General features: G+C 60.5%; 47 protein-coding genes and 3 pseudogenes (1 of these 50 running past the window's edge). 30 read left to right on the top strand and 20 right to left on the bottom strand.

The features are described 5' to 3' along the window. The 5 genes from cfaB to hflK (BZK31_RS06270) all read right to left on the bottom strand — a co-directional run. On the bottom strand, positions 1-930 hold the 5' portion of the coding sequence (cfaB, locus tag BZK31_RS06290; protein WP_083181929.1) for a C17 cyclopropane fatty acid synthase CfaB. It extends 255 nt beyond the left edge of the window; 930 of the gene's 1,185 nt are visible here — the first part of the coding sequence; the start codon lies at positions 928-930; its stop codon lies beyond the left edge, outside the window. 292 nt (positions 931-1,222) lie between these two features. Then, positions 1,223-3,148, bottom strand: a complete 1,926-nt coding sequence (locus BZK31_RS06285; RefSeq protein WP_083181928.1) for a heavy metal translocating P-type ATPase — start codon at positions 3,146-3,148, stop codon at positions 1,223-1,225. Beyond that, on the bottom strand, positions 3,145-4,215 hold the full coding sequence (hflK, locus tag BZK31_RS06280; RefSeq protein WP_083181927.1) for a protease modulator HflK: 1,071 nt from the start codon (positions 4,213-4,215) through the stop codon (positions 3,145-3,147). Before hflK (BZK31_RS06280) ends, BZK31_RS06285 begins: the two co-directional genes overlap by 4 nt. After that, a complete protein-coding gene (hflC, locus tag BZK31_RS06275) occupies positions 4,212-5,234 on the bottom strand; it encodes a protease modulator HflC (protein WP_083181926.1) in 1,023 nt (340 codons plus the stop codon). The genes hflK (BZK31_RS06280) and hflC overlap by 4 nt, the downstream gene beginning before the upstream one ends. A gap of 11 nt (positions 5,235-5,245) precedes the next feature. After that, positions 5,246-7,189, bottom strand: coding sequence for a protease modulator HflK (gene hflK / locus BZK31_RS06270; protein WP_083181951.1), 1,944 nt, complete (start codon positions 7,187-7,189; stop codon positions 5,246-5,248). A 292-nt stretch (positions 7,190-7,481) separates the two neighbouring features. Here hflK (BZK31_RS06270) and BZK31_RS06265 point away from each other — a divergent pair, with 292 nt between their 5' ends. The 11 genes from BZK31_RS06265 (at position 7,482) to BZK31_RS06215 (ending at position 21,533) form a co-directional block, all read left to right on the top strand. After that, entirely contained in the window at positions 7,482-8,099 is a 618-nt protein-coding gene (locus BZK31_RS06265; RefSeq protein WP_083181925.1) for a CDP-alcohol phosphatidyltransferase family protein, read from the top strand. 33 nt (positions 8,100-8,132) lie between these two features. After that, entirely contained in the window at positions 8,133-9,890 is a 1,758-nt protein-coding gene (locus BZK31_RS06260) for a bifunctional alpha/beta hydrolase/class I SAM-dependent methyltransferase (RefSeq protein WP_083181924.1), read from the top strand. Then, positions 9,887-11,239, top strand: a complete 1,353-nt coding sequence (locus tag BZK31_RS06255; RefSeq protein ID WP_083181923.1) for a phosphatase PAP2/dual specificity phosphatase family protein — start codon at positions 9,887-9,889, stop codon at positions 11,237-11,239. The genes BZK31_RS06260 and BZK31_RS06255 overlap by 4 nt, the downstream gene beginning before the upstream one ends. A 39-nt stretch (positions 11,240-11,278) precedes the next feature. Then, positions 11,279-11,734: a hypothetical protein gene (locus BZK31_RS06250; protein ID WP_083181922.1), complete on the top strand. Its 456-nt coding sequence runs from the start codon at positions 11,279-11,281 to the stop codon at positions 11,732-11,734. A gap of 8 nt (positions 11,735-11,742) precedes the next feature. After that, positions 11,743-12,375, top strand: coding sequence for a lysophospholipid acyltransferase family protein (locus BZK31_RS06245; RefSeq protein ID WP_083181921.1), 633 nt, complete (start codon positions 11,743-11,745; stop codon positions 12,373-12,375). Continuing rightward, positions 12,375-13,304: a phosphatidate cytidylyltransferase gene (locus BZK31_RS06240; RefSeq protein ID WP_083181920.1), complete on the top strand. Its 930-nt coding sequence runs from the start codon at positions 12,375-12,377 to the stop codon at positions 13,302-13,304. The genes BZK31_RS06245 and BZK31_RS06240 overlap by 1 nt, the downstream gene beginning before the upstream one ends. Positions 13,305-13,416: 112 nt before the next feature. After that, positions 13,417-14,817, top strand: coding sequence for a dihydrolipoyl dehydrogenase (gene lpdA / locus BZK31_RS06235; protein WP_083181919.1), 1,401 nt, complete (start codon positions 13,417-13,419; stop codon positions 14,815-14,817). 183 nt (positions 14,818-15,000) lie between these two features. Further along, a complete protein-coding gene (locus BZK31_RS06230; RefSeq protein WP_083181918.1) occupies positions 15,001-16,620 on the top strand; it encodes a glucan biosynthesis protein D in 1,620 nt (539 codons plus the stop codon). Positions 16,621-16,933: 313 nt separating this feature from the next. Further along, on the top strand, positions 16,934-18,238 hold the full coding sequence (locus BZK31_RS06225) for a hypothetical protein (protein ID WP_083181917.1): 1,305 nt from the start codon (positions 16,934-16,936) through the stop codon (positions 18,236-18,238). Positions 18,239-18,248: 10 nt separating this feature from the next. Beyond that, positions 18,249-19,577: a glycoside hydrolase family protein gene (locus BZK31_RS06220; protein WP_083181916.1), complete on the top strand. Its 1,329-nt coding sequence runs from the start codon at positions 18,249-18,251 to the stop codon at positions 19,575-19,577. Positions 19,578-19,649: 72 nt separating this feature from the next. Continuing rightward, the gene (locus BZK31_RS06215) at positions 19,650-21,533 is read left to right on the top strand and encodes an acyltransferase family protein (RefSeq protein ID WP_083181915.1); all 1,884 of its coding nucleotides are present in this window, start codon (positions 19,650-19,652) and stop codon (positions 21,531-21,533) included. 45 nt (positions 21,534-21,578) lie between these two features. Here BZK31_RS06215 and BZK31_RS06210 read toward each other — a convergent pair whose 3' ends face one another. The 4 genes from BZK31_RS06210 to BZK31_RS06195 are packed head-to-tail and all read right to left on the bottom strand — an operon-like array spanning position 21,579 to position 26,413. Continuing rightward, positions 21,579-22,217: a response regulator transcription factor gene (locus tag BZK31_RS06210; protein ID WP_083181914.1), complete on the bottom strand. Its 639-nt coding sequence runs from the start codon at positions 22,215-22,217 to the stop codon at positions 21,579-21,581. Next, entirely contained in the window at positions 22,217-23,281 is a 1,065-nt protein-coding gene (locus BZK31_RS06205) for a sensor histidine kinase (protein ID WP_083181950.1), read from the bottom strand. The genes BZK31_RS06210 and BZK31_RS06205 overlap by 1 nt, the downstream gene beginning before the upstream one ends. Before the next feature lie 50 nt (positions 23,282-23,331). After that, positions 23,332-24,633, bottom strand: a complete 1,302-nt coding sequence (locus BZK31_RS06200; RefSeq protein WP_083181913.1) for an ABC transporter ATP-binding protein — start codon at positions 24,631-24,633, stop codon at positions 23,332-23,334. Between the two features lie 25 nt (positions 24,634-24,658). Continuing rightward, entirely contained in the window at positions 24,659-26,413 is a 1,755-nt protein-coding gene (locus BZK31_RS06195) for an ABC transporter permease (RefSeq protein ID WP_083181912.1), read from the bottom strand. A gap of 176 nt (positions 26,414-26,589) precedes the next feature. On the opposite strand from BZK31_RS06195, the gene BZK31_RS06190 reads away from it, so the two are divergent. Beyond that, entirely contained in the window at positions 26,590-27,408 is an 819-nt protein-coding gene (locus tag BZK31_RS06190; protein WP_083181911.1) for a substrate-binding periplasmic protein, read from the top strand. Between the two features lie 182 nt (positions 27,409-27,590). Here the strand turns inward: BZK31_RS06190 and BZK31_RS30770 are convergent. The 6 genes and pseudogenes from BZK31_RS30770 to BZK31_RS06170 form a co-directional block, all read right to left on the bottom strand. Then, a pseudogene (locus tag BZK31_RS30770) lies at positions 27,591-28,184 on the bottom strand (methyl-accepting chemotaxis protein); the annotation flags it as partial. Between the two features lie 309 nt (positions 28,185-28,493). After that, positions 28,494-29,480, bottom strand: a pseudogene (locus tag BZK31_RS30765) (methyl-accepting chemotaxis protein); the annotation flags it as partial. Between the two features lie 288 nt (positions 29,481-29,768). Then, positions 29,769-30,530, bottom strand: a complete 762-nt coding sequence (locus BZK31_RS30550) for a methyl-accepting chemotaxis protein (RefSeq protein WP_415639683.1) — start codon at positions 30,528-30,530, stop codon at positions 29,769-29,771. Positions 30,531-30,638: 108 nt separating this feature from the next. Continuing rightward, positions 30,639-30,806: pseudogene (locus BZK31_RS30545) on the bottom strand (HAMP domain-containing protein); the annotation flags it as partial. 1,319 nt (positions 30,807-32,125) lie between these two features. After that, entirely contained in the window at positions 32,126-32,347 is a 222-nt protein-coding gene (locus BZK31_RS06175) for a hypothetical protein (protein ID WP_083181949.1), read from the bottom strand. A gap of 101 nt (positions 32,348-32,448) precedes the next feature. Further along, positions 32,449-32,673 (bottom strand): DUF6555 family protein, encoded by a 225-nt coding sequence (locus tag BZK31_RS06170; RefSeq protein WP_083181908.1) that lies wholly within the window; start codon positions 32,671-32,673, stop codon positions 32,449-32,451. 430 nt (positions 32,674-33,103) lie between these two features. On the opposite strand from BZK31_RS06170, the gene BZK31_RS06165 reads away from it, so the two are divergent. Continuing rightward, on the top strand, positions 33,104-33,985 hold the full coding sequence (locus BZK31_RS06165; RefSeq protein WP_083181907.1) for a manganese catalase family protein: 882 nt from the start codon (positions 33,104-33,106) through the stop codon (positions 33,983-33,985). Positions 33,986-34,029: 44 nt separating this feature from the next. Then, entirely contained in the window at positions 34,030-34,215 is a 186-nt protein-coding gene (locus BZK31_RS30015; RefSeq protein WP_083181906.1) for a hypothetical protein, read from the top strand. A 383-nt stretch (positions 34,216-34,598) separates the two neighbouring features. Here the strand turns inward: BZK31_RS30015 and cysC are convergent, their stop codons facing one another. Further along, positions 34,599-35,204 carry an adenylyl-sulfate kinase gene (gene cysC, locus BZK31_RS06155; RefSeq protein ID WP_083181905.1) on the bottom strand — a complete coding sequence of 202 codons (606 nt, stop codon included), beginning with the start codon at positions 35,202-35,204 and terminating at the stop codon, positions 34,599-34,601. Positions 35,205-35,441: 237 nt separating this feature from the next. On the opposite strand from cysC, the gene BZK31_RS06150 reads away from it, so the two are divergent. From BZK31_RS06150 to ribD, 12 genes are all read left to right on the top strand, one after another. After that, positions 35,442-36,893: an iron-containing redox enzyme family protein gene (locus BZK31_RS06150; protein WP_083181904.1), complete on the top strand. Its 1,452-nt coding sequence runs from the start codon at positions 35,442-35,444 to the stop codon at positions 36,891-36,893. Beyond that, positions 36,890-37,834: a methyltransferase gene (locus BZK31_RS06145; protein WP_083181903.1), complete on the top strand. Its 945-nt coding sequence runs from the start codon at positions 36,890-36,892 to the stop codon at positions 37,832-37,834. The genes BZK31_RS06150 and BZK31_RS06145 overlap by 4 nt, the downstream gene beginning before the upstream one ends. A 169-nt stretch (positions 37,835-38,003) precedes the next feature. Further along, the gene (locus BZK31_RS06140; protein ID WP_244182637.1) at positions 38,004-40,151 is read left to right on the top strand and encodes a TonB-dependent receptor; all 2,148 of its coding nucleotides are present in this window, start codon (positions 38,004-38,006) and stop codon (positions 40,149-40,151) included. After that, complete coding sequence (locus BZK31_RS06135) at positions 40,151-40,930, top strand: ABC transporter ATP-binding protein (protein ID WP_083181901.1); 780 nt, start codon at positions 40,151-40,153, stop codon at positions 40,928-40,930. Before BZK31_RS06140 ends, BZK31_RS06135 begins: the two co-directional genes overlap by 1 nt. A 1-nt stretch (position 40,931) precedes the next feature. Then, positions 40,932-41,891: an ABC transporter substrate-binding protein gene (locus tag BZK31_RS06130; RefSeq protein WP_083181900.1), complete on the top strand. Its 960-nt coding sequence runs from the start codon at positions 40,932-40,934 to the stop codon at positions 41,889-41,891. Beyond that, positions 41,888-42,928, top strand: a complete 1,041-nt coding sequence (locus BZK31_RS06125) for a FecCD family ABC transporter permease (RefSeq protein WP_083181899.1) — start codon at positions 41,888-41,890, stop codon at positions 42,926-42,928. The genes BZK31_RS06130 and BZK31_RS06125 overlap by 4 nt, the downstream gene beginning before the upstream one ends. A gap of 277 nt (positions 42,929-43,205) precedes the next feature. After that, positions 43,206-43,652: a DMT family transporter gene (locus BZK31_RS06120; protein ID WP_083181898.1), complete on the top strand. Its 447-nt coding sequence runs from the start codon at positions 43,206-43,208 to the stop codon at positions 43,650-43,652. A 36-nt stretch (positions 43,653-43,688) separates the two neighbouring features. After that, positions 43,689-44,435 (top strand): class I SAM-dependent methyltransferase, encoded by a 747-nt coding sequence (locus tag BZK31_RS06115; protein WP_083181897.1) that lies wholly within the window; start codon positions 43,689-43,691, stop codon positions 44,433-44,435. 71 nt (positions 44,436-44,506) lie between these two features. Further along, a complete protein-coding gene (locus BZK31_RS06110; RefSeq protein ID WP_083181896.1) occupies positions 44,507-45,523 on the top strand; it encodes a formylglycine-generating enzyme family protein in 1,017 nt (338 codons plus the stop codon). Positions 45,524-45,584: 61 nt separating this feature from the next. Continuing rightward, positions 45,585-46,184 (top strand): GTP cyclohydrolase II, encoded by a 600-nt coding sequence (locus tag BZK31_RS06105; RefSeq protein ID WP_083181895.1) that lies wholly within the window; start codon positions 45,585-45,587, stop codon positions 46,182-46,184. Between the two features lie 87 nt (positions 46,185-46,271). After that, positions 46,272-47,972 (top strand): WD40 repeat domain-containing protein, encoded by a 1,701-nt coding sequence (locus BZK31_RS06100; protein WP_083181894.1) that lies wholly within the window; start codon positions 46,272-46,274, stop codon positions 47,970-47,972. Next, positions 47,969-49,075 carry a bifunctional diaminohydroxyphosphoribosylaminopyrimidine deaminase/5-amino-6-(5-phosphoribosylamino)uracil reductase RibD gene (gene ribD / locus BZK31_RS06095; RefSeq protein ID WP_083181893.1) on the top strand — a complete coding sequence of 369 codons (1,107 nt, stop codon included), beginning with the start codon at positions 47,969-47,971 and terminating at the stop codon, positions 49,073-49,075. The genes BZK31_RS06100 and ribD overlap by 4 nt, the downstream gene beginning before the upstream one ends. Here the strand turns inward: ribD and BZK31_RS06090 are convergent. Next, a complete protein-coding gene (locus tag BZK31_RS06090; protein WP_083181892.1) occupies positions 49,054-49,977 on the bottom strand; it encodes a LysR family transcriptional regulator in 924 nt (307 codons plus the stop codon). The two genes, ribD and BZK31_RS06090, sit on opposite strands and share 22 nt — an antisense overlap. 55 nt (positions 49,978-50,032) lie before the next feature. Between BZK31_RS06090 and BZK31_RS06085 the strand changes: the two genes are divergently transcribed. From BZK31_RS06085 to BZK31_RS06075, 3 genes are read left to right on the top strand one after another with little or no spacing between them, the layout of a single operon-like run. Then, positions 50,033-50,446 carry a VOC family protein gene (locus tag BZK31_RS06085; RefSeq protein ID WP_083181891.1) on the top strand — a complete coding sequence of 138 codons (414 nt, stop codon included), beginning with the start codon at positions 50,033-50,035 and terminating at the stop codon, positions 50,444-50,446. Positions 50,447-50,471: 25 nt separating this feature from the next. Next, positions 50,472-51,599 carry an efflux RND transporter periplasmic adaptor subunit gene (locus tag BZK31_RS06080; RefSeq protein WP_083181890.1) on the top strand — a complete coding sequence of 376 codons (1,128 nt, stop codon included), beginning with the start codon at positions 50,472-50,474 and terminating at the stop codon, positions 51,597-51,599. After that, positions 51,596-54,661, top strand: coding sequence for a MexW/MexI family multidrug efflux RND transporter permease subunit (locus tag BZK31_RS06075; RefSeq protein ID WP_083181889.1), 3,066 nt, complete (start codon positions 51,596-51,598; stop codon positions 54,659-54,661). Before BZK31_RS06080 ends, BZK31_RS06075 begins: the two co-directional genes overlap by 4 nt. Positions 54,662-54,707: 46 nt before the next feature. Here the strand turns inward: BZK31_RS06075 and BZK31_RS06070 are convergent, their stop codons facing one another. Beyond that, positions 54,708-55,085 carry a VOC family protein gene (locus BZK31_RS06070; protein ID WP_083181888.1) on the bottom strand — a complete coding sequence of 126 codons (378 nt, stop codon included), beginning with the start codon at positions 55,083-55,085 and terminating at the stop codon, positions 54,708-54,710. Between the two features lie 95 nt (positions 55,086-55,180). Further along, entirely contained in the window at positions 55,181-56,092 is a 912-nt protein-coding gene (locus tag BZK31_RS06065) for a LysR family transcriptional regulator (protein WP_087881640.1), read from the bottom strand. Positions 56,093-56,230: 138 nt separating this feature from the next. Here BZK31_RS06065 and BZK31_RS06060 point away from each other — a divergent pair, with 138 nt between their 5' ends. Next, positions 56,231-56,977 (top strand): SDR family oxidoreductase, encoded by a 747-nt coding sequence (locus BZK31_RS06060; RefSeq protein WP_083181886.1) that lies wholly within the window; start codon positions 56,231-56,233, stop codon positions 56,975-56,977. A 370-nt stretch (positions 56,978-57,347) separates the two neighbouring features. Here BZK31_RS06060 and BZK31_RS06055 read toward each other — a convergent pair whose 3' ends face one another. Further along, positions 57,348-57,647 (bottom strand): hypothetical protein, encoded by a 300-nt coding sequence (locus BZK31_RS06055; RefSeq protein ID WP_083181885.1) that lies wholly within the window; start codon positions 57,645-57,647, stop codon positions 57,348-57,350. Between the last annotated feature and the right edge of the window lie 24 nt (positions 57,648-57,671).

Here is a 57,671-nt window from a genome sequence, read left to right as displayed (position 1 = left end):
TTCAAGGCCAGCTTCGCTGATGTGTGCGCTGATCATGGCCATGTGCGGCAGTTCGCCATTGGGGAACACGTAGCGATCGATGAACTCGCCAGCGCCGCGCCCGACTGGACGTCCGTCGGTGTGTCTGGCGGTGATGCCATGGTTCATCACCAGACCGCCCTCTTTCACCGCACCGAACAAGCGCTGGGTATAAAGCGGTAGATTGGCGTGTCCGACGTGTTCGAACATGCCGACGCTGACCACCTTGTCGAAGCGCCCATCCTGCGGCAGGTCGCGGTAGTCGAGCAATTGCAGATCGACCTGCCCTTCCAGCCCCTCGGCCTTCACCCGTTCGCGGGCCAGCGCCAGTTGCTCGCGACTGAGGGTGATACCGAAGACGCTCGCCCCGTACTCACGCGCCGCGAAGCGCGCCAGCCCGCCCCATCCGCAGCCGACATCCAGCAGGTAATCGCCGGGCTTGAGACGCAGCTTGCGGCACAGGTGGTGGAATTTGTCCTGCTGCGCCTGTTCCAGCGACTCGTTGCCGGTCTTGAAGTACGCGCAGGAGTAAACCATCTCCTTGTCGAGCCAGAGCTGGTAGAAGTCATTGGACAGGTCGTAGTGATACGAGATCGAAGCCGCGTCAGTGTCTTTGTCGTGCTGCGTGCGCACCGGCGTTGCGGATTCGTCTTCCTCCAGCAGTGCGTGGGTCAGCTCATCGCAGACCCGCACCACTTCGCTGATGGAACCTTCGAGTTCGAGGCGCCCTTCGACGAAGGCGCTGCCGAGCAGGTCGAGGCTGGGGTGAGTGAAATCGGACACCAGTCGCGGGTCCTTGACGACAATCGTGACGCTGGGCTCGGGTCCCAGGTCCATTTGATGGCCGTCCCAGAGCTTGAGGCGCAACGGCAAGTGAAGGTTCTGCAAGGCCGACGGAAGTTGCGTGAGCATTTGAAATCACCCCCTTATCCAGAAACTCGAAGAAGAGCATCCAAGACAAGCCCTCCAAAAGGGGCCGCTAGGCTATTGGCGATGGCGAAACTGCGTTGAATCAACTTCCGGGAACAGCCCTGTGCCCACTGACTCGAGCCAGACGACAGCCTGAATTTGGATCGCGCTCTGGTGAATGACTATTAATCTGTAACAGAGTTCTTCAAAGCTCAAGCCATTTTTTATACTTAAAGGACTGAAATGGCCCGAGCACTCGAGGCAAAACCGCGCTGTGAAATGCCTGAAAAGCCGCTCACACTTTACTCAGCGGCTCCTGAAAACGTAGCAGACGCCCGGCGTTTCCCAACACCAGCAAGGTGCTGAGGTTATGCAGAATTGCGGCGATCATGGCACCGGCCGCTCCCAGCAGACCAAAGGCAGCCAGCGCGACGATGGCCAGCGTCCAGCCAAGGCCGATGATCACGTTGACCTGCAGAGTCTGACGGCACTGGCGACTGAGACGAACGCAGGTGCCCAGACGCCGCAGGTCGCTGCCGATCAATACGATATCGGCTGAAGCCAGCGCAATGTCGGCACCGCCCGCCCCCATCGCCACGCCCACCACACCGGCCTTGAGCGCCAGCGAGTCATTGACGCCGTCGCCAACCACCATCGGCCTGAAGCCGCTGGCGATCTCGCTCATCACGCGGTTGAGCTTGTCCTCCGGCAGCGCCTGAGCGTGCACGTCGGTGATGCCGACTTCGCGGGCCAGTTGATGGGCCACGCCCTGTCGATCACCTGTCAGCAGCAGCTGTCTGCCCATACCGAGTTCGCGCAACTCCAGCAGCGCAGCCTGCGCCTCGGGTTTCAGGGTGTCGGCCAGCAACAGCCAGGCCAGAAATTCGCCGTTCAGAGAAAGACCGGCCAGCGGTCCGTCATGCTCGGGCACCTCGGGCGCGACGATACCCAGTTGCTCGAACAACTCAGGTCGGCCCAGCGCCGCATCGCCTCGCCCGGTGGACGCCACGACGCCCAGGCCCTGGCGCTCGCGAATATCGGTCAGCGGCAGCAGCGCGGACTTGTCCACAAGCTCGGCCAGCGCGCGGCTGACCGGGTGACTGCTGGCCGAACCGAGGCTGGCGGCCAGTTCCAGCAATTGCTCATGCTGCGTGCCGCGCACCTGTATCGACTGCAAGCGCAGACGGCCGAACGTCAGTGTGCCGGTCTTGTCCACCACCAGCGAAGTCAGGTCGGCCAGCTCTTCGAGGAACGCCGAACTGCGGATCAGAATCCCGTGCCGCGCCGCCACCGCAATACCGGCAATCGCCGTCGCCGGGGCCGACAACACCAGCGCACAGGGACAAGCCGCCACCAACACTGCCAGCATCGCCTGAGCATCATGGGTGATAAACCAGGTCAGCGCCGCTATCAGCAACACCAACACCATGTAACTGCCTGCATAACGTTCGAGCAGACGCGTGATCGGCGGTTTGGAGCGCTCGGCGCTCTGCATCAGGGCGATGACCTTACCCAGCGTCGACTCGTCACCGATGCGCGTTACTTCGATGCGCAGCAGGCCATCGAGGTTGATCGCGCCACCGAAGACCTCGACGCCAAGAGTCGCTTCCAGCGGCACCGACTCGCCAGTAATCGACGAGGTGTCGAGGCTGGCCTGGCCGGAGAGTACCCGACCGTCCGCCGGAACCCGGTCACCGGCTCGTACCTCGACCCGATCACCCGCCTTCAGCGCGGTGTTGTCCACCTCGCGAATGCTGCCATCGGGCGCCAGCAGGCGGGCGTGGCTGCGTGTCAGGCGACCCAGCGCCTCGATGGCTTCCTGTGAACCGATCACGCTGCGCTCTTCCAGTACATGACCGAAGATCATGATGATCGGCAGCAAGGCAGCGGTCATCAGGTCGCCCGTGGCCCACGCACCCAGCATCGCCAGCGCGATCAGTTGATCGGTGATGCCGTGCAGGCTCGGGTGCCGCAGGCTGTGCCAGCCGGCACTGACCACCGGGATCGCGACCAGCAGCGAGGCGGCACCCAGCAGCAGTTGGCTGACACCGTTCTGCTCGGGGGCGATGAAGCGCCAGATCAGGCCGAGCCCCAACAAGCCCAGCGCCAGCATCGCCAGGGTCAACTGTCGCGCTGCGCTTCGTTGCTCGGCACCGCTGAGCATGCTGCCGCTCGCTTCGGGTTTGCCATGGGCGTGGGTGTGAACGGCTTCGCCACTCATCGCTGTGCTCCCTGAATGATCAGGCGGGAATCGTCTTTGGGGTCAACCGTGGTGACCGAACCGGCCTGATGCAGAATCGCCGGCACGCGCTCACGGTAAATACGCAGCAGCAAGTCCGGGTCGCTGCGGTTCTGCACCGACTGCGCCAGACTGGCCACGGTCGCGGTATCGGTCTGCGCCTTGGCCAGCCGCTCGGACGCCTGAGCGTGGGCCACTTGCAGGGTTCGGTCGGCTTGTTGATTGGCGGTCTGGGTCAGCTTCTCCGCATCGGTGCGGGCATTGGCCACCGCCTGATCAGCCTGTTGACTGGCCGTCAGCACGGCATTGAAGGCGTTGACCGCAGACGTCGGCAGGCTCGACTGCACGTCCACCCGCGCGACTTCGATACCGATGCTCATCCCGGTGTCACGCAACTCGGCCAGACGCTGGTTGATGCCGCGCACCAGATCGCCGCGCAGCCGTTCGCGACGCTCCGCCGCCTGGCTGTCTGCGCCCATCAGTTCAGGACGTGCGACCAGAATGGTGTCCAGGTCCCGTGCGGCGGCCAGTGCGACCGCGCTGCGATTGACCAGCCGGTCCAGCGCAGGCTGCACATGATCGCCTTGCAGCACGAAAGCATACGGGTCGGTTACCTTGTAGAACACGGTCACGTCCAGTTGCACCACACCGGCATCACCGGTCAGCAGAAAACCCGAGCCTGCCAGCGCATCACTGATAGGCGCTGACAAGGTGGCGATCTCATCGGCTTTCAAGGCTGCGGGCGAACGCAACAGGGTTTCCACACGCCGCTCGATCACCCGGTCAGCCGACGGCAGCAGCACGACGTGTTCGAACGGTTGCGGCCAGGCGGTCAGCAGGCCTGCATTCTGGACACGTTCCAGCGCTCCGAAACGCATGACCACGGCGCGGTTCTGCGGATCGATCTGCCGCACGTTGGAGGTGATCCAGCCGAGCGCCGCCAGCAACGTGACGCCGTACAGCCCGAGAAACGCCAGACGGCTGGCCTGTAACCAGGGACCGTTGAGCTTCGGTCGCTGCAGCGTGGTGTCGGTATCCGCCTCGTTCATGGCTGCGATCCGTGCCTGGCGTCCAGCGTTGGCGGGCCATCGACCAGCACGCGAAACGGGGCGGCGTCGGTGCGCAGGATCAGGCGGGTACTGGGCGTGACCACCGTCCCCAGCGTGTCCAGCGAACGCAGCAGGTTATAAAGCTGTGGCGAACCGGCGTAAGCGCGGCCGTAGATCTGCGCGGCCTCAACCCGGGATTGCGCCTCGATGTCGGCCGCCTTGACCGTGGCATCGGCTTCGACAATGCGCGCATCGCGCTCTGCCGCCGAGCGGATCTGCGCCGCTTCGCGCTTGCCCACAGCGGTGCGTTCGGTGGCGATGGTTTCACGCTCGGCACGCATCCGGTCAACGGTGGCGTTGAGGGTTACCGATGGCAATGTCAGACGCTCGACCCCAACCTGCAGAACGCGTACGCCGTAAGTGGCGAGCAACTGCTGATCGATCTGCTGACGCAGCTGATTCTCGAACGCCGTGATATTCACCTTGTTCGCATCGGTGTTGATCAGGCTGGACAGGTCGAAACTGCTGGCCGTGGTTTCAAGCGCCGAACCGACGAAGGTGCGGATCTGCCGCGCCGCTTCATCCGGCTGGTTCTGCACCGCCCGCATGAAGCGCTGCACGTTGTCTGCGTCACCTTGAACCTGCCAGGCCACGTAGGCCTGAACGATGATCCGCAAGCCGTCACGCGTGCCGACATCCTGCAAACCGCTGGAGGTAGTACGCAGGCGCAGGTCCACCGGGATGGTCGCCTCGAACGGCGCAGGCCAGCGCCAGTTCAAGCCCGGCTCCAGCAAAACCCGTGACGGATTGCCGAAACGGGTGACGACCGTCGCCTCGCCCGAGCGCACCTGCACCAGACTCGCCGCCGCCACGGCGAATGCAATCAGCACCGCAGCCAGAGCGGCCCGCCGCCAGGGAAACGCGGCCGACCCTGTTGCCTCGTGATGATGGTGGTGGTGATGGCCACGACCGCTGTGGTCATGGTCGCCGTGATCGTGATGATGATGGAACAGACTCAAGGGACGACTCCTTACTGAACGGCTTTACGCGGCGCCGTTGGGTCTGCCGGTGGCGTGAAAGAACGCAGGTCAATGGTCGGCGCGTTGGCGCCGCCCAGACGATGATCGAGTATCAGCAGCTTCGCGTTGCCCAGACCTTCGGTGAGGCGCGACAGGTAATGCTCCAGCAGAAAGGCTTGCCCTGCGCGGCTGTACGCCTGCTGCTCGGCGCTGAAACGCAGGTCTGCGCCTTGGGCGGTGGCCAGCACTTCCCGGGCGGTGGCACTGGCTTGATCGTGGGCGACACTGGCGTTGAGCTGCGCCTGATTGGCCTTGTCGCTGGCCGCGCCGCGCTCGCGGGAAATCAGCGCTTGCGCGCCAATCTGCGCCGCCTGTACAGCGTGGTAAGCGTTGGCGGCACCGGCTGGCGGATGGATCGCTTCGACCACAGTGGCCAGGATTTCCACTCCACTGTCCAGTCGCTGCAGGTCGTCCTGCACGGCCTTGCCAATGTCATCGGCCAGACCGCTGCGTTGCTCGCCGAGCAACTCATCGAGGGTGCGCGAGGCAAAATCGTGCACCAGCACGCGGCTCGCGGTGCTGCGGATCAGCGCTGGCACATCGGCGCTGTTGTAGGTCGCGGCCAGCGCCGCAGCATCCGTCAGACCGATGCGGTAAACGAAGCGCACGTCCATGTTGACGATCTGAAAGCTTTGTTTGACGCCTGCGCTGCTGGCAATGACCTGAGATTTCTCATTGATGTGGCTGGCATCCCACAAGCGGTTGGCGCTGTCCGGTGGCGGACCTTCGGCAGGATCGGCAACCTGCTCGGCGTCACTGGCCTGCGACACGCTGGTCGCCAGTTCGTGAACCACGCCGTTTTCCACCGCGAGCACGCGACCGAACGGCCACGGCAAGCCTGCGTGCAATCCGGGATCGAACACATCGACCGGCTTGCCGAACCGCTCATAGATGCCCCGCCCCTGCAGCGGAATCTCGTGCACGCCGGTCAGCACCCAACCCAGCGCCGCGACAACCGCCAGCACCGGCAGGAAGGCACGGCGCATGTAAGTAAACGCCCAGATCTGACGCAGGTCGATGCCGAAGCGGTTGTGCAGTTCGTGTTGCAAGGCCAGCAGCGGACGCGGCGGCCAGCGCAACAGGTCGGCAATGAAACTGCCGGCCAACAGGCGCGGTTCGAGACGCTCGTTGCGCGGGCTGAACAACGACAGTGCGGCACGCAGCAGAAACTCGATCGCGATCGCCATTGGCAGCAACCCGATCAGCACGGCCAGCCGTGCCGGCCAGACGCGCTCGGTACTGGAGAAAAACAGGCACAGCGCGGCGACCAGCAGCACAACGATCGCTACGCGCGCCAGTCGGGAAAGCGGTTCGGCTTCCGGCCACTGCGTCTCGCTGTTCAACTGGCGCTCGAAAACCAGTAAACCGAACGCCAGGAGCAGCATCGCGCTGCCTGCCAGGTTGGCCAGCGCCGAGATGTCATTGCCGAGCAAGGTCAGGTTCCAGATCGCCTGAATACTGAGCAGAACCAGCAACGCCCAACCGGCAAGCCACAGGGTCGAGAGACCGATCTGCTGCAGCAGCGATTCGCCGGATTCACTCAGGCGGGTGAGCAGACGTTCATACCAGCCGGTGTCATCTGCATCGGTGGCTGAAACGACGGACTCTGTGGTGATCGCCGAGTCCAGCGCCCGGATGCGCCAGAGCGCCACACTGCGGGCCGATTGCAGACCCGCAGCCAATAGCAGCAGCGCGGCACCGCTGTTGACCAGTACGGCCATCCACAGCGAGCCGGGAGAAAAAAGATCGATGAAAAATGCCAGCAGCAGCCCGGCAACACCCAACCCTGCGGTGGTGTACATGAACCGTGCGAGGCGTCGAGCCTGGCGTGCAGCCATTTGAAAACGCGGCAGACCCTCAAGGTCTGCGTGCTCTACATCCAGATCAACCCGCATCACCACCCCGAACCCGCCTCTTTGTCGCCATCGGCCTGTCGCAGGCCTGCACTGGCGGTCTGAATGCCGTCGCATCATAACGTTATGATGTAACAGGCGTTATAAAACTTTTGTCAGGTTCAACGACCGTTCAGGTCGGTCATTCGGGTAACGAATTTTCTCAATCGTGAGACATATCGCACAAACAGCACTGCGTGATACAGGTCACATTATGTTTCACTAGCGGCCTGGCTGGCGCAGCTGAAAAACGTGCACAGCGTGCGTAGTTATCCACAGACACGGATGCTCTTCGTTGATTTCTATCTATCAGCTCAAACCCCGCTTTCAAAACCTGCTGCGGCCGGCTGCACAGCGCCTGTACGACCGTGGCGTGACCGCCAATCAAGTCACGCTGGCAGCCTGCTTCGTGTCGTTGCTGATCGGCGCCATCGTGGCGTTATCCATTCCCCACTACGCCGTGTTCGCGCTGATCCCGCTGTGGATGATCCTGCGCATGGCACTCAACGCCATAGACGGCATGCTCGCCCGCGAATTCGGCCAGAAATCCCGGCTCGGCGCCTACCTCAATGAGCTGACCGACGTCATTGCCGACAGCGCGCTGTTTCTGCCGTTTGCGCTGCTTCCCGATGTCAGCCCGACACTGGTGCTGCTGGTCACCCTGCTGGCAATCTTTACCGAATACGCGGGCGTTCTCGGGCCGATGGTCGGCGCATCCCGGCGCTACGACGGCCCGATGGGCAAGAGCGACCGCGCCCTTGTGTTCGGCATGCTTGGCGCGGGCGTAGCAGTCGGCTGGCTCGCGCCCCTGTGGATAAATGGCGTGCTGGCGATTGTCTGTGTCCTGCTGATCTATACGCTCTACAACCGTGTTCGACGCGGTCTGGACGAACCCACTTCCCCTCAAGAATAAGCAGCCAGAAGCCACCGGCTCAAGGACGTTGCAATGCGTGAGATGAACGATCGGCGCTTCACGACTCATGACGGGGTAGAGCTGTTCTACCGCCACTGGCCGGCGCTAACGTCGCCCGTCGATGCGCCGCGACAGGCCGTCTTGCTGTTTCACCGTGGTCACGAACACTCGGGACGCATCGCGCATCTGGTCGATGAACTGGACCTGCCGGGTTTCGATTTTTTCGCTTGGGATGCGCGCGGCCACGGCCAGTCGCCCGGTGCTCGCGGCGACAGCCCCGACTTTGCGACCAGCGTGCGTGATGTGCAGACTTTCGTCGATCACCTGAGTGCAACGTTCGATATCGCCGAAGAGAACATGGCCGTGATTGCGCAGAGCGTCGGGGCTGTCATCGCCGCGACATGGGCGCACGATTACGCGCCGAAGATCCGCGCTCTGGTGCTCGCCTCGCCGGCCTTCAAGGTCAAGCTCTACGTGCCTTTCGCCCGTTCGGGGCTGGCACTGCTGCGCCGGTTCAAAGGCAACTTTTTCGTCAACAGCTACGTCAAGGCACGGTTCCTCAGCCACGATCCACAGCGTATTGCGTCTTACGACAGCGACCCGCTGATCACCAAGGCGATCTCGGTGAATGTTCTGCTGGGCCTGTACGAAGCCGCCGACCGGGTGGTCGCCGATGCGCAGGCCATTCAGATCCCGACCCAACTGCTGATCTCGGGCGCAGACTTTGTGGTGCATCGCGGCCCGCAGGAGCGCTTTTTCGACAGGCTCGGCAGCGTGCGCAAGGAAAAACACATTCTGCCGGGCTTCTTCCACGACACCCTCGGCGAGCGGGATCGGCATCTGGCGATCAGCCGTGCGCGGCGCTTCGTGCTGCAGAATTTCGAAAGCCCGATGCTGCGCCCTTCCCTGCTGGACGCTGACAGGCTGGGCGTGACGTGTGCCGAGTCCGAAGAACTGGCCGCGCCGCTGCCGCACAATTCGCTGCGTGATCTGTACTGGCGTATGACCCGCGCCAGCATGCGTCTGGGCAGCAAGTTATCCACAGGGGTCAAGCTGGGCTTCGACACCGGCTTCGACTCCGGCAGCACGCTGGATTACGTGTATCGCAACAAGCCTACGGGGACGGGCGCGCTGGGCCGGATGATCGACAAGAACTACCTGCAATCCATCGGCTGGCGCGGCATTCGTCAGCGCAAGCTGCACGCCGAAGAACTGTTGCGCCTGGCAATGGCGCACTTGCGCAATCAGGGCAAACCGGTGCGCATTGTCGATATCGCCGCCGGGCATGGCCGGTACATTCTTGAATCGCTGCAGGGCGTCGATCCGCTGCCGGAGTCGATCCTGTTGCGCGATTACAGCGACATTAATGTCCGCGACGGCAGCCTGCTGATTGAGCAGAAGGACCTCGAAGACGTGGCACGCTTCGTCAAGGGCGACGCCTTCGACCGCGACGATCTGGCAGCGCTGGACCCCAGGCCGACGCTGGCGGTGGTGTCGGGTCTGTATGAGCTGTTTTCCAGCAATCAAATGGTGGGCGATTCGCTGGCCGGGCTGGCCGCCGCCGTCGAGCCAGGCGGCTATCTGGTCTACACCGGTCAGCCGTGGCACCCGCAACTGGAACTGATCGCCCGCGCTCTGACCAGCCATCGTCAGGGCCAGGCCTGGGTGATGCGCCGTCGCAGCCAGTCGGAGATGGATCAACTGGTCGAGGCCGCCGGCTTTCGCAAGATCACCCAGCGCGTGGATGAATGGGGGATTTTCACGGTATCCCTCGCGCAGCGCATTCAGTGAACGGGGTTCGCGAAGCGGGCCTGTGGAAAAGAGCGGTAGTCTGGCTGCTGGTGCTGGCACCGTTCTTTTTCGCCAGCTACGGCTTTGCTACCTGGTACACCGCCCAGCGCAGTGACGTCGGCAGCATGGCATTCGGCTGGGAAACCCAAATGCCGTTCTGGGCGTGGACCATCGTGCCCTACTGGTCCATTGACCTGCTGTACGGTTTTTCATTGTTGGCCTGCCTGACCCGTCGCGAACTCGATACCCATGCATTACGCCTGTTCAGCGCGCAGTTGATTGCCGTCAGTTGCTTTCTACTCTGGCCGCTGCGCTTCACTTTCGAGCGTCCGGAACTGGACGGCGTGTTCGGCTGGTTGTTCGCGGTGCTGGCAGGCTTTGACAAACCCTTCAATCAGGCACCCTCGCTGCACATCGCGTTGCTCGTGGTGCTGTGGGTCTGCTACGACCGCTACGCACGGCACTTTCACGTCGCATGGCGCTGGTTGCTGCACAGTTGGTTCGCGCTGATCGGCGTTTCAGTACTCACCACCTACCAGCATCACTTCATCGACTTACCCACAGGTGCGTTGGCCGGCTGGCTATGCGTCTGGCTCTGGCCGGACGAAGGCCGCAGTCCGCTGCTGTCCGCTCGCCTGACGCGCCAGCCGCAGCGGCTCAGACTCGCGGCGTATTACGGCATTGGCGCGCTGCTGCTGGCGATACCGGTGTTCGGCCTGCGCTCAGGCTGGCTATGGCTGGCGTGGCCGATGGTGTCGCTGCTATTGGTGGCACTCAACTATCTGTTGTTCGACGCGGCCGGTTTTCAGAAGCGTGCCAATGGGCGTTTGAGCCCGGCCGCCTCGTGGCTGCTCGCCCCTTACCTGCTCGGTGCATGGATCAACTCACGGCTGTGGACAAAACGGCGACCCGAACCCGATCGGGTTGTGGACACAGTCTGGCTCGGCCGCCTGCCCAGCGCGAACCAGTTACAGCCGTTCATGGCGGTTGTGGATATCTGCGCCGAGTTGCCACTACGTGCCAGTTCACGAAGTTATCAACAGGTGGCGGCGCTGGATCTGGTGCCGCTGACGGTCGAGCAATGCAGGCAGGCTGCAGACGTCATCGAACGCTTGCACGCGCACGGTCCGTTGCTGGTGTGTTGCGCGTTGGGATACTCACGCAGCGCCATGGCGGTGGCCGCGTGGCTGTTACAGAGCGAACGTGCCCGGTCTGTGGAAAACGCACTGACGCTGATTCGCACGGCCCGACCAAGTGTAGTGCTGGGCGCCGCGCATGTGGATAACTTGACTGAGTTCAATGCGGACACCATCAGGGAACGAACCCTGCACGTTGCTGCCACGAGCTGATCGTGTGTTGAACCGACTTACTCACAGGAGTGCTCATTGATGTCATCGGAAATGCAGCTGCATGTCGTTGCCGCGTTACTTCGTCGAGGCAAATCACTGGATTATTTGTCCACAGGTCTGTTGTTGCTGAGTCTGCTGTTCGGTCTCGTCCAGCTGTGGATAAATGTGGCCAATGCCCTGACGCTGATGCTCATCGCTTGCATGGTGCTGACCGGCGCACTGGCCAAGTCTCAGGCGTTTCGGGTCGCGTTCGACGCCGATCTGTTTCAGCACATGGCCGACCGGCCAAGCCAGCTGAGTGATCGCACCCAGGAGCTCGACCAGGTGCTCGCCGAACTGCGACTGCAACCGGCGCAGAAGGCCGGTCGTACCTGGGCCCTGCGAACGCAGGGCGCGCTTCGGCAACTGCGTCTGCAAGTGCGCTACATCGTGCTGCAGTTGCTCTGGCTGCTGGGCGTCATTTTCATCTTTCCCTGGCTGTCCTTTGCTCAATAGGAATCGTCATGTTCGAACCCCTGGTCGCCACGCTCATTACTGCCGGTGCGCGCAGTATTACCGGTGCGCGCAGCCTGTGGCTGGGTTGCACGCCTGAACTCAGGCAGCGGATCTATTACGCCAACCACAGCAGCCACGGCGACTTCGTATTGCTGTGGGCCTCGCTACCGCCAGCCCTGCGCAAATCCGCCCGGCCGGTCGCCGGTGCCGATTACTGGCAGTCCAGCCCGCTACGGCGCTACATCATCAACCGTGTGTTCAATGGCGTGCTGGTCGAACGCAATCGCAGCAAGACGGCAGACACGCCGGTCAGCAATCCGTTACAGCCGATGCTCGATGCGCTGGAAAACGGCGACTCGCTGATCCTGTTTCCCGAGGGCACGCGCAACCCTGATGAAGGCCTGCTGCCGTTCAAAAGCGGGCTGTACCACCTCGCGCAGCGTTATCCACAGGTGGATCTGGTGCCGGTGTGGATATCCAATCTGAACCGCGTCATGCCCAAGGGCCGCATGCTGCCGTTGCCGTTGTTATGCACAACCAGCTTTGGCGCGCCCTTGCGCCTGGACAGTGAAGAAAGCAAAGAGCAATTCCTTGCCCGCAGTCGCGACGCACTGCTGGCCCTGGCACCGGAGCCGCTGTAATGGATAACCAGACTCAATTGCTGTTCATGGGCATCGGCGCGGTCCTGCTGCTGGCCTCGCTGATCGGCTATGTGCTCAAGCGCAGGGCTGGCGGCCCCAATGCCGTGATCGACAACCTCAACGCCAGGATCAACGCGTGGTGGGTGATGGTGGTGGTGATTGGCATTGCGTTCTGGCTTGGCCAGGGCGCGGTCATTCTGCTGTTCTACGCCGTATCGTTCTACGCCTTGCGCGAGTTCCTGACCCTGACGCCGACACGACGCAGCGATTACCCCGCGCTGGTCGCCGCGTTCTACCTGGCATTGCCACTGCAGTACGTGTTGATCGCGATGAACTGGTACGGGCTGTTCTCGATCTTCATCCCGGTCTACGTATTCCTGCTGCTGCCGATCCTCGCTTCGCTGGGCGGTGACAGCAAACACTTCCTGGAGCGCGCATCGAAGGTTCAATGGGGCCTTATGATCGCGGTGTTCTGCGTGTCCTACGTCCCGGCGCTGCTGACCCTGGAAATCGCCGGTTACGAAGGCCGCAATCTGCTGCTGATCGCTTATCTGGTGATCGTGGTGCAGATCTCGGACGTGCTGCAATACGTGTGCGGCAAGCTGTTCGGCAAACGCAAGATCGCGCCCAACCTGTCGCCGTCCAAAACCGTCGAAGGCTTTGTCGGCGGTATCGCCCTGGCCTCGCTGATCGGCGGTGCGTTGTGGTGGATCACCCCGTTCAACCCGTGGCAGTCAGCGTTGATTGCATTGCTCATCAACCTGTTGGGTTTCGCAGGCGGCATCGTGATGTCAGCGATCAAGCGTGATCGGGGCGTGAAAGACTGGGGCCACATGATCGAAGGTCACGGCGGCATGCTCGACCGTCTGGACTCGGTGTGTTTCGCCGCGCCGATCTTTTTCCATCTGGTGCGGTACTGGTGGACCTGACAGCACTTGCGCAAGGCCGCTGAACAAGTAAACATTACGAACGTCATCAATACAACCGCGGCGGTGCGGGCTACGCTGGCCTGAACGGCCATGAACCAGACAGGAGCGAGCAATGAGCAGCTATGACGTAGTGATAATCGGCGGCGGACCGGGCGGCTACAACGCGGCCATCCGCGCAGGTCAGCTGGGCTTGTCGGTGGCCTGTGTCGAAGGGCGCGAAACCCTCGGCGGCACTTGCCTGAACGTAGGCTGCATTCCATCCAAGGCCTTGCTACACGCTTCCGAGCTCTACGAAGCCGCGGCCGGCGACGCATTTGCCAGACTGGGTATCGAGGTCAAGCCCACGCTCAACCTGGCCCAGATGCAAAAGCAGAAGAACGAGAGCGTGCTGGCGCTGACCAAAGGCATCGAGTTTCTGTTTCGCAAGTACAAGGCCGAGTGGATCAAGGGCTGGGGGCGCATCGCAGGGCCCGGCAAAGTCATCGTCACCGACCATCAGGGTCAGGAAACCGAGTTGCTGGCCAAGGACATTGTCATCGCCACCGGCTCGGAACCGACACCGCTGCCGGGCGTGGAGATCGACAACAAGCGCGTTCTGGACTCCACCGGCGCCCTCGCGCTGGCGCAGGTGCCCAAACATCTGGTGGTCATCGGCGCAGGCGTGATCGGGCTGGAGCTGGGTTCGGTGTGGCGCAGGCTCGGCGCGCAGGTGACGGTGGTGGAGTTTCTCGATCATGTCGCCCACGGCACCGACCTTGAGGCCGGCAAGACGCTGCACCGCTCGCTCTCGCGCCAAGGCATGGCGTTCAAGCTCAATTCGAAGGTCACCTCGGCCGTCAGTTCCGAACACGGCGTGACGCTGACGGTGGAGCCTGCGTCGGGGGGCGAAAGCGAAACCATCGAAGCCGATTACGTGCTGGTGTCCATCGGGCGTCGTCCGGTCACCAAGGGGCTGGGCCTGGAAACCATCGGGCTTGAGGTCAACAAGCGCGGCGTACTCGAAAACGAGGGGCATCGCACCTCGGTGCCGAATGTCTGGGTCATTGGCGACGTCACGTCCGGGGCGATGCTCGCCCACAAGGCCGAGGATGAAGCCAGCGTCTGTCTGGAGCGGATTGCGGGCAAGGCCGGCGAGGTCAATTACAACCTGATCCCCAACGTGATCTACACGCAACCGGAACTGGCCAGCGTCGGCAAAACCGAGGAGCAGCTCAAATCCGAAGGCCGCGCTTATAAGGTCGGCAAGTTTCCGTTCAGTGCCAACAGCCGGGCCAAGGTCAACCACGAGACAGAAGGTTTCGCCAAAGTGCTGGCCGATGAGCACACCGACGAGGTGCTGGGGGTGCATCTGGTGGGTCCGTCGGTCAGTGAAATGATTGCTGAATATTGCGTGGCCATGGAGTTCTCGGCGTCTTCCGAAGACATCGCGCTGACCAGCCATCCACACCCGACTCGCTCGGAAGCCTTGCGCCAAGCGGCGATGAGCGTGACCGGTCAGCCGACACAGTCCTGAAAATCAGCGTTTTTGCACCGCCAACGCCGCCATCGTCGAGGATGAGCGGCGTTTTTTTTCGGCCTATTTTCGAACCGGATCTCGTCTTTGTTATCTGTTGTGGGTAGTTTGCGTTCGGCAAGGAGTCGTTGGCGCGCCATTTTTTGTGCAGGACGCACAGAATTACCTAGAGGCTTCACCCTTATGAATCGCAGGAATCTCCTGAAAGCTTCCATGGCGTTGGCCGCTTATAGCAGCGTGTCGGCTTCAGGGCTTTTTGCGGCCCGCGCACTGGCCGCAGCAGCCGATGGCGAGATCGAGCATTTCGATTTTGCAGAGTTGCAAGCACATGCGAAAAAGCTGGCTGGCAAAGGTTATGTGAGCACCAAGCAGGTGTTGCCACCGGTGTTGGCAAACTTGACCCCACAGCAGTTCAACGCAATTCGCTACGACCCGGCACACTCCTTGTGGAAAGACGTTCACGGCCAGCTGGACGTGCATTTCTTCCACGTCGGCGCAGGCTTCAAGACGCCGGTGCGCATGTACAGCGTCGACAAGGAGACCAAGCAGGCACGTGAGGTGCACTTCCGCCACGACCTGTTCAACTACGAAAGCAGCGGCATCGACAAGAACCTGGTCAAGGGCGATCTGGGCTTTGCCGGCTTCAAGCTGTTCAAGGCGCCTGAAATCGCCATTAACGATGTGGTTTCGTTCCTCGGTGCCAGTTACTTCCGCGCCGTCGACAGCAACAAACAGTACGGACTGTCGGCGCGCGGCCTGGCCATCGACAGCTACGCCAAGCGTCAGGAAGAATTCCCGGACTTCACCAAGTTCTGGTTCGAAACTCCGGACAAGAACGCCACGCGCTTCGTGGTCTACGCCCTGCTCGACTCGCCGAGCGCGACCGGCGCCTATCGCTTCGACATCGATTGCCAGGCCGGTCAGGTGGTGATGGAGATCGACGCGCACATCAACGCCCGCGTCGACATCCAGCAGCTGGGCATTTCACCGATGACCAGTATGTTCAGTTGCGGCACTCACGAGCGCCGCATGTGCGACACCATCCACCCGCAGATCCACGACTCGGATCGCCTGTCGATGTGGCGCGGCAACGGCGAATGGATCTGCCGTCCGCTCAACAACCCGGCCAAGCCGCAGTTCAGTGCGTTCTCGGACAATGACCCGAAAGGTTTCGGTCTGGTGCAGAGCGATCACGAGTTCTCCAGTTATCAGGACACCGTGGTCTGGTACAGCCGCCGTCCAAGCCTGTGGGTCGAGCCGATCACGCCGTGGGGCGAGGGTGAAGTCAGCCTGCTGGAGCTGCCGACCACTGGCGAAACCATGGACAACATCGTGGTGTTCTGGACACCGAAAACCCCGGTCAAGGCCGGCGATTCGCTGAACTATGGCTACAAACTGTTCTGGAGCCCGCTACCGCCGGTGAGCACGCCGCTGGCGCAGGTGCATGCCACACGTTCCGGCATGGGCGGCTTCCTGGAAGGCTGGGCGCCGGGCGAGCATTACCCGAAAACCTGGGCCCGCCGTTTCGCGGTGGACTTCCACGGCGGCGGTCTGGACCGCTTGCCGGAAGGCACGGGCATCGAACCGATCGTGACCGTAACCCACGGCAAGGTGCAGGACTTCAACATCCTGGTCCTGCCGGACATCAAGGGTTATCGCATCACCTTCGACTGGGTGCCTGACAGCGACTCGGTCGAGCCTGTGGAAATGCGCATGTTCATCCGCACCGGCGACCGCACCCTGAGCGAGACGTGGCTGTATCAGTACTTCCCGCCAGCACCGGACCGTCGCAAGTATCCTTGACCCACGGAGCAGGAGCGGATTCGTCCGCTTCTACTGTTTCCCGCTGGCTGGTGCACAACCCTGTAGGAGTGGACTTGTCCACGAAAGCGATACGTCAGGCGGCACTCATCGGATAATCCGCCAATCCTGACGAATTAATTGACAGTTTCCCGAACTGCGACTGATATACGTCTTGTCATGCCGTTGCGAGCATTCGCTCCAGACTTCTTGTTGATCCCCACAGGCTTCCCCTTCTATCGACCCGCCCGTCGCGGTCGTCGGGCGGTAGCTTTGTCCGTTCGAATTTCCAGACGCCATTCAGAAGGCAGACATCATGGAGCTGAATCCAGCGAACAGAGCCGGCGATTCGTCGTCGATCATTTCCTTCGATAAATCCACCGTCGTCGTTCTGGTCGCGATCAGTCTGCTGCTGGTCGAGACCTTTTCCGGCGCGTTGCGCTTCTACTTCGACAAGGCGGGGATCAGCCCTCTGCTCTATCTGCCCAAGGTCGCGTGCATCCTGCTGTTTGCGCTGGAGCTGCGCACGTTCAAGGCCGGACGGCTGTTCTGGACGTTCATCGTGCTGTGGGCGATTTCCGGGCTATGGGCCATGCTGCACCGCGCCAGCATCCATAACCTGGCGTTCAGCCTGTTCGCCCTGAGCCCGCTGGTGTTCGGGCTGGTGTGCAGCGAGCACCTGATTCATCGCCGCAAACTGCTCTGCTGGGCCGTCGGCTTCTGCCTGCTCGCCTCGCTGGCAGGTGTAGCACTGGACAAATTCACCGCCGTGCCGTGGAAAGGCTACAGCTACAACGTGGGCGAAACCGAGCTGAGCGCCAACACCACCTGGAGCGCAGATGAGGTGGACCGCGTTGCCGGGTTTGCACGGGTGTCCAACGTACTGTCGATCCTCATCGCGTTTTATACCCTGTACCTGTTCATGTTCCTGCGCTCGCGGCTGGTGATGATGCTGCTCAGTGCGGTGGCGCTCTACGCCATCGTGCTCACCACCAGTAAAGCGCCCGCCGGGGCCTTCGCATTGACCATGGGTCTGTTGCTGATCCAGCGCATGAGCTGGACCTGCCGGATTCTGTGCGTGCTGGTGGTCTTCATCGGTCTGCTGCTGCCGACGCTGGGGCTGGTGATGAGTTTCGATGCGCGCACGGTGAGCAGCAGCGGCAGCACGCTGGCTTCGTTCTATGACCGGCTGATCAACACCTGGCCCAACGTGATCAACGCCCTGAGCCGCGAAGGCTGGGTGCTGACTGGCGCAGGCTTCGGTCTGGTCGGCAGCACCATGGGCATCTTTCCGGTGGAAGGTGCCGGGATATTCCTTGGCATGGACAACTCGGCGCTGTACCTGTGGGCCATGTTCGGCGTAATGGGCGGGTTGCTGTACGCGCTGCAGATTCCGCTGCTGTTCAAGCTGATCGAAGACGAAAGCCGGGTCGGTCGCATGCTGCTGTCGATCAGCGTCTGCTGGTGCCTGATCAGCTGGACCACTGACATGTTCGAAGTCGCCATTGCCAATCTGTTTGCAGGACTGGCCATCGGTTACGTGATCACCGCAAGGCAGGAGGCGTTCATCACGCCCAAACCGTCGGACCTGCAACTGACCGCCCTTCCCCATCTGCGCTGAGGAGGCCGCCATGAGCGTCTGCCTGCGTCACGTGGCGCGTCTTGCGCTGCTGGGCTTTCTGGGCTGTGTGCCGTTGGCACATGCCGAGGCGCCTTTCATTGTCGGCATCGCGACACACCTGATGAACTTCGACCGCCCGCCGAAAAAACCGTTGATGCTGACCGCCGAAGCCGGCTTCAATTCGGTCAAGGACGATATCTTCTGGTCGACTGCCGCGCCAACGCCCCACGAATTGCGCATCACCCCGCAGTGGCGCAATTACCTGACCATCGCACGGGAACTGCACCTGAGCCGGTTGGCAATACTGGGCTACAGCACATACTTTCACGACAACCGGAAACCGCGAACGCCCGAAGTCATGACGCCGTTTCTGAACTACGTCGATTACGTCACCCGCCAACTGGGCAACCGCGTCAGTTACTACGAAATCTGGAACGAGTGGGACCTGGAGGCATCCGCCGATCCTCAACTGGCGCTGGATTACGTGACGCTGGTGCAGAAAACCGTGCCGGTGATCCGCAAGAACACCCGTGATGTCAGCGGGCCGCAGGCGAAGATTCTGGCAGGTTCGGTGACGCCTGACGGCATGAAATTCGGGTTCGCCGATCCCTTGATCGAAAGCGGCGCGCTGGACCTCGTCGACGGCCTTTCGGTGCACCCCTACGCCCACTGCGCGGCGGACGATGGCAACACACCCGAAGCCTGGGTGCGCTGGATGGCCGATTACGAGCAGTACATCCGCACCAAGGCGGGCCGCGATGTGCCGATCTACCTGACCGAGATGGGCTGGCCCAGCCATCAGGGCCCGTGCGGCAAAAGCAAAACCACCCAGGCGCTGTACATGGCGCGGATCTATTTTCTGGCGCGCACCGTGCCCAACGTCAAAGGCATGTGGTGGTTCGACCTGTACAACGACGGGCCGGACCGCTATGACCAGGAACACAATTTCGGGCTGCTCAACGAAGACCTGTCGCCCAAACCGGCCTACACGATGATGAACGCCATCGCGCCGGTGGTGCGTGACTTTACCTACGATGCCCGGGCCAGCTCGCTGACGCAGGACCTCTATCAGTTGCACTTCAGCAAAGGTGAAGAACGCGTGGTGGTGGCGTGGGCCATCGGCAAACCGCGTGATGTGCAGGTCACCAGCGAAAGCCCCATGAGCGGCCCCGTGCAACTGATCGACACCGCCTACGCCGAGCGCGGCGAGGTAGACAGCGAGCAGTCATGGGCCTGCGAGGGCAACCCGTGCACGGCGTCGATTAACCTGATCCACTTCCCCAAGATCATCAGGTTGAGCCCCAAGGTGGGCGCACGCCAGATCGCTGACAAGCAGTAATTTCATACTCCGCGTCGTCCTGCACCTTCGTGAACGCGTCCCCTCGATCATCCATCTGACCGGCACTTTCCTATGGATTTCAGAAAAGACATCAATGGCCTGCGCGCCATCGCGGTTATCGCCGTGCTGCTGTTTCACTTTCATCCTGCCTGGCTGCCGGGCGGCTTTGCCGGGGTAGATGTGTTTTTCGTGATCTCGGGTTACCTGATCACCGGGATCATCATGCGCGGCCTCACGAACGGGACGTTCAGCCTGAAGGGGTTCTATACATCCCGCGCGCGGCGCATCATTCCGGCACTGGCCGTGGTGTGCATGGTCCTGCTTGCACTGGGCTGGTTCTACCTGCTGCCGCTGGATTACGCCGCCTTGGGCACGCACGTCGCGAGCAGCCTGGGGTTCGTCTCCAACTTCGTCTACTGGCGCGAGGCCGGTTACTTCACCGCCAACGCCCATGAGAAGTGGTTGCTGCACACCTGGTCGCTTTCGGTGGAATGGCAGTTCTACCTGCTGTACCCGATAACGTTGCTGGCGCTGAGCCGTTTCGTGGCTCTGCGTCATCTGCGCTGGTGGATTCTGACGGGCAGTCTGGCCGGCTTCGGACTGTGCGTCTTCGCCTCGGCGCGCTGGCCGGAACCTTCGTTCTACCTGCTGCCGAGCCGAGCCTGGGAGTTGCTGCTGGGCGGCGTGGCCTGCCTGTTTCCCGTCAAGCTCAAGCGGGTGGAGAGACGTATTCTTGAAGCAGTCGGGCTGGCGCTCATGCTGGCCAGTTTCTGCCTGGTCTCGGTGCAGGATCTGTGGCCGGGCTATCTGGTGCTGTTGCCGGTGCTGGGCACGTTCGCGGTGATCATCGCCGCCCGGCAGCACTCGCTGCTGACCACCAATCCGCTCTCGCAATGGACCGGCAAACTGTCGTACTCGCTGTACCTCTGGCACTGGCCGGTGGTGGTGCTGATGAACTACGCCGGGTGGCTGGGCAATACCGCCCATGTCGTGCTGGGCATCGGCGTCGCGTTTCTACTGGCCATGGCTTCGTACGGATTGATTGAAAGGCCAACGGGCCGTTCGCGGCGGGAGCAGCGCTGGATATTCCCCGCATTGGGCACGCTGGTCGTACTCGTGTTCGTCGGCGGCACGGCGGTGAGCGCGACTCAAGGCATGGTGTCGCCGCTGCGTGAAATCAGTCAGTCCGACAAGGCCTCGTTCATTCAGGATTACGTCAATCGGCAGCAGAACCTGTACGAGCCTTACTGGCTCAAGTGCGATGCGTTTTCGGCGTTCACTCAGCGGGGCCAATCGGCGATCGATGAGTCGTGCACGCGCAAGCAGGGTGAAGGCGGCGTATTTCTGTGGGGCGACTCCCACGCGCAAGCGCTGTCGCTCGGGTTGCGCACCCAACTGAGCAAGAACACGCCGTTCTATCAGGTGGCCTCGGCCAGTTGCCGTGCCAGCCTGAGTGTTCATCAGGGCCGAACCTCGCCGACCAGCAGGGCTTGTGACTACTCCAACCGACTGGCACTGCACAGCATCGAAACGCTGCGCCCGAACACGGTGGTCATCGCCCAGAAGGACGGGCATGACCGGACCGACTGGAACGGCATCGCGATCCGGCTCAAAGGCTACGGTGTGAAGCATGTGGTGTTGATCGGCCCGTTGCCACAATGGAATCCGTCGCTGCCCAGTGTCATCGCCAACCGCCATTGGGGCCTGAATGAATCACACATCAGCGATCCGGCCCTCGATCAGGGGGTGATGGCGGTAGATCAGCCGGCCCGACAACTGGCCGAATCGGCGGGCATCCAGTTCGTGTCATTGATCGACAAACTGTGCGTCGCCGACGCCTGCCTGGTACGCCTGGAAGACACCGATTCGCTGCTGCAAATCGACTCGGGGCATCTGAGCACGGAAGGCTCGCTGTACGTGGTGAAACACTACGTGCTGCCCGAACTGGTGAATTAACGGCAAATGTCACCTGGACCGCTGCGCAGGCTCATGAGCGAAGATTCACGATTGGACCTGCAACCGCTCGGCAAACTTGACCAGTTCGGCCAGCGAGTCGGCTTCCATCTTGCGCATCACCGAGCCGCGGCGGACTTTCACGGTGATTTCGCTGACGTTAAGACGGGACGCGATTTGCTTGTTCAGCAGGCCGCTGACCACCAGCGCCATCACCTGCTGCTCTCCCTGATTGAGGCTTGCGTAGCGACGGCGCAGTTCGGCTTCGACCGCAGCGTTCTGACGGCGCACGCGATCCAGCGCCAGCCCTTGTTGAATCGCATCCAGCAAGTCCTGCTCGCGGAATGGTTTGGTCAGAAACTCCACCGCCCCGGCTTTCATCGCCCGTACCGACATGGGAATGTCGCCATGCCCGGTGATGAAGATGACAGGCAGGAAAATCCCCGAACGCGCCATCTGTTCCTGAAAATCCAGACCGCTCATACCGGGCATGCGAATGTCCAGAATCAGGCAGCCCGGCGCATCCTGTCGCGGCGTGTCCATGAACTGTTGCGTGGAGCCGAACAACTGGCTGCGCAGCCCGACCGAGGCCAGCAGATCCTCCAGTGACGTGCGCACCGACAGGTCATCGTCGATCACATAAATGACCGGCTCTTCAGCCTGCGTCGCGGTGTCGATCGTTTTCATCAGGATTCCATCTTTCCAGTGGGCAGGGTGAAATGAAACGTAGCACCGACGGACGGATTGGGCGTGACCCAGATTCGTCCGCCATGGGCTTCGATGATCGAGCGACTGATCGCCAGACCGATTCCCATCCCCTCCTCCTTGGTCGTGTAAAACGCGTCGAAGATTCGCTCCAGGTTTTCCGGTTGCACGCCGATGCCGTTGTCACTGACCGAGAATCTCACCTCGCCGCCCGCGTTCAAGTCCACCACCACTTTCAGCCTGGCCTTGCCGGGCTCGACCTTCCTCATGGCATCCACTGCATTGAGCATCAGGTTCAGCACCACTTGCTGGATCTGCACTCTGTCAGCCAGCAGCGGCGGCAACCCTTCGGACACCTCGACGTCGAGCGTGACCTGCTGGCCGTCGATTTCACTGTGCGCCAATGAAACGATTTCGGCCACGGTGTCCGCCACATTGATCCATTCCTTGTGCGCCGCCGACCGCTTGGCCAGGGCGCGCACGCGCACGATGATATCCCCCGCCCGGTTGGCGTCGCCGATCATGCGCGCCAGCGCCTGCCGCGCACGGTCCAGATTGGCGGGTTCGGCGGCCAGCCAGCGCGTGCAGGCGTTGCCGCTGGTGACGATGGCCGACAATGGCTGGTTGATTTCATGGGCGATGGACGCGGTCAGCTCGCCCAGCATGTTGACCCTGGCGATCTGCGCAAGCTGTGAGCGGGCTTCGTGAACCGAGCGGATGGCCACCGCCATGCGCAACGCCAGGTAAGTGGCCATCGCAATGGCCGCCAGGCTGATGACGCAGTTGATCAAAGCCGCCTCGCTGCCACGGGACAAGGTCAATTCGTAACTGAGCACCGTCAGCGCCATGCAGGTCAGCGCCACGGCAATCACGCCGCCCACCGGCAGGAACCTGACCGCCATCAGCACCACGGCGATCTGGAATACGCCGACGGCGATTTCCAGGTCAGTCAGGGTATCGGCGATGGCAATGACGATTGCCAGCCCCAGCAAGGCGGCCAGCCTGATCGCCATTGCGGCCTTGCCAAAGGATTCAGGCTCGCGCATCTGCAACATCTCGCTCGTTCAAAGGGCCCGCGCAGTATGGCTGACCCGCGTCAGGAAGGGTTGTCCAGACTGAACTGATCGGCCAGCTCATCGTAGGCGAACAGTTCGGCATAACGTCCCCATTGGGTGACGGCGTCCAGTGTCTGACGGGCATCGCTCTCGGACATGAAATCTTCCAGTTGATCGCGAAAACGGCGCGCCGGCGCGACATGCGTCGGGCGATCATCCAGCACCCGTCGAATGTGCGCCACCAGCGGCACGAAGCTCAACAGATGCTGGGCGAACAGTTGCTTGCGCTCGTCAACATCCGCCAGCGCATAGCGATTCGCGGCAGGCAACAGGCGGATGTCGCCACCCTTGAGTTCAGCGAAGCGCAGCAGCTGCAGCACCTCGGCAATCGGAAACAGCTCGTCTGCGTTGTAATGCAGCGCACCGGCCAGCTCCGGCAGATCGGCCTTCATGCCATAGGGCGGCGCATGAATCGCCTCGATCAGACCGGCCAGCGCGTTGGTGGACACCTGCGGCAGCACCATGCCCAACCCGGTGCCGGGGAACACGCCCTGACGGATTTCCCCCGCGTCGCTGTCCTGGGTCATCAGCACATAGATCTCCTCGACCAGCGCCTGAAACACCGGGTCCTGACGGTTGCGCGGCTGCGGCAGGTCGACCTTGATTTCGCTGATCACTCGCCCGGGATTGGAGGAGAACAGCAGAATGCGGTCGCACATCAGCACGGCCTCGGCGATGTTGTGGGTGACCATCAGGATCGATTTGATGGGCATGCGCCCTTCGCTCCACATGTCCAGCAGATCGGTACGCAGGGTTTCCGCCGTCAGGACATCGAGCGCCGAGAAGGGCTCGTCCATCAGCAGCACGTCCGGGTCGATCACCAGCGCACGGGCCATGCCGACCCGCTGACGCATACCGCCCGAGAGCTCCTTGGGGTAAGCGCTCTCGAAACCGTCCAGACCGATCAGGTCAATGGCCGCCAGCGCGCGTTTGCGTCGCGCCTGCGCCGGCACACCTTGAGCTTCGAGCCCGACTTCGACGTTCTGCAGCACCGTCAGCCAGGGAAACAGCGCAAAGCTCTGGAACACCATGCCCACCGACATGGCCTTTCCCGGCGCATGGTTGGGGAAGGTCACCTGACCTTCGGTCGGCACCACCAGGCCCGCAATGGAGCGCAGCAACGTGGACTTGCCCGAGCCGGACCGGCCGAGCAGACCAATGATTTCGTTTTCGTTGAGTTGCAGCGTTACGTCGTCCAGCACCAGCCGCTCTTTGCTGGCCTTGCCGTACACATGTCGAACCTTCTGCACATCCACCAGGCAACGTTTTTCGACAGCCATCATAGTGGCGCCCTCCTTCAGGCAAGATTCAGACAAGACTCAGGCGTCGCTCGGCGAACCCGTACAGCGGACGCCACAGCAGCCGGTTGAATGCGATCACGAAGACCGACATCACCGCGATGCCCAGCGCGACCCGCGCGTAGTCGCCCGCCTGGGTGGCGTTGGCGATGTACGACCCCAGCCCGGCGGCCTCCAGATGTTTATCGCCCCAGGACACGGCCTCGGCCACGATGCTGGCGTTCCACGACCCGCCCGACGCCGTCAGGGCACCGGTGACGTAGTACGGAAAAACGCCTGGCAGCGCGACCCGACGCCACCACTGCCAGCCACGCATGTTGAACAGCGTGGCGGCCTCGCGCAGGTCGGTGGGCAAGGCACTGGCACCGGCGATGACGTTGAACAGGATGTACCACTGCGTACCCAGCACCATCAACGGCGACAGCCAGATGTCGGGGTTCAGGTGCAGTCCGACGATGGCGATCACCGCGAAGGGAAACAGCACGTTCGCCGGGAAGGCCGCCAGAAACTGTGCAATCGGTTGCAGCCGCTCGGCCCATACCGGACGCAGCCCGATCCATACGCCAATCGGCACCCAGATCACGCTGGCGATCACAATCAGCACACTCACCCGCAGCATGGTTGCCAGGCCGAGGCCGAACGCGGTCGCCAGATCCGTCAGTCCCAGCGAGGCCTCGATGAACCGGAACAGCGCGACACTGCCCGCGACACACGCAGCAATCACCAGTCCCAGCCAGAGGTTGTCGAGCAACCGGCTGACGCCAGGCGTCGGGCGCACTTTCCAGAAACGCGTCAACAGGCTCCAGTCGATCAGCATCACAGTCTTCCAGGGCGCGGCCAGCACAGCGCCCAGCAGTGGCGCCAGTCGGGAACGTCCGAGCAGGCGGTACATCCAGGAGCGCGGACGCTTCAGCGATGCGGTCTGTTCGAAGCGGAATTTGTCCGCCCACGCCACCACCGGCCGAAACAGCAACTGGTCGTAAGCCAGAATCACCAGCGCCATCGCAGCCACGGCCCAGGCAATCGCCGCCAGGTCTTTCTGCTCGATCGCCAGCGCCAGCCATGAGCCGATGCCGGGCAGATTGACGGTGGTGTCACCGACCGATATCGCTTCGCAGGCCACCACGAAAAACCAGCCGCCAGACATCGACATCATCATGTTCCAGACCAGCCCCGGAATGGCGAAAGGCAGTTCCAGCCGGGTGAACCTGAGTACCGGTGACAGACCGAACTGGCGACTGACTTCATGCAGGTCGTTCGGCACGGTGCGCAGCGACTGATAAAAACTGAACGCCATGTTCCAGGCCTGGCTGGTGAAGATGGCAAAGATCGCAGCGCACTCGACACCCAGTTGCCGACCGGGAAACAGCCCGGTGAAGAAAGTCACGGTGAACGTCAGAAACCCCAGTACCGGAACCGATTGAAGAATATCCAGCGCCGGAATGATCACCTGTTCAGCCTTGCGACTTTTGGCCGCCAGCGTGGCCACGATAAAGGTGAAGATCAGCGACGCGGCCAAGGCGATGAACATGCGCAATGTCGTGCGCAGCGCATATTCAGGCAGACGGGCCGGATCGAGCGTCACCGGGCTTGAAGTCAGCAATGACAATGGCTGGAACATTTGCCCGATGCCGTGCAGCAACAAGGCGACCACCAGCATCAGTAACGCCAGGCAGGCGAGGTCGGCCGCATAAGGCACGCGAGCTCTGACTTCGCCATATCGAGTGGCGCGCAGGCTTTTGCCAGGTTCGAATATCGAATGCATTTGCTCACCTCGAAACGGCTGCACGGGCTCGCACCGACAACGTTTCAGAAAACGGACTGTCAGCGGATACAGAGAAATGGCAGTGGATGTTTAACCACAGGTTGAATGAAAGCTTATCGACTTTTGACCCGTGTTTAAAACCTGCAAACGTAGAGCGTGTCGACCCGAAAGTATGAATGTCATATACCAAGGTATATACAGACTCATTGTCGGTCGGCACTGCGAAAGGGTATCGAATGAGGCTATTTCGTTTTCTCGTCATCGGGTGCGCCTTGGCAGGGTTACAACCCGTGGCGCAGGCACAGACGTATGTCGCCGCCAGCACAGAATGGCGTCCTTTTGTCTACACCGACGAGTACGGCACGTTGCGCGGCGTCTCCACGGACATTGCCCGTCAGGTATTCAAACAGGCGACTATCGATGTCCGTTTTATTTCCTACCCGGCCAACCGTATGAAGGTGATGCTAGACAAGGAACAGATCGATATCAGTTACGCTGAATCGCCGGAATGGACCAGCGCGCAGAACCAGAACAGGTTCGTATTTTCGGCTCCTTACCTCACGGTGCGCGAACACCTGTACTTCGCCGCAGATGATCCACGCTATAAAACGCCACTGAGCGAACTGCATGATGTAACGATCGGCATGGTCCGGGGCTATATCTACCGCGCGCTGGACACCGCCCTGCAGGAAAAGCGCGTCACCCGCCTGGAAACCTCGGAGGATTCAGCGCTGCTTGAATTGTTGTCGAGCCGGCGCGTGGACGCCGTTGCGATGGTCGACGACCTGTATGACTACCTGATCAGCACCCACCAGATCGCCCCCGACCGGTTTCGCCAGGGCGCGCTGCTGACCGAGTCGAGCCTGTCGATCATGCTGTCGAACAGGCATGCGGCGCTGCTGCCGAGAGTCGATGCGGCGATCCTAGACATGCAGCGTCGCGGCGAGCTGCAGCACATCCGCGACGCCTACCTGCCGACCCCGCCGCAGCGTTGACGCCGCATGACAGGTCCGCAGGAGCGGACGTGTCCGTGACGCCTGTGTTGCGATCCGCGCATCGGGTGTAGCGATCTTTTCGCGGACAAGTCCGCTCCCACACGGATAGGCATCAAACCCGGAAGTGACTCCCACAATGGATAGGGATCAAACCCGGAGGTAGCTCCCACAACGGATAGGGATCAAACGCGGAAGTGACTGACCAGCATCTGCAACTGCCCACCAAGACGGGCCAGTTCGACGCTGGACGCGGCGGTTTCTTCGCTGGCTTCGGCAGTCTGCTCGGATACGTCGCGAACGTTGACGATACTGCGGCTGATCTCGTCCGCCACTGAGCTTTGCTGCTCGGCGGCCGCAGCGATTTGCTGATTCATCGCCTGAATGTTCGACACGGTCCGGGTAATGCTTTCCAGCGACACTCCGGCCTTGCGCGTCAACTCGACGCTGCTGTCGGTCAGCGTGCGGCTGCCCAGCATGATTTCCGAGACCTGACGCGTGCCGTTCTGCAGGCCCGCCACCAGACTTTCGATTTCTTCGGTCGATTGCTGAGTACGTTGCGCCAGACCGCGCACCTCGTCCGCGACGACGGCAAAACCGCGTCCAGCCTCACCTGCGCGCGCCGCTTCGATGGCCGCATTGAGCGCCAGCAGGTTGGTCTGTTCGGCCACCGCCTTGATCACGTCCATGACTTTGCCGATCTTGTCGCTCTCTTGCTCGAGCACCGTCATGGCGTCGGACGAGCGGATGACTTCGGCAGCCAGACGCTCGATCTGGCCGATGGCCTCACCCACTACCCTGTCACCGGCGCGGGCCTCTTTATCGGCATCGGAGGCCGCAACGGAGGCCTGCTCGGCGTTGCGCGCCACTTCGTGCACGGTGGCCGACATCTCGTTCATGGCTGTGGCGACCTGATCGGTTTCGATCTTCTGGCTGTTGACGCCTGCGCTGGTCTGCTCGGTGACCGCCGACAGTTCTTCGGCTGCGCTGGCAATCTGCGTCACGCCGTCACGAATGCCGGAGATCAAATCACGCAGGGTCGCGCCCATGCGCTGGATGCCTTGCTGCAGCACGCCCAGTTCGTCGCGGCGGGTGACGATGACAGTGTGGGTCAGGTCGCCGGCTGCAATGCGATCAACAATCGCCAGTGTGTCCTGCAACGGACGGGTGATTTGCCGCGTGATGGTGACCGCCGCCAGAACGCCGAGTACCAGCACCAGCAGGATGCAGCCGATCTGCAGATTGCGCGCCTGAGCGGTGTCCGCATCGCCGAGTTTCATTTGCAGGTCATAGAGCTCATCGCCCAGCTTGACGATGGTCGCGCCCTGTGTGGTCAGGTCCTTGCGCACCGTGGTGGCTTCCACGGTCGTCGCCTTGAACGCTTCGACCGAGGCGCGGTAGCTGCGCAGGGCATTTTCCAGTTGCACGATGTTGGCCGCGTTGTCGGCGCCAAACGTGGACTTGAGGCTGTCCAGGTGCTGAAGGGCGGTATCCAGTTGCCGGAAGACTGCCTTTTCCGACTTGTCATCAGGCTTGCCGGTGTAGCCGCGTACTTCGTAGCGCACCAGAATCAGGTCCTGACGCGCAGCGTTCACCCACTGGACCTGATCGAAACGTGCAGGGTCGGACGCATCCAGCTGCATGACGGTATCGTTGAGCGTGTCGATGGACTTCATGGCCGCGGCGGCATTGGCCGTCATGTCGGCACGCACCCTGGTACCGGACTGGTAAACCGCACGCATCTGATTCAGCGAGGCTTCGTAGCTGCGGATGGCATCGCTGAGCTGTCTGAGCGGCTTGACGTTGGCCGGGTTGGTGAAGGTATTCAGCAGTAACTGCTGATGCTGCTTGAAGACATCCAGCTTGCTCTGCATGTTCTGCGCGGCGGTTTCGTCACCGTCGGTCAGCATGTACTGCAGTCGCGCAATTCGCAGGTCGGTCAGTTTGTTGCCGAGTTGGGTGATGTCACCGATTCTGTCGGTGCGGTAGATGAGCTTGTCGAGGCTGGTCCAGCCGACCAGGGCGAGTATCGCAGTGAAGAAAAGGACTGTTCCAAAACCCAGAGCCAACTTCATGTTGACGCTGATGTTCGCAAAGCTACTGTTCATGAAATCTCCTGAATATGCTTTTTATGCGCAACGAAAGAGCTGAAGATTTGTTTTTATGAACAGCAAACCTGCGCGCTAGAGCTATCGGCTGGCACCCGTCAAAACTTGATCGAAAAGACAGAATGAATGCCGGAGACCATTCGGGACCGTTGTCGGGGAGATGTTTTGAGGAGGGATGAGTGCTGGCTGGATGCGCCTCAAGGACCGGGCAGAGGCCGGACCTGTGAGGCGCAGTTCACGATCAGTGCGTGAGGGTCAGGCACCCAGTTTGAAGCGCGATACGACCGAGCGCATTTCAGTGGCGACGCGACCCAGTTCGTCAGCGGTGGTGGCGTTGTTTTCGATGCCTTGCATCAGCGTTCCGGAGCTGCTGCGGATACCCATCACGTTGCGGTTGATGTCTTCGGACACCGCATGCTGCTGCACGGCAGCGCTGGCGATCTGGGTGTTCATTTCAACGATACGCTCCACGCCCTGGCTGATGCTCGACAGGCTGCCCGAGGCTTCGCCCGCCGCGCTGATGCACGCCTGGGCTTTCTGCTGACCGGCCTGCATCTGCTGCACGGCGGCTTCGGTCGCGCCTTGCAGCTGCTGGATGATCGTACGGATTTCTTCGGTGGACGCCTGAGTACGCGACGCCAGGGTACGCACTTCGTCAGCGACGACCGCAAAACCACGCCCCTGCTCGCCGGCACGCGCCGCTTCGATGGCGGCGTTCAATGCCAGCAGATTGGTCTGGTCGGCGATGGTGCTGATGACCTGAATCACGCCGCCGATTGACTGGCTGTGCGCCGCCAGTGCCTGTACTTTCTGCGCGCTGAGTTCGACTTCTTCGGCAAGCGCCTGAATGGTGGAATGCGCCTGGTGCATAACCCTCAACCCGGTGCGCGACGCAGTGTTGGCTTCATCTGCGGCCTGCGCGGCGCCTTCCGTGTTCTGCGCGACGTCGGCGACACTGGCGGTCATTTCGTTGATGGCGGTGGCCACCTGTTCGGTTTCGGCCTGCTGGGCGTTCATCGACTCCTTGGCCAGGCTGATGGAGTTACCCAGTCGGGCGGCGACTTCGGACAGTTCGTAAGAGGTGCGATCCATGTGCGAAATGGAGCCTGCAAATGCTTCGGCCATCCGGTTCAGACCGTTGCCGATATCCGCCACTTCGTCCTGACTGCCGACCTGAACACGCGCACTCAGATCACCTTCGCCCAGACGGCGCGTAACTTCGAGCAAGCCGTCGATCGCCTGGCGCAACGCACGATAGATGCTGCAGAAGGCGTAGAGCAGCAACAAGCCCATGATCACGCACATGGCGATGACCGTTTCACGCTGCACCAGCAGCGCCTCGTAACGGGAGTCCAGTTCGCCCTGCAATGCACTCTGGATTTCGTCCTGCGCCTTGTAGAACGACGCGACCACCACGTTGCCGCGAGCACTCAAGGCCTGGCCTTGCTGCACCGATAGGTCCGCACCCTTTACATAGGCCTGAAGGTCACCGCGCAAGCTGTCCATTGCCGCGATGGCCGTGACGACTGGCCCGTTGACCCGCTCGCTCAGTTCAGGATCGCGACGCTTGAGCAGGCGAATGCTCTGCTCGAGTTCAAGCCGTGTCTGCGCTTCCTGTTTGAACAGCCCGTCGAGTGAGCCAAGCATGGCCGGACTCAGATTATTGCCCGAGCTCAGGCCCGCTGCGATGCCACGAATCTGTCCCACAACGTTGATCTGACGAGGCATGCGGATGGTGCTCAGGTCTATCAGGAACAGCGATGCGTAGTCTTCATCGAGCACCAGACCGGACGTGGCCGACAGGTAATAAATGAGGTTGAGCGTCTGGGTCAGTTGTTCATTCCACTTGGCGAACATCTCCTCCGGCACGGCACCAGGCTTGACGCTGTCCATCAGCGACCGGGCGCTTTCGAGCAAGCGTTGCACGCGACCTTCGGTCTCCAGCGTGCGGCCATGACGTGCGTCGATGTCGGCCAGATTGGCGAATGCCGTTTCAAGCTGGGTGCGATTGTTTGCCAGATCCTGCGTGGCGGAACCGTCCCCTGACAGAACCCGATTGCTCAACGCCCGCTGCAGCATCGACAGGCGCAACACCGGTGTGACGACATGGAGGTATTCCCGGCCCAGACGCTCTTGGGCAACGGTGTCGATACTTGCATTGAGGCTGTTGAAAACCCGCATCCCGAGGACCAGGAGCGGAATGATAATGATCATGGCCAGTACAGCGAATTTGGCAGGGAAACGCAGGCGGTTAGTCAGGTAGATACCGGGCGACAGGATGTTCATATCGTTCTCTTTTTAATAGGGGGCCTGATCCGGCTGAAAGAACTCCCTTCTTTACATCGTGACAGGTGGGCAGTGAGTCACGTTTACAACTGGAAGGATGGATCTGACCAGATGAAGGCATTGTGACATCATTTCAGAGCCTGCCCTCATTGGTTAGTTCAATAGGGGTCATGCATTCCGATACCGATCTATCGGCCTATCTGGAGGAAACGTGAGGAGGAAAACGCGACGTAAAACCAACGCCTGTCAATAACGCGAAGATGGGCTTTGTGTAACTCACTGTTTCAAATGGAGACCGGCCAAAACGCGTGGCGAACGCAAAGCAGTCAGCGTCCTGAATCGTTTCTGGCGCCTTGTCGATTCTTTCTGAAACCTCTCAAATTGATCGCACCCAAAAAAAGTTGCAGCACGATCAGCGCATAGGCGTTTGCGTGAAGGCCCCAGATGACCCAGAGAACGTTGCTGAGGATGAAGCACCAGAAGGCAAGCATCCGCTTCTGCGGTTGCTGGGACCCGATGAACCAGGCCGCCACAACCGTCACGGCCATGGCTGGCCACTGAATAAGATCAATCACATCGCCTCCATTCACCGCCGTGCGACTTCAAGGCTGCACGTGGTGAAGGTCGTTTGTCGCTTTACCTTGAAGCCTCACGCCCTCTTCCATTCCACATTCGACAGCCCGAGCTTTTCAGCCTGGGGTTTGCTCAGCTTAGGCACCCGATCGGATCGATACTTGGGAATGGAGCCAAAACCGGCATCGACCGTCGCCCAGTGCCAGGCTTCCTGATTGTCCATGTTGACGGCCCTGATATAGAAGGTCTTATAGCTACCGTGCAGCAAATAATCGATCCGGTAGTGTTTTTCATCTGCCATTTTGTTGCTCCTGCTTTGTCCACTCGCAAAACAGATCGTGGTGGTTTCGAAAAATTCCAAGTATTTACGCAGGCTTTTTATGCGATATCACATGGCCACCTCTTTCAATCATTCCTGATACTCAACTTCAAAAAACCAGACCATAGTTATTGTTAATAACGGCGAAAAACTGCCTGTTTATCAAGCCGTTTGACAAATACGTATACGGCCCCTGTATTCAGAAGCCGTGCGGACTGTTCAAGTATGTTTTTACACAGACGTAGGAAATAACGAAATTCTATTGAACTCGATTTATTTAACCACCCATCCTGTAAATGCTCATTGCGAGCAACATTCCGCCACGCGCTTTCTCATAACTCTTGACTGCGTCATGTCACGCTCACCTCGTGTGAGTCGACGCTTCCCAAGAGAGTCAGCCTGAGGAAACGATATGTTCATACATAACAAGCGCCTTCAGTACACCGTCCGTGTAGCCCGTCCAAACCCGGGACTTGCCAACCTTCTGCTGGAGCAATTCGGCGGCGCTCAAGGCGAGCTTGCCGCTGCGGGACGCTACTTTACCCAGGGTTTGAGTGAAGACGATCCAGGTCGCAAAGACCTGTTGATGGACATCGCAACAGAGGAGCTCAGCCATCTGGAAATCGTCGGCTCCATTATTGTCATGCTCAACAAAGGTGCCAAGGGCCAGTTGGCCGAAGGCATTCAGGAGGAAGGCGAGTTGTACCGGGCCCTCAATGGCGCAGGCAATGACTCGCACATCACCAGCCTGCTCTATGGCGCAGGCGCGCCTTTGGTCAACTCCGCGGGTGTGCCCTGGACCGCCGCCTATATCGACACCATTGGCGAACCCACTGCCGACTTTCGTTCCAACATCGCTGCCGAAGCACGGGCCAAGATCGTTTACGAACGCTTGATGAACGTCACCGATGACCCAGGCGTGAAAGAGGCGCTGGGCTTTCTGATGACGCGCGAAATCGCTCACCAGTTGTCCTTTGAAAAAGCGTTGCATGCCATCCAGCCCAACTTCCCGCAAGGCAAGCTGCCAGGCATGCCCGAGTTCACCAACAAGTATTTCAATATGTCTGGCGAGCCCAATGTACGCGGGGCCTGGAATCAGGGCGAAGAATGGGAATACGTCGAATCGCCACAGCCTGCGGTCGATGGCGGAGACGGTTCCGCTTCAGTCACGCTGAACGCGGACGATGCGGCAGTCCTGGAAGCGATGAAAACGCGCACCACGTCCGATCCACAAGCCAATCCTGTTACCGGTGCAGACCTGGGATCGGGATTCGTCCAAGGCAAGGCGCTTTGACGCGCAACAGCCGTCGGCTTTCGATGAACATGGAGATAGACATCATGAAGACACCCCCTTCGCTCTCACCGTTTCAGAATGCGAATGAACTGAGCGACGCAGTGTTTCATAAGGGCCTTCAGTCCTTTGAGGCGCAAGCACGTTTGGCCCGCCGAGGCTTTCAGGTCGTCATGGCGACCCGTGTATTCGGCGTCGGCTCTTTGCTCGACAACCATTTACCCCGTCGCTGACATCAATATGTCGTTATTGATATGCCTCGTAGAGAGACAAGCTTGAAGACACACACGAAAGCCGGCGTTTAGCCGGTTTTTTTGTAGGCGTGCAGTTTGAATTAGTTGGCATACCCGACACTCACGCCCCGAATGAGTGCCGTGGACGGTGAGTGTGTGACGGGATATACAAGCCGGCACACCGCATGATGCGAGCCTGATAGGCTCCATTCATGCGGTCGGACCAGATTACTGTCTGGCAACATCACCGCCATGAGCTGCAGCCAGCTTGCCGTTTTCGATCTCCGCGATGCCTTTGGCAGACACTTCATCGCAGCACGCGGCCGCTGTACAGGCCCTTGAGCAGATTCCGGCATTCATCGCCGCTTGCTCGCCAGGCAACCCTAAACTTCCTTCTTCAACAGGGGCAAGATCCTTTCCAGACATTGCTCGACCGACAGTGCGCTGGTATCCAGAAGCAGGTCGGCATTGAGCGGCTGCTCATAAGGAGCGCTGATACCTGTGAAGTTTTTCAGCTCGCCGGTCGAGGCCTTGTGATAAAGCCCTTTGGGGTCTCGCTTGATGCAGGTTTCCAGCGGCGTGCTGATGAACACTTCGACAAACCGGTCAGCGCCGATGATCGAACGAGCCCTTTGCCGATCATCCCGATAGGGGGAAATGAACGAGGTGATCACGATCAGACCCGAATCGTTCATGAGCCGGGCGACCTCGGCGATGCGCCTTATATTTTCCGATCTGTCGGCCGCGCCAAACCCCAGATCCCGACACAGCCCCTGACGAACATTATCGCCATCCAGCGTGCAGGCCACCCGGCCCATGTCGAACAGCGCGCGTTCCAGCGCGAACGCCAGGGTCGATTTTCCCGAGCCACTGAGCCCGGTCAGCCAGAACGTGCCTGGCGTTTGCCTCAACAGTGCTTCGCGGTCAGAGGCACTGACCTGGCTGGATGGCCAGACCCAAGGCTCTGAATCAGAGGGCGGCTTGTTCATGAGCGTCCATTCAAGATGTTCAAACGTAGCGCGAGAATAGCGTCTTTGGCGGCTGGCTAGCCATCTACGCCTAGCGATTCACTCCTCGGTCTCCCGCCAGACAAAATGCCACCCATCGGTAGTCGACAAGAAACGCTGAATTTTCCAAACAGCCAGATACTCTTTTTTCTATAGAACAACAGAAAGTCTCGTGCGACCGCTTCTCTCGCGACTCTCAACTGCCGAGGTACGATTTTTATGACGTCTCTTCAATTGATAACAGGCAGTACTGTCATCAAACCGACCGTAGTGGAAGAAGAATCAAAAGCTGTCTATCAATCCCTCATGAGTGAAGGTGCTGCGGAGCAGCGAAACGAAGCAGTCGTTTTTCTCGAACGTTGCCTGGCGCTGGCGGACCGGGAAGCCTGCGAGCTTCCTGAGCAGCCGGACGCGCTGGAGCAGTGGATCGAGCAGAACGTCGCTCAGGTCGCCGAGCAATATGCGTTGTATCTGGAACAGCGCCGCGCCGGTCAGCCGCGACGCTTTTTCAAGAACAAAGCCCATGCGATGTATTTCATCCAGCAGGTCGCGCCTACCAAACTGGTGGACGGGGCGTGGCTGTACGGGCTGCTACCACATTGGGCGGATTACCGGTTCCACGGGCTGATACGCACGTATCTGGAAGAGCTGGGAGATGGCGAGCAGGCGCAGAACCATGTGTCGCTGTACCGCAAGCTGATGGCTGACCTGGACTGCGACGGCTCGGTGCCGTTGCAGGATGAGGCGTATCTGCAGGGCGCTATCCAGTTGTCGTTGGGGCACTTGAGCGATGAGTTCCTTCCCGAAGTGATCGGCTACAACTTGGGTTATGAGCAATTGCCCCTGCATTTGCTGATCACCTCGTTCGAGCTTAACGAACTGGGCATCGATCCTTATTACTTCACCCTGCACGTCACTATCGACAACGCCAGCACTGGCCATGCACGCAAGGCTGCGCAAAGTGTCATGTCGCTGTTGCCGACCGGGCAGGAGCGCGATGCGTTCTATCGTCGGGTGGCCAGCGGGTTCAAACTCAACGAACTGGGCATTGGTTCATCGGCAGTGATTCAGTCGTTCGATCTGGAACAGGAAGTGATCGCCATGCTCGAGCGCAAGCGCACCTTTGGCCAGCACATGCATTCCGATTACTGTCGGCTGGACGGCAAGACCGTCAACGAGTGGCTCGCCAAGCCGGATCAGATTCCTGAATTTCTCAACGTTCTGGAAAATCGCGGCTGGATCAAGCGTCACCAGGACCCGATCCACAGCCGTTTCTGGCAACTGTTCGAAGGGGTTGGAGCCCCCATGTTCGGTGTGTTCAACGGTTATGAAAAACAGCTGGTGCATGACTGGATCGCCGGTGACTGGCTGGCGGATGGAAGCGCTCAGCCGAGTGCCGGTAAACGCCTGCCCGAAGCGTTCCGCTCACGGTTTCGCAACTTGCCGGGCAGCGGTCAGTACGCTCCGGCACAGGCACTTGACGCCGAAGTCGATGCCGACCCGGATGTCCGGGAACTGCACGGAAAACTCGCCTGCGTTGCCGCTGCCGAAAAGATGCCTGCATTGATCGAAAGCATGTCACCCGCACGCCATGCGAGCGCCGCCGGTCTCTACGCCACGCGCTTGTTCGTATCACACATGGCCGAGCGTATGACAGGAGCCCGAGCATGAGCCTGACGTTGCCGGACCGCACGGCACTGATCGCCCTGGCGCAGCGGCTGAAAGCGGGCAGTTACCGTTTCATCACGCCGACACCTCTGACCCATCAACGGGTCAATGATCGTCCGGAAAACCGCGCCGCATCGTCGTTGCGAGACGTATTCGGATGGAGCCGGATTATTCCGGAGTCCATGCTGCCGGTCTCGGAAGCACAAGGCTTGCTGGAAGCCGGCGTTCTGCAAAGAAGTGAGGACGGCTTGAAAAGCCGGGTCAGGTTTTCAAGCCTCAATGACCTGCTGCTGGTGCATTCGGCGTACCCGACCCACGATGAAGACTCAGTGTTTTTCGGACCGGATACCTATCGTTTCGCTCAGTCGATTGAGCGGCATCTGCACAGCACATCACACCTGATCAAGCGTGCCGTGGACATCGGCTGCGGCACGGGCGCCGGGGCGCTGCTCATCGCTCAGGCAAGACCGGACGCGCAAGTTCACGCCGTGGATATCAATCCCAAAGCGCTGCACTTCGCGCAGGTCAACGCCACCGTCGCCGGGCTGGACAATCTCGAATGCAGCCACAGTGATGTGCTCACAGGCCTGACCGGCAGCTTCGATCTGATCGTCGCCAATCCGCCGTACATGAAAGACACCCAAAAACGCGCCTATCGCCACGGCGGCGATTCGCTGGGCGCGGACCTGTCGGTGCGTATCGTGCGCGAGGCCATCGACCGCCTCGCACCAGGCGGCTCGCTGCTGCTGTATACCGGTGTCGCCATGACCGGAGAGCGGGACCCGTTCTTTGACGCCGTTAAAGAGGCGATCGATCACGCAGAACTGACCTGGACCTACCGCGAACTGGATCCGGACGTGTTCGGGGAAGAGCTGCTTGAAGAAGGTTATGAAGATGCCGAGCGCATTGCAGCGGTTGAACTGGTGGTGACGCGGCGCGGGTAAAGCACAACGTATCCATACGCACGAAAAGATGTTTCACAACACGATACCCGAACCCCATGTTCGGGCATCGTGCTTTTAAAGCCTCGAAAAGCATGGAATGATGCGGCTCAAATGTTATGTTATAACACTTGAAGCCTTCCACCGCAGTTTTTCGAGCGACCTCGCATCCATGATTCGCCCTTCTTCGCACTCTCGTTACACCGTCACAACGCTGTGTCTGCTGGCTGGCGGCAGTGGCGCTTATGCCCATGCCGCGCAGCAGATAGAACTCGCGCCCTCCGTGGTCAGCTCCACCGCCAACCCGCAGAACGGCGAGACACTGGATGCAGTGACCGGCGCAGGCTCGCGCTTGCCATTGACGGCCTTGCAGACGCCGGCAAGCACCAGCTCGCTGAGTGGCGACGAGGTGCGCAGCCGTGGCGATGCCAACGCGCAGCAAGCCGTGGCACGCAGTCCGGGGATCACAGCGATCGGCACACCGGGCGATGGCGGCACCGCCTTGTCAGCGCGTGGCTTCAGCGGTCAGGGATCGGTGATGCAGTTGTATGACGGCAGCCGCATGTACAGCGCCATGGGCACGGTCACGATGCCGGTCGATACCTGGGCCATCGAACGCATTGAAGTGCTGCGCGGCCCGGCGTCGGTGCTTTATGGCGAAGGGGCGACGGGCGCCGTGATCAATGTCATTCCCAAGAAACCCTTCGAAGGCGAGATCCAGAACCACCTTCGTCTCGGCTATGGCTCTTATGACAGCACGCAGGCCGCGCTCGACAGTGGTGGCTCGTTGTCCGATCGATTGAGCTATCGCCTGAACGTCAATCAACTAAACAGCAATGGCTGGGTGGATCGCGGAGAATCGGCCAGCACCTTCTTCAGTGGCGCACTGCGTTGGCAGGCCAGCGACAACCTGTCGTACACCCTTGCGCATGACGGCGGCAATCAACGCCCGATGAATTACTTTGGCGTGCCGATGATCAACGGCCGTTACCACGAAGGCCTGCGAGACAAGAACTACAACATCCAGAACGACGAGCAACGTTACGACGATCAGTGGACGCGACTGACCACTGACTGGCAGATCTCCGATCAGGTGGCCTCATCCAACGAGCTGTATTACCTGACCTCGCACCGGCGCTGGCAGAACGCGGAAAACTACAACTGGGATGCCGCCACACAACAGCTGTCGCGCAGCGGCTATTTCAGCATCAAACACAATCAGGAACAGGTGGGCGACCGCCAGACCTTCACGTTCAAGCACAGCCTGGCAGGCCTTGAAAGCCAGAGCGTGCTGGGCATGGACGTCAACCGCATCCGTTTCAAACTGACCAATAACTCGCCGTATGACGACGTGAATCCGGCGGGCGATCCGATCGATATCGAGAACCCCGCACCCGGGCGTTTCCAGAGTGCTTCGCCCTACTCCGAACTGTTCAAAAGCACGACCCGGCAACTGTCGGTCTTCGGCGAAAACCGCACCCGGCTGACTGATCAGTTGTCAGTCGTCACCGGCGTACGTCGTGACTACGTGAATATCGAGCGCAATGCGCTGCGTGACGACAGCCGTACCGAAAAAGACCTGATCGGCAACAACTGGAAAGCAGGTCTGGTGTACGCGCTGACACCGAGCAGCTCGACCTACGCTCAATACTCCACCAGCACCGATGGCGTCGGCAGCCTGGTCTCGCTCAATCCCGGCCAGCAACAGTTCGATCTGGCCACCGCACGGCAATCGGAAATCGGCTTCAAGCAAGCCCTGTGGGATGAGCGCCTGGAATGGACACTGGCTGCCTATCACATCATCAAGAAGAAACTGCTCACCACCGACGCAGGCAATCCCGACCTCACCCAGCAGGTCGGACAGCAGTCCTCCAATGGGATTGAGGCGAGCATGAAGCTGCAACTGCCGCAGGACTGGACGTTGAGCGCCAACGCGGCCTTTGTGCGCGCCCGCTACGATCGATTCGACCAGAGCGTGGCGGGTGTGGCCGTTTCGCGTGACGGCAACACGCCGGTCGATGTACCCAGGCGCACCGCCAACCTTTGGCTCGATAAACAATTGGGCAGCACTGTGCAGATGGGTGGCGGGCTGCGCTACGTCGACAGCCGTTATGCCGATATCGCCAACACCCGTGAACTGCCCGCCTACACCGTGGCAGACGCCAGCCTGTCATGGAAAGCGCTGCGCAATACCACGCTGGGTCTGCAACTGCGCAATCTGTTCGATCGCCAGTACGCGGCGAGTCAGTACAACGAAGGCCAGCAATGGATTCTGGGGGAGCCGCGCTCGTTGTTTGTCACTGCGGACCTGAGCTTCTGATGCTTGCGCTCAAGGAGCTGGCGTGGGCACCGGAACAGGCGTCTGTCTGCGAGCACGAGCATTTCACTCTCAAGGACATCGACCTGCAGATCGCCGCAGGCGAGTTCGTGGGGCTGATCGGCCCCAATGGCAGTGGCAAGACCAGCCTGCTGCGCTGCGCGTTTCGCTACAGCCGTCCGCACAAGGGCAACGTCGTGCTGAACGACCATGACATCTGGAGCCGCAGCCCTCGTTGGTGCGCGCAGCAGGTTGCCGTGGTTGCTCAGGAATTTCCCGATGCATTCGGTCTGACGCTGCTGGATGTCACGACCATGGGCCGTGCGCCCCACCAGGGATTTTTCTCGGCGGACAGCCCCCACGACCGCACCGTGGTGAAAGACGCGCTGAAGGCCGTCGGTCTGGAGGGCTATGAGCAGCACCGTTTCGACACCTTGTCTGGCGGTGAAAAACAGCGCTGCCTGCTGGCACGCGCGTTGGTTCAGGAACCCCGGTTGATGGTGCTGGACGAGCCGACCAACCACCTCGATCCGCGCCATCAGCTCGAACTGCTGGGGCTGGTCAAACAGCTCGGCGTGGCGACGCTGGCCAGCATTCATGACCTGAACCTGGCGGCAGCGTTCTGCGACCGGCTGTACGTCGTGCATCACGGCCGACTGGTTGCACAGGGAACGCCATGGGACGTGCTGACGCCTCAAATGCTACTCGGTGTGTTCGGCGCCAAGGCGCTGGTCGACCGCCATCCCCTGCGTGATTACCCACGCATCACCTGGATTCCCTGAAATGAAGCCTTTGTTCATGTGGCTGAGCCTTAGCGCGGCGTTGATCGGCACGATGGCGCACGCCCGGCCCACGGCCTACCCGGTTACCGTCCAGAGTTGCGACCGTTCGGTGACATTCAACGCGGCACCGCAACGCGCCGTCAGCAATGACGTCAATCTGACCAAAATGATGGTCGCGCTGGGTCTGCAATCGCGCATGGCGGGCTACAGCGGTATCACCGGGTGGAACAAGCCCGATCCCGCCTTGCTGCGGGATCTGGGCAAGCTCCCCGAGCTGGCCAGCAAGTACCCGTCCGTGGAAACACTGCTCAATGCCAATGCCGACTTCTATTTTGCAGGCTGGAATTACGGCATGCGGGTCGGCGGGGACGTGACGCCGCAGAGTCTGGCCACGCTGGGCATTCAGACCTACGAACTGACCGAATCCTGCGCCCAGATCATGCCTCGCGCCGAAGCGAAACTGGATGATGTCTACAACGACCTGCTCAATCTGGGCCGAATATTCGACGTGCAGGACCGTGCGCAAGCGGTGGTGGCCGACATGCAACGGCGCGTGGACGCGGTTCGCGAACGCACGACTGGCGATGCGTCTCCCCGGGTCTTTCTATACGACAGCGGCGAAGACCGGCCCATGACTGCCGGGCGTCTGGCAATTCCGCAGGCGCTGATCAGTGCAGCGGGCGGACGCAATGTCATGGGTGATGTCGCAGCCAGTTGGACCCACGTGAACTGGGAATCGGTGGTGCAGAGCAATCCCGAGATCATCGTGATCGTCGACTACGGCGAAGTCAGTGCAACGCAGAAGCAGCACTTCCTGGAAAACAACCCGGCGCTGCAATCCATCGATGCGATTCGTAACAAACGGTATGTCGTCCTGCCTTACGTTGCGGTGACGCCGGGACTCGACAATGTCACGGCCATCGAGACCCTCACCGCGGCTTTCCACGATGTGGCGCGATGACGCTGGCACAGTGGCTGACTGAACGACGAAGCCGCTACACCGGTTTGCTGATCACGCTGACTGCGCTGCTGCTGGTTTCGTGCCTGGTGTCTGTCACCTTCGGCGCGGCGCCTGTGCCGCTGGAAGAGGTCATCCATATTCTGATGTTCAAACTGTCAGGCCTTGGTGACGAACCGCACCTCTGGACGGCAGGACAGGAAACCATCGTTTGGTTGATCCGCACGCCGCGCGTGCTGCTCGGTGCGCTGGCAGGCGCGGGTCTGGCGCTCATCGGCTGTGTGCTGCAAGCCGTCACGCGCAACCCGCTGGCCGACCCGCATTTGTTGGGGGCCACGTCAGGTGCCACGCTCGGTGCCGTGATCGTGGTCATGCACGTCGGCGAAGTCCTCGGCATGCTGACCTTGCCACTCGCCGCGTTCGCAGGATCGCTCGCGAGCCTGATTCTGGTGGTATGGCTGTCCAGCCGTAACGGTCGTCTCGACAGCCAGCGCCTGCTGTTAAGCGGCGTCGCGGTGTCATTCGTCATGATGGCCATTGCCAACCTGCTGCTGTTTCTGGGCGATCACCGGGCCAGCTCCGCCGTGCTGTTCTGGATGCTGGGCGGCCTCGGCCTGGCGCGCTGGGAATTGCTGACGGTTCCACTGTTCACCCTACTGACAGGCTGGATTCTCCTGCAAGGGCTCGGCCGGGCACTGAACGCCTTGATGGCGGGCGATCAGACCGCCGTGAGCCTCGGCCTGCAAGTGCGAAATGTCCGCCTGCTGGTGTTTCTGATTGCCTCGCTGATGACCGGCGTACTGGTCGCCCTCTGCGGCTCCATCGGCTTCGTCGGCCTGATGGTGCCGCACATCGCGAGACGTCTGGTGGGCTCCGAGCACCGGCGCTTGCTGCCAGTGGCCACCCTGTTGGGTGCGTTGCTGATGGTGTGGGTCGACGTAGTCTCGCGCACGCTGATCGCACCCGAAGACCTGCCCATCGGTATCTCGACAGCGCTGTTGGGAGGGTTGTTCTTCATCTTCATGATGAGGCGCAACTAAGGCATAGCGCCTTCGTAAAACCAGGTCGGCCAACACAATCGCGTGACTGGCGCCTGAAGATGAGTAAGTGAACTAATAACTAAAAAGTCAGACTATCTGGCCGGTCTATGGTTACCGGCGCTCAAGCGAACAGGGTGTTTGGGCCGGATCCATTTGCCGGGTGTGCTCTAGCCAAAGGCCACTACTTAATAAGCCTCACTAATACCGCGTATCAGAACTGGGAATTGGTCAGTGCCTGTCCGACTGGGTAACACTGAAAAAAAGAGGAACCTGTCTGATGAATGTAGTGACTGCTTTTACTTTAAGTCTGGCCGCCGGTTTCGCAGTACCGCTACAGGCAGGAACCAATGCCCGGTTAGGGGTCGTGTTGGGACACCCGTTGTGGGCAACGATGGTTTCATTGTTGGTCAGCCTGATTGCGGTCATCGGCGTCATGTTGATTTTCAAGGTTCAACGCCCGTGCCTGAGCACCTTGCAAAGCACGCCCTGGTGGGCCTGGTTGGGCGGTGTAGCCGGTGTCCTTTATATAACGACCGCCCTGCTGATGGCGCCGCGACTGGGCACGCTCAACTTCATGATGGCGGTCATCGTTGGACAACTGGTGATCTCGTTGATCATTGACTACTTCGGTCTGGTGGGCCTGCCTCGACAGTCGATAAATGTTCAGAAGATTGTCGGCATTCTCGTGGTGATTATGGGGTTCCTGATCACAGTACGAAGTTAGTTGTGAATGGGTTAAACATAACAAAGGAAGTTAACAATGCCTGCTCAATCCGCTACATACGATTCAATCGGCGAGCGTTTCGAAGCGTTTACCGACAGTGCCTCGCAGCGCTCGGTTGAAACCGAAACGTTCTTTCACATGGTTGGCGACGTCAAAGGCAAGTCCGTTCTGGATCTGGCCTGCGGCTTCGGTTTCTTCGGTCGGGAGTTGCTGCGCCAGGGTGCCAGCAAAGTAATGGGCGTGGACATTTCCGCCTCCATGATCGAACTGGCGCGACAGGAGTCGGCACGCAACCAGGAAGCCATCGAGTACAAGGTCGCCAACGTGCTGGACATGGGTGTCCTGCCACAAGGCCCCTTCGACAGAGTCAGTGCAGCCTGGCTGTTCAATTATGCTCAGTCGCCCGAAGAGCTGGAGGCGATGTTTGCCATCGTTGCGCAGAACCTGAAACCGGGCGGCAAGCTGATCGCCTATACCGTCGAGCCAGATTACCAACTGGCGCAGGGCAACTTCACCACCTACGGCGTCCATGTGCTCAACGAACAACCGCACAATGGCGGCTATCGCTGCGATGCCGAATTCGTCACCGATCCACCCAGCGCGTTCACGTTCTACCGCTGGAGCAGAGAGGCGTACGAAAAAGCGATTTCCAAAGCCGGATTCACCCGTTTCGAGTGGCATAAGCCGATCATTTCTCAAGCCAACCGGAACAAGTTTCCCAAGGGCTACTGGGACAACTTCGAGCGTAATTGCCTGCAGACCGGTTTGATCTGCATACGCTAATGGCTCGATTCGCCAGCCTGATGTCGAGGCTGGCGTTTACTCCACCAGCGATTCAAAAGGCTGCGTAAACCATGGCGACTCATAACCCGTTCACCCACTGGCCTGTCTTCGAGGGTGCGCTACGCACCGATATGACTGACAGGCATCTGATGGGCTTGCCCGAGCACTTTCATCAGCCTCAAAACCTGGCGCTGCCGCTGGCGACCTGGAAATTACTGGCGCAGGAACCGACAGAGCGACTCGTGGAGCGAGTCGAAGATCCGGACACCGCGCTGCCCGTCCGGCTCGCGGCAGGCAAACTGCTGGCGCTTACCCTCGACCCGCGCATCGACGTGCTGAACCCACCCATGGTCGATATCGAAGCGGGTGACGTGTCCATCGGGCTGCCCGCCGACCAGCTCGACGCGGTCATGGACAACATGCAGGGGCTGGGCCTCGACCGCTCCTGGATCGAAAAGGAAGTACCGCGCCACGCGGTGACGCTCCAGCCTTATCGAATCGCGAAGTTTCCGGTCACCAACCTGGAATACAAAGCGTTTCTCGAAGACTCTCTGGAGCCCCGCATTCCGGAAAACTGGGCGTTCGGCCAGTTCCCGGCCGAGCGTGGCAACCACCCGGTATTTGGCGTCACGGTCGAGGATGTACAGGCGTACATCGACTGGCTGAATGCCCACACCCAGCGCCGGTTCCGCCTGCCGACAGAGGCCGAATGGGAGTACGCCGCCGCTGGCCCGCAGAACCTGGAATTCCCGTGGGGTAACCGTTTTCTGCCCGAACACTGCAATACCGCCGAACTGGGACTGTTCGGGTCATCGCCCATCGGAGCCTTCGCCGCTGGCGCTTCCCCGTTCGGCTGCCTGGACATGGCGGGCAACGTCGAAGAATACGTCGCCGATGATTACGCCGCCTACCCCGGAGGCATCGCCGTCGAAGACGATCTGGTAACGGTCGTCGGTACTCATCGCGTCGCCCGTGGCGGCAGCTTTACCCGCTTCAGAGACCTGGCGCGCAATTGCCGTCGCCACGGGAAATACCCTCGCGAAATCTATGTCATGGGGTTTCGCCTGGCCGAAACACCTGGCGCGTAACAGCGCCTCGGTCCAGCACTTACACAATAAAAATATTCACCACCATCAAGCAGGTTTACCTATGTCTAACGTACAGATACGCAATAAGGTTGATATTCCGCTCAATGATGGCCACTGCCCAAGTACCTTTATCACGTTTACCGGGCTGGACCCTTACTTCGAACATATTCTGATCAAACTTGGCCCTGACCGACAGGAAAGCCCCTTGGTACGTATTCATTCCGAGTGCCTCACGGGCGATGTCTTCAAATCGGAACGCTGTGACTGCGGACCGCAGTTGAGTGAATCCATCGCCCGGATGCACGAGGAAGGTGGCTACCTGATCTACCTGCGCCAGGAAGGCCGCGGTATCGGGCTGTACGCCAAGCTCGATGCGTATCGCCTGCAAGACACCGGCATGGACACGTTCGAAGCCAACGTGCACCTGAGTTTTCCCGAAGACGGCCGCGATTTCTCGCTGGCGGCACGAATGCTCAAGGCTGTCGGTGTTCGCAGTTGCCGGTTGATCACCAATAACCCGGACAAAGTGTCGGCGCTGGAGTCCAGTGGCGTGAAAGTCGACGCCACCATTCCTACGGGCGTCTTTATTACGCAGCACAACCGGGGTTACTTGCAGGCCAAGATCGACAAGAAACAGCACATCATCAATATCAACAACTAACGCTCTTCCCCACAACGAGCTGCCTGTTTGCGGGCGGGCACCGGCTTGCCCGAAAACGACCGTTCATTGCTCTAAAGGAATTAGAACATGCGCCACTTCGGACCTATCAGCGGTATTACTGCGTTTAAAGATATTTATGTCGCGACTGCCGGTTATGACAATCAGGTCATCCTGTGGGACGCCAAAACCAAGACGCCGATCCAGCGCGTCCTGCATGATCACCTGGCCAATCAGTGTGCGTTCAACGCCGATGGCACCTTGCTGGTCAGCGCCAGCAGCGACTACACCGCACGCGTCTGGGAAGTCCCGTCCCTGCGCCTGAAAGCGGTGCTCATCGGACATGAGGACGATATCGAGATGGCCGCCTTCTCGCCTGACGGCCAGACCATTGCGACCAGTTCACGTGATCACACGATTCGCCTGTTCGATCTTCAGGGACACACGCGGCACATCCTGCAAGGCCACAGCGCCGACGTCATTTCGGTCAGTTGGTCCGCCGACGGCAAGACGCTGGTTTCGAGCAGCGATGACGGCTCCATTCGACGCTGGAGCGCCGAGACCGGCGAGTCGCTCGACATCATCGATCTGGGTGGTGTGGAAACCGATACCGTCGCCCTCTCCCGTGACGGAATCATTTTCGCCGGCGACGACGAAGGCAAGATTTCCGTGATCAGCGCCCAGGGTACGCAGCTCTATCCTGCCCACGCCGCCGGGATCAAACGCATCATCTGGGACGACGCACAGCGCCTGTTGGTGAGCCTGAGCTACGACCGTTGCGTGATGCTCTGGCACCTGGACGAAAACAACGTTCTGACCACCACCGCACAAACATCACTGCCGAGCATCATCTGGCCGCGCAGCTGCACGTTGCTGGGCACCGAACATATTGCGTTCGTCACCTTCGGCTCCAGCTACGCCACCTGGAACTTCGTGACTCAAGCGTGGGATCTGGAGGGCATCGAACCTGCCGTCAGCCTCAACGCGGTGGCCGTCGTCGAAGACGATATCTACAGCATTGGCGACGCCGGTATCCTGCAGATCAACGGCCAGGCCAGCACCCACGCCGGCAGCCTGTGCAACTTCCTGTTGCCGTTCGGCAGCAGCGTCCTGACCGGCGGCCAGATGGGCACGGTGTTCGACGCGCGTACCGGCGAGACGCTCTATCAGCATCGCTCGCCACTCAATTGCGGGACGACCTTCGAGCGAAACGGCCAGCTCCATGCCGCCATCGGCACCTACACCGGCGAAGCGCTGATCTTCTGCCTCGACGCGGACCAACCTCGCTTCGTCACGGCCCTGTCACTGCATGAGAACGCCATCAAGGGCATCGCCGCCGATGAAGGTTTTCTGTTCAGCGTTTGCGCCACCGCCGCTGCGGCGTTTCACCGGATCAGCGACTTTGGTCTGGAACGCTATCTGGACAAGGCCCACTCGCGGATCTCCAACGGCTGCACACGCATTGAGGACGGTTTTGCGAGCATCGGCCGGGATTTGAAACTGCGTCTGTGGCGCAATGGTCAGGATGAAGTGTTCGATACGCCGCACGACCACTCGATCAAATGCATCGCCATTTCTCAGGATCGCCAGCACATCGCCACAGGCAGTTACGGCGGTACGGTGGCCATCTTCGACGTCGCCAAACGTCACTGGGTAACGGTGCAGAAGCCGACCGCCAGCGGGATTTCGTGTCTGTCGCAGAACGTGGACGGCACGGGCTTTCTGGCCAGCGCCTATGACGGCAGGATCTACCCGATCCAGGTCAACGCCGGGACGCAAGCACGCCCATGAACCACTTCACTGAGTGCGACTTCCAGCACATGCAGCATGCCTTGACGCTGGCAGAACGCGGCAGCCACTCCACATGGCCCAACCCTCGGGTGGGCTGTGTGATCGCCCACGGCCTTCATGTCGTGGGCGAAGGCTGGCACCGCAGTGCGGGCGGCCCGCATGCCGAAGTCTTCGCGCTGCGTCAGGCGGGCGCGTCGGCCAGAGGCGCGACCGCTTACGTCACGCTGGAGCCATGCAGCCACGTTGGACGGACCGGCGCCTGTTACCAGGCGTTGATCGAAAGTGGCATCGCGTCGGTGGTGGTGGCTCATGAGGATCCCTATGAGCAGGTCAATGGCCGGGGCATCGCGCTGCTGCGTGAAGCGGGCATTGAGGTCAAGGTCGGCCTGCTCAGAACCGCCGCCAGGGAACTCAACCGGGGCTTTCTGTCCAGTGTCGAACGGCGGCGGCCCTGGGTGCAGCTCAAGCTCGGCATGAGTCTGGATGGTCGAACGGCGCTGAAAAACGGACGTTCGCAGTGGATCTCCAGTTCTCAGGCCCGTGCCGATGTGCAGTTCTGGAGGGCTCGCAGCGCGGCCATCGTGACGGGCAGCGGTACGGTGCTGGCAGACGATCCGTTGCTGACGGTGCGTCAATTGTCATCGCCTGAGGCCTTGCAGCCGGTGCGCGTCGTACTGGACAGCCAGGCACGTGTTCCGGGCAACGCACGGGTGTTCAACACGCTGGCGCCCAGCCTGCACGTCGTCGGGCGCGACGCCTCGCGGGGGCAGGATGACCATCGAGAGATGCTGCGCCTGAACAGCGACAATCAGGGGCTGGATCTGACAGCGCTCATGCATGCACTGAGCGAGCGCGGACTGCACGATGTCATGGTAGAGGCCGGGCCGACACTGGCCGGTGCGCTGCTCGACGCTCATCTGGTGGACGAACTGCTGCTCTACATGGCACCGCGGCTATTGGGCGATCTCGCCCGCCCGCTGGTGCACATGGCAGAGCTGACCAGCCTGGAAGAAAGTCTGGATTTCGACGTCTACGAAGTCACCAAGATGGGGCCTGACCTGCGTCTGCGTCTACGCCCGACTCAAGCCGTGGGGTCGCGATGAGACGCCACTTGTTCGACCTGGTCGCGTAGCCATTTATGGGCAGGGTCTTCGTTGAAGCGATGGTGCCAGATCTGCACGAACGGAAACGGCGGAATGGCCAGTGGCGGGCTGAGTTTGACGAGTGTTTCGTCCACTTCGGCCTCGTCCAGCGTACGCGTGGCGACGGTGAGGATCAGGTCAGTCTGACTGATCATCCGCGGCGCCGTGCGCCAGTGCGGGACGCTGACCGCGATACGCCGGTGCAGGCCTTGAGCCCGCAGCAGGTTGTCGATCTCGCCGATGCTGCCGTCCATGGACACGGATATATGCGGTCGCATCAGGTAACTGTCCAGATCGAGCACGCCATTGGCGGGCAGCGTATTACGATCAAGCAGGCACGAGAAGGTCTCCTCGAACAACGTGGACTGATCAATGTCGGCGGGCAGGTTGGGGAACACGCCCAGCGCCAGATCGATCTTGCCCTGCGTCACCTGTTCGAGCATGCCGGGGCGGCTGCCCTGCGTAACGACTACTGTGGTATTGGGCGCCTGCTTGCGAATGCGCACCAACAGTCTGGGCAACACGATGGCCGCACCGTAGTCGGACATCGCCAGATTGAAGGTACGTTGCGAACTGGCAGGCTCGAAGGCAATGGAGTTGCCGAACAGGGTTTCGATCCGGCTCAGCACTTCTTTAACGGGCATCTGGATATTGAGCGCCAGCGCACTCAGGTACACCTCGTTGCCCTTTCTGATCAGGATCGGGTCGTCGAGCAGGCTGCGCAGTTTACTCAGAGAGTGGCTGATTGCGGGTTGACTCAAGTGCAGACGTTCGCCGGTTCGGGTGACGTGCTTCTCGGTCAGCAGGGCATCCAGCACCACTAGCAGATTCAAATCGATGTTGCGCAGCAAGACGCTCACCATCCATGGCCTTCCAACCCCGCGGGGTTTCTTTGTTTCGAAAAAAGGAGAGCGACATATGCCACGACTCAACAGGATCATTGAGACGGCGCTCTACGTGAAAGATCTTACAGAAGCCAAGAATTTTTACTACAAGACTCTCGAGCTGGAAGTCATGGTCGAGAGCAGCGTGCTGGTGGCATTGAACGTCGGAGGGCTGAACACGCTGCTACTGTTCAAGCGCGGCGCGTCACTGGAAACCAAGCACCTGAGCGGCGGAGAAATCCCGCCGCACGATGCGCACGGACGCATCCACGTGTGCTTCGCCATCGACGCCAAAGAGATGGGCGCCTGGGTCGAGCGCCTTGAGCAGGCAGACGTCTGCATCGAAGGACGCACGGAATGGCCGAAGGGAGGATCGAGCATTTACTTCCGCGATCCTGACGAAAACCTGATCGAGCTTTTGACGCCTGGTTGCTGGGCGATCTACTGAACCATTGAGTCAAGGATGAACGTTGATGATTCGCATCGGTGCAGCCAAGCGCCACCCTTTCATACTGCTCGCGCTGTCGGGCCTGCTGGTGTGCGGTGCCGTCTGGGCAGTGCGCGGCAATACGGCGCCTGCCGAAAGCGCAGCGCCCTCACCCATCAAGGTGGCCGTTGCCACCGTCGCCAGCACGCCGTTCACCTACTACCTGGACACCATCGGCGAGCTGGAGGCGGTTCAGGAAGTCAGTGTCCCGGCCGAGGTGGGTGGCCGGATTGTCGAGCTGCCAATCAGCTCGGGACAGCGGGTCGAAAAGGGTCAGGTATTGATACACCTCAATGATGCGCGTCAGCGCGGCGAGCGAACCCGCCTGCAAGGGCAGCTTGAAAACGCCAAAGCACGCCTTGACCGGGCACGCCAGCTGGCGACGTTCAGTGCGATGTCGAAACAGGAAGCGGGCGATGCACAAAGTGATTATCTGACAGCAAAAGGAGGCCTGCAGGCACTGGAAGCCGAGATCGATCAGTTGACGATCAGAGCGCCTTTCGCCGGCACCCTCGGTATCCGTCAGGTGCATCTGGGTCAATACGTCAGCGCAGGACAGACGCTGATCAACCTGGTGGGCAGTCAAGGCTTCTACGTCAATTTCAGCGTACCGGAGCAGGCGCTGGCCTACCTTAAAACCGGCGGCTCCGTGGAAGTGATACTCGACTCCCTGCCTGACCAGCCAGCAACGGCAGCCATCACCACCCTCGATCCGATGCTCGACCGCTCACGGATGATCAATGTTCAGGCGCGCCTGCAGCAGGCACCAGACGCGGCCTTGCCACGCATGTTCGCGCGGGTTCGCGTCCCGAGGGCGGGCACGCAGGAGGTGCTGACAGTGCCGGAAACGGCCGTGACCTATAACGCTTACGGCGAGGAAATGTACGTCATCCAGTCCGGCACGGACAAACAACCGCCGACCGCGCATCGCGTTGCCGTCAAGACGGGAGAACGTCGCGACGGCAAGGTCATTGTCGAAACAGGCATTCGCCAGGGTGACCGGGTCGTGGTGGCCGGACAGATAAAGCTCAGCGACGGCGCAGCCATCGAGGCTGTCGAAACCAGCGTGCTCGACCCGCTCAATGCCAATGCCCAAGCGGGGTCTAACCCGTGAAATTTACTGATATTTTCGTGCAGCGTCCGGTGCTGGCACTGGTGGTCAGCCTGCTGATCATTCTGGCGGGGCTCAAGGCGTATCAGGACTTGCCGGTGCGTCAGTATCCGCTTCTGGAAAGCTCGACCATCACCGTCACCACGGATTATCCGGGAGCGCCCGCCGAGTTGATGCAGGGCTTCGTGACCCAGCCCATCAATCAGTCGCTGGCGTCAGTGGAGGGTGTTGATTACGTCAGTTCCTCATCGGTTCAGGGACGCAGCCTGATCACCCTGCGCATGGGCCTCAATCAGGATTCGGCCAAGGCGCTGAGCGAGGTCATCGCCAAAGTCAATCAGGTCAAATATCGCCTGCCCGAGCAGGCCTATGACCCGGTCATCGATCGTTCGGCCGGCGACGCGACGGCCGTGGCTTATGTCGGCTTTTCCAGTGACCAGCTTTCAGCTCCGGCACTGAGCGATTACCTCGACCGGGTGGTTCAGCCGCTGATGTCCAGCATCGAAGGCGTGGCCAAGGTGCAGACGTTCGGGGGCCAGCGCCTGGCCATGCGCCTGTGGCTGGACCCCAAGAGTCTCGCGGGCCACGGGGTAAGCGCCGAAGACGTCGAACAGGCGATTCTCGCCAACAACTTTCAGGCGGCACCGGGGCAGATCAAAGGGCAATACGTGGTGACCTCGATTCAGGTCAATACCGACCTGAGCAACATGGAAGAGTTTCGCGACATGGTCATCAGCAACCGTGGCGATCGCCTGCTGCGTCTGCGTGATGTCGGCACTGTGGAGCTGGGTTCCGCCACCTACGAAACCAGCGCGCTCATGGATGGCAAACCTGCGGTGCACCTGGGGCTTTACGCCACGCCGGACGGCAATCCGCTGACCATCGTCGCCGGCATTCGGGAACGACTACCCGACATCGAGAAGACCCTGCCGCCGGGCGTGCATGTTGCGCTGGCGTTCGAGACGGCGATGTTCATCCATGCCTCGATCATCGAAGTCATCGAAACCCTGATCGAGGCCGTACTGATCGTGGTGCTGATCATTTATCTGTGTCTGGGGTCTGCGCGCAGTGTGCTGATCCCCATTCTCAGCATTCCGCTGTCCATGCTGGGCGCGCTGGCACTCATGACACTGTTCGGCTTCAGCATCAATCTGCTGACCCTGCTCGCGATGGTGCTGGCCACCGGCCTGGTGGTGGACGACGCGATTGTGGTGATGGAAAACATCTACCGGCACATTCTCGACGGCTTGAGTCCCGCGCAAGCAGCCTTGACCGGGGCACGCGAGATCGCATCGCCAGTGATTGCGATGACCCTGACGCTGGCCGCGGTGTACATGCCGATCGGTCTGATGTCCGGGCTGACCGGGGCGCTGTTCAAGGAGTTCGCGTTGACCCTGGCGGGCGCGGTGCTGGTGTCCGGAGTAATCGCATTGACCCTGACGCCCGTGCTTTGCGCCCGACTGTTGCCTGCCGGCCAGAACGAAGGCCGCATGAGTCAGCGCGCCGAAGCCTTCTTCCACTGGCTGGCCCGGCGTTATCAGCGCCTGCTGGTCGCAGCGCTGCGCAGGCGCTGGATGGTACTGGTCTTTGCCGCACTGGTGCTGATCAGCCTGCCGTTGCTCTATGGCCAGGCGGCCAGAGAACTTGCGCCTAACGAAGATCAGGGCAACCTGTTGCTGGCGATCAAATCCCCGCAACACGCCAATCTGGATTACGTCGAGCGTTACGCCGACCAGTTGAGCCGCATCATGGCCAGCCTGCCGGAAGCCTCCAGCACATGGATCATCAACGGCACGGACGGCGTCGCCGCCAGCTTCGCCGGGGTCAATTTCAGTCCCTGGGAAGAACGCTCACGCAGCGCGTTGCAGATACAGGCCGAGCTGCAAGGCGCTGCCGATGCTGCCGAAGGGCAATCCATTTTCGTGTTCCAGCTACCCGCCCTGCCCGCTTCGACCGGCGGCTTGCCAGTCCAGTTGGTGGTTCGCAGCACACAGGACTATCGAGGCCTTTACCAAGCGATGGAAGACCTCAAGCGCGCTGCACGCGAGAGCGGATTGTTTGCCGTGGTCGACAGCGATCTGGCGTTCAACAACCCCGTGGTCCGGGTGCGCATCGACCGCAGCAAAGCCAACAGCCTAGGCATTCGCATGCAGGACATCGGCACCACGCTGGCGGTGCTCATGGGCGAGAAATACACCAACCGCTTTGGCCTGCAAGGCCGGTCCTACGACGTCATCACGCAGACCTCAGCCGACAATAGGCTCACGCCGCAAGCGCTCAACACGCTGTATGTGAACACCGATCAAGGCCGTCAGGTGCCGCTTTCCACGGTCGTGACCCTGGAGCGCGACATTCAGCCCAATGCCCTTAAGCAGTTCAATCAGCAGAACGCCGCCATCCTGCAAGCCGTACCCGCGCCCGGCGTCAGCATCGGCGCAGCGGTCGCATTTCTGGAGCAACAGAGCGCCGCGCTGCCCAGCGGTTTCACCCATGACTGGCAGGCCGAAGCCCGGCAGTTCATCCACGAAGGCAACGCCCTGCTCTTCGCCTTTCTGTTTGCCCTGATCGTGATCTACATGGTGCTGGCGGCCCAGTACGAAAGCCTGACCGACCCGCTGATCATCCTGATCACCGTACCGCTGTCCATCTGCGGCGCGCTGATTCCATTGGCGCTGGGGCTGGCCAGCCTGAACATCTACACCCAGATCGGGCTGGTGACACTGATCGGGCTGATCAGCAAACACGGCATCCTCATGGTGGAGTTCGCCAACGAACTGCGCGCCCTGAGCGGTGGCACCTGCGCACAAGCTATCGTCCGTGCGTCACGCATCCGGCTGCGGCCCATCCTGATGACCACCGCCGCAATGGTCGTCGGCCTGATCCCCCTGCTCTTCGCCACAGGCGCAGGCGCAAACAGCCGCTTCGGCCTGGGCCTGGTGATCGTCATCGGCATGATGACCGGCACCCTGTTCACCCTGTTCGTGCTGCCTGCGATCTACACGGTGCTGTCACGCGGGACACAACCTGAGGAGAATCGCGTGCCTGAAATCGTAGAAGTGAGGTAGTGGATTGATGAGGGGAATCGGGGTGATTTTTTCACGCCCGCTCCACTCAAATCCGCTCGCTGATCTCGATGAGGTTCAGGTCCGGATCACGTACATAAACCGATCGGATCGGCCCAGTGGCTCCCGTGCGCTGAACCGGCCCTTCGACGATTGGCCATTGCTGCGCCTGCAAATGGCTGATCACGTGTTGGAGGCCGACGCTTGCGATAAAACAAAGATCGAGCGCGCCCGGCACCGGCAAATGCGCTTTGGGTTCGAACTCCCGACCTCGTTCATGCACGTTGATTTTCTGCTCGCCGAACCGGAAGGCAAGGCGACCTGCGCCAAACATCTCGATTTGCATCCCCAGAACCCGCACATAGAAATCCTTGCAAGCCTCGATATCGATAGTGGTCAGTACCAGGTGGTCCAAGTGATCGATCATCGCGAATCCTCAATTTCATAAGCGTTAGTGCACGCACGTGCAGACGTCATGGAATACTCCTCGGCCGTGAACGATGAGGCGTGTCTCATGCACCGTCAACGTGATCGCGACAGCGAGCCGTCCGCCTCGAATGCAGGGCTTTTCGCGAACACGTCTGCGATGAAATCCATGAATACGATGGCTCGCTTGGGAAGCAGTCGATTCGCCAGGTAGACAGCTTGAACGGGGACAGGTGGGGCGACGTAGTCTCTTAGCAGCAATTGCAGGTTTCCGCTTCGCAAGCCGTCCTCATAAAGCCATTCAGGCCCCTGCGCAATCCCCAGTCCGCTATTGACGCAAGCGCGTATCGCCTCGGGCGAGTTCACCCGCAGCCTTCCGGATACCGGAACGTCGATCTCCCGAAAGCGCCAGGTGGCGCCTGTCGACAGCAGCGTGTAAATCAGGCAATCGTGCGCTACCAGATCATCGGGCGTGGCGGGATGACCGCGTTTGGCCAGGTATTCATTGCTGGCAACACACACACGCTCGAACCGCGCCAAGGGGCGCGCACGCATGGCACTGTCTTCCAGGTGTCCGATTCGGATAGCCAGTTCAACCCCCTCGTCGACAAGGTTTACATAGCGATCGTTAATCTGAAGATCGAGCGTCAACTCCGGATAGCGCTCCAGGAAAGTGGCGATATGCGGAACGACGAATGTATGGGCCAGCGCAGTGGGGCAGGCGACACGCAACAATCCGGACGGCGCGACGTTTCCTTTGAGGGATGACTCGGATTGCTCGACTGAATCAAGTATCCGTCTGGCGTCCGCGTAATAGCGTTCTCCCTCGGGCGTGAGCGCCAACCGCCGGGTAGATCGGTGAAGCAGTCTGGTGTGCAGATAATTTTCCAGCGCGGCCACATGGCGACTCACGTTGGACTGCCCAAGACCCAGATCGCGACCCGCAGCCGAAAAGCTTCCCGTCTCGACAGCACGGACAAAACAGGTCATCAGTAGCAGCCGATCCATACACCGCCCCATTCATGCACTTTAAGCATGACATGTATTGAAATAAGCCATCTTATCAATCCAGAGGCATGAATCCATAGTTCTCCTCAGGCAGGTCTGGTCTTCACCGACCAGCACACACATCAAGAGGAAATTTACATGTCTCGATTACAAGGCAAGCGAGCGCTCATCACCGGCGGGACCAGCGGCATTGGTCTGGAAACGGCCAGACAGTTTCTGGCTGAAGGCGCACGCGTGATCATCACTGGCGTCAATCCAGAATCGATCGCCAACGCGCAGACTGAACTGGGAAGCGAGGTTTTGGTGCTACGCGCGGATTCGGCCGATGTCGCTGCGCAGAAGGAGCTGGCTCAGGCGGTCGAGGCTCACTACGGCCAGCTCGATGTTGCGTTCCTCAATGCTGGCGTTTCTGTCTGGAGGCCAATCGAAGAGTGGACGGAAGAGATGTTCGACCGCTCCTTCGACATCAACGTCAAAGGACCCTACTTTCTGTTACAGGCCTTGCTGCCGTTCTTTGCCAACCCTGCGTCGGTGGTACTCAATACCTCCGTCAGCGCACACTTGGGCGACGCGCGTTCATCCGTTTACGCAGCGACCAAGGCCGCCTTTTTGAACATGTCGAAGACGCTCTCGAGCGAACTACTCCCGCGCGGCATTCGCGTCAACGCGGTCAGCCCCGGCCCGGTCGACACACCGCTCTACGACAAGCTGGGAGTCCCCGATGCTTATCGCGAGCAGCTTAATAAGGAAATCGCCGCGACCATCCCGTTCGGCCGCTTCGGCACTCCCGAAGAAGTGGCCAAGGCCGTACTGTACCTGGCTTCGGATGAATCAAGATGGACTGTTGGCTCGGAAATAATCGTCGACGGCGGCCGCTCGCTTTAAGAGGCTAGCAAGGACGTAACGTTCGAGCGAAAGGGATAACGCGTAATAAAGCGTCGCTGGGTGCTCAACCGGAGGGCGGAGGCGCCAGCGACGGTGTTTATTTAATTCTGAGAGGCTTTATTTTGTGGCTTCAGTGAAGTTTGAGAATTAAAGCTGTCGCAGGCGCCCGCGAATTCCGCGGCCTCCAATCCACTTGTGGTAAGTCGCAAAACTGTCGCAACCTCCGGAAAAGTCGGCAGCGATAAACGCTCTAGAGAATTAAAACAGTCGCAGCCAAAAGCGGCGTGGTCCCTCGACCGGTCAAGGTCGAATTTTGGGGGAAAGACGAACCGCGTGCTTTCTGCTGCCTACCTGGCTTAAACGCTAGCTATTACTGACCGATCTCCACCGAAGCTGTTTGTGCGCTGGCCTGGATCATCTCAATCAACTCGAAATGCTTCGGGAACTCACGCTTCAACCAGTCACTCGGCACGAAATGGTGATCCAAGTGCATAGCCGTACTTTGCCCATCTCCAGATGCACAAAGCGTGACGTTCATCTCAGTCTCCTCACCCGCCATCGCTGCTGGCACGAAAACCTCCTCATTGTCGCTCACGCCAAAAGATCGTCGCCACTCGGGGAAACACCTTCCATCAAGATTGGAATCGCAGAACCAGTGAATCGAATTCATTTAGGGATTCTCCGATCAAGTTGC

The organism is Pseudomonas floridensis, from assembly GCF_002087235.1.
Taxonomy (GTDB): Bacteria; Pseudomonadota; Gammaproteobacteria; order Pseudomonadales; family Pseudomonadaceae; genus Aquipseudomonas; species Aquipseudomonas floridensis.
The sequence above is the reverse complement of the archived record's forward strand: the minus strand, read 5'-3'. Positions and strand labels throughout refer to the sequence as shown.

What these genes read in the sequence shown, in the direction of transcription:
- BZK31_RS06285 (WP_083181928.1), bottom strand. Translation starts at nt 3,148, where the DNA reads ATGAGTGGCGAAGCCGTTCACACCCACGCCCATGGCAAACCCGAAGCG.
- hflK (WP_083181927.1), bottom strand. Translation starts at nt 4,215, where the DNA reads ATGAACGAGGCGGATACCGACACCACGCTGCAGCGACCGAAGCTCAAC.
- hflK (WP_083181951.1), bottom strand. Translation starts at nt 7,189, where the DNA reads ATGCGGGTTGATCTGGATGTAGAGCACGCAGACCTTGAGGGTCTGCCG.
- BZK31_RS06260 (WP_083181924.1), top strand. Translation starts at nt 8,133, where the DNA reads ATGCGTGAGATGAACGATCGGCGCTTCACGACTCATGACGGGGTAGAG.
- BZK31_RS06250 (WP_083181922.1), top strand. Translation starts at nt 11,279, where the DNA reads ATGTCATCGGAAATGCAGCTGCATGTCGTTGCCGCGTTACTTCGTCGA.
- BZK31_RS06245 (WP_083181921.1), top strand. Translation starts at nt 11,743, where the DNA reads ATGTTCGAACCCCTGGTCGCCACGCTCATTACTGCCGGTGCGCGCAGT.
- BZK31_RS06240 (WP_083181920.1), top strand. Translation starts at nt 12,375, where the DNA reads ATGGATAACCAGACTCAATTGCTGTTCATGGGCATCGGCGCGGTCCTG.
- lpdA (WP_083181919.1), top strand. Translation starts at nt 13,417, where the DNA reads ATGAGCAGCTATGACGTAGTGATAATCGGCGGCGGACCGGGCGGCTAC.
- BZK31_RS06230 (WP_083181918.1), top strand. Translation starts at nt 15,001, where the DNA reads ATGAATCGCAGGAATCTCCTGAAAGCTTCCATGGCGTTGGCCGCTTAT.
- BZK31_RS06225 (WP_083181917.1), top strand. Translation starts at nt 16,934, where the DNA reads ATGGAGCTGAATCCAGCGAACAGAGCCGGCGATTCGTCGTCGATCATT.
- BZK31_RS06220 (WP_083181916.1), top strand. Translation starts at nt 18,249, where the DNA reads ATGAGCGTCTGCCTGCGTCACGTGGCGCGTCTTGCGCTGCTGGGCTTT.
- BZK31_RS06215 (WP_083181915.1), top strand. Translation starts at nt 19,650, where the DNA reads ATGGATTTCAGAAAAGACATCAATGGCCTGCGCGCCATCGCGGTTATC.
- BZK31_RS06210 (WP_083181914.1), bottom strand. Translation starts at nt 22,217, where the DNA reads ATGAAAACGATCGACACCGCGACGCAGGCTGAAGAGCCGGTCATTTAT.
- BZK31_RS06205 (WP_083181950.1), bottom strand. Translation starts at nt 23,281, where the DNA reads ATGCGCGAGCCTGAATCCTTTGGCAAGGCCGCAATGGCGATCAGGCTG.
- BZK31_RS06200 (WP_083181913.1), bottom strand. Translation starts at nt 24,633, where the DNA reads ATGATGGCTGTCGAAAAACGTTGCCTGGTGGATGTGCAGAAGGTTCGA.
- BZK31_RS06195 (WP_083181912.1), bottom strand. Translation starts at nt 26,413, where the DNA reads ATGCATTCGATATTCGAACCTGGCAAAAGCCTGCGCGCCACTCGATAT.
- BZK31_RS06190 (WP_083181911.1), top strand. Translation starts at nt 26,590, where the DNA reads ATGTCATATACCAAGGTATATACAGACTCATTGTCGGTCGGCACTGCG.
- BZK31_RS30550 (WP_415639683.1), bottom strand. Translation starts at nt 30,530, where the DNA reads ATGAACGCCCAGCAGGCCGAAACCGAACAGGTGGCCACCGCCATCAAC.
- BZK31_RS06175 (WP_083181949.1), bottom strand. Translation starts at nt 32,347, where the DNA reads ATGGCCGTGACGGTTGTGGCGGCCTGGTTCATCGGGTCCCAGCAACCG.
- BZK31_RS06170 (WP_083181908.1), bottom strand. Translation starts at nt 32,673, where the DNA reads ATGGCAGATGAAAAACACTACCGGATCGATTATTTGCTGCACGGTAGC.
- BZK31_RS06165 (WP_083181907.1), top strand. Translation starts at nt 33,104, where the DNA reads ATGTTCATACATAACAAGCGCCTTCAGTACACCGTCCGTGTAGCCCGT.
- BZK31_RS30015 (WP_083181906.1), top strand. Translation starts at nt 34,030, where the DNA reads ATGAAGACACCCCCTTCGCTCTCACCGTTTCAGAATGCGAATGAACTG.
- cysC (WP_083181905.1), bottom strand. Translation starts at nt 35,204, where the DNA reads ATGAACAAGCCGCCCTCTGATTCAGAGCCTTGGGTCTGGCCATCCAGC.
- BZK31_RS06150 (WP_083181904.1), top strand. Translation starts at nt 35,442, where the DNA reads ATGACGTCTCTTCAATTGATAACAGGCAGTACTGTCATCAAACCGACC.
- BZK31_RS06145 (WP_083181903.1), top strand. Translation starts at nt 36,890, where the DNA reads ATGAGCCTGACGTTGCCGGACCGCACGGCACTGATCGCCCTGGCGCAG.
- BZK31_RS06140 (WP_244182637.1), top strand. Translation starts at nt 38,004, where the DNA reads ATGATTCGCCCTTCTTCGCACTCTCGTTACACCGTCACAACGCTGTGT.
- BZK31_RS06135 (WP_083181901.1), top strand. Translation starts at nt 40,151, where the DNA reads ATGCTTGCGCTCAAGGAGCTGGCGTGGGCACCGGAACAGGCGTCTGTC.
- BZK31_RS06130 (WP_083181900.1), top strand. Translation starts at nt 40,932, where the DNA reads ATGAAGCCTTTGTTCATGTGGCTGAGCCTTAGCGCGGCGTTGATCGGC.
- BZK31_RS06125 (WP_083181899.1), top strand. Translation starts at nt 41,888, where the DNA reads ATGACGCTGGCACAGTGGCTGACTGAACGACGAAGCCGCTACACCGGT.
- BZK31_RS06120 (WP_083181898.1), top strand. Translation starts at nt 43,206, where the DNA reads ATGAATGTAGTGACTGCTTTTACTTTAAGTCTGGCCGCCGGTTTCGCA.
- BZK31_RS06115 (WP_083181897.1), top strand. Translation starts at nt 43,689, where the DNA reads ATGCCTGCTCAATCCGCTACATACGATTCAATCGGCGAGCGTTTCGAA.
- BZK31_RS06110 (WP_083181896.1), top strand. Translation starts at nt 44,507, where the DNA reads ATGGCGACTCATAACCCGTTCACCCACTGGCCTGTCTTCGAGGGTGCG.
- BZK31_RS06105 (WP_083181895.1), top strand. Translation starts at nt 45,585, where the DNA reads ATGTCTAACGTACAGATACGCAATAAGGTTGATATTCCGCTCAATGAT.
- BZK31_RS06100 (WP_083181894.1), top strand. Translation starts at nt 46,272, where the DNA reads ATGCGCCACTTCGGACCTATCAGCGGTATTACTGCGTTTAAAGATATT.
- ribD (WP_083181893.1), top strand. Translation starts at nt 47,969, where the DNA reads ATGAACCACTTCACTGAGTGCGACTTCCAGCACATGCAGCATGCCTTG.
- BZK31_RS06090 (WP_083181892.1), bottom strand. Translation starts at nt 49,977, where the DNA reads ATGGTGAGCGTCTTGCTGCGCAACATCGATTTGAATCTGCTAGTGGTG.
- BZK31_RS06085 (WP_083181891.1), top strand. Translation starts at nt 50,033, where the DNA reads ATGCCACGACTCAACAGGATCATTGAGACGGCGCTCTACGTGAAAGAT.
- BZK31_RS06080 (WP_083181890.1), top strand. Translation starts at nt 50,472, where the DNA reads ATGATTCGCATCGGTGCAGCCAAGCGCCACCCTTTCATACTGCTCGCG.
- BZK31_RS06070 (WP_083181888.1), bottom strand. Translation starts at nt 55,085, where the DNA reads ATGATCGATCACTTGGACCACCTGGTACTGACCACTATCGATATCGAG.
- BZK31_RS06065 (WP_087881640.1), bottom strand. Translation starts at nt 56,092, where the DNA reads ATGGATCGGCTGCTACTGATGACCTGTTTTGTCCGTGCTGTCGAGACG.
- BZK31_RS06060 (WP_083181886.1), top strand. Translation starts at nt 56,231, where the DNA reads ATGTCTCGATTACAAGGCAAGCGAGCGCTCATCACCGGCGGGACCAGC.
- BZK31_RS06055 (WP_083181885.1), bottom strand. Translation starts at nt 57,647, where the DNA reads ATGAATTCGATTCACTGGTTCTGCGATTCCAATCTTGATGGAAGGTGT.